Origin of the sequence: Flavobacterium sp. KMS, from assembly GCF_000813005.1 — a bacterium.
Classification (GTDB): Bacteria; Bacteroidota; Bacteroidia; order Flavobacteriales; family Flavobacteriaceae; genus Flavobacterium.
On sequence record NZ_JSYP01000005.1, the window covers coordinates 1 to 57,671 of the forward strand.

Annotated in this window: 44 protein-coding genes (1 of these 44 running past the window's edge); 15 read left to right on the top strand and 29 right to left on the bottom strand. The window is 32.1% G+C overall.

The genetic code is table 11. The features are described 5' to 3' along the window. Positions 1 to 228: 228 nt before the first annotated feature. The 5 genes from OA93_RS06865 to OA93_RS06885 all read right to left on the bottom strand — a co-directional run bounded on the left by OA93_RS06865 (position 229) and on the right by OA93_RS06885 (position 4,835). Complete coding sequence (locus OA93_RS06865) at positions 229 to 837, bottom strand: GNAT family protein (protein WP_039112410.1); 609 nt, start codon at positions 835 to 837, stop codon at positions 229 to 231. Positions 838 to 1,441: 604 nt separating this feature from the next. Beyond that, complete coding sequence (locus tag OA93_RS06870; RefSeq protein ID WP_039112411.1) at positions 1,442 to 1,840, bottom strand: hypothetical protein; 399 nt, start codon at positions 1,838 to 1,840, stop codon at positions 1,442 to 1,444. Between the two features lie 65 nt (positions 1,841 to 1,905). Beyond that, positions 1,906 to 2,709 (bottom strand): hypothetical protein, encoded by an 804-nt coding sequence (locus tag OA93_RS06875; RefSeq protein ID WP_039112412.1) that lies wholly within the window; start codon positions 2,707 to 2,709, stop codon positions 1,906 to 1,908. A gap of 88 nt (positions 2,710 to 2,797) precedes the next feature. Next, positions 2,798 to 4,219 (bottom strand): hypothetical protein, encoded by a 1,422-nt coding sequence (locus OA93_RS06880; protein ID WP_039112413.1) that lies wholly within the window; start codon positions 4,217 to 4,219, stop codon positions 2,798 to 2,800. Positions 4,220 to 4,475: 256 nt separating this feature from the next. After that, on the bottom strand, positions 4,476 to 4,835 hold the full coding sequence (locus OA93_RS06885) for a hypothetical protein (protein WP_039112414.1): 360 nt from the start codon (positions 4,833 to 4,835) through the stop codon (positions 4,476 to 4,478). A gap of 172 nt (positions 4,836 to 5,007) precedes the next feature. Here OA93_RS06885 and OA93_RS06890 point away from each other — a divergent pair, with 172 nt between their 5' ends. After that, positions 5,008 to 5,394, top strand: a complete 387-nt coding sequence (locus tag OA93_RS06890) for a helix-turn-helix transcriptional regulator (protein WP_039112415.1) — start codon at positions 5,008 to 5,010, stop codon at positions 5,392 to 5,394. 109 nt (positions 5,395 to 5,503) lie between these two features. Here the strand turns inward: OA93_RS06890 and OA93_RS06895 are convergent, their stop codons facing one another. The 3 genes from OA93_RS06895 to OA93_RS06905 all read right to left on the bottom strand — a co-directional run bounded on the left by OA93_RS06895 (position 5,504) and on the right by OA93_RS06905 (position 9,619). After that, positions 5,504 to 6,988, bottom strand: a complete 1,485-nt coding sequence (locus tag OA93_RS06895) for a serine hydrolase domain-containing protein (protein WP_052259401.1) — start codon at positions 6,986 to 6,988, stop codon at positions 5,504 to 5,506. 154 nt (positions 6,989 to 7,142) lie between these two features. Continuing rightward, a complete protein-coding gene (locus OA93_RS06900) occupies positions 7,143 to 8,282 on the bottom strand; it encodes an AraC family transcriptional regulator (RefSeq protein ID WP_039112416.1) in 1,140 nt (379 codons plus the stop codon). 266 nt (positions 8,283 to 8,548) lie between these two features. Next, positions 8,549 to 9,619 (bottom strand): PQQ-binding-like beta-propeller repeat protein, encoded by a 1,071-nt coding sequence (locus OA93_RS06905; protein ID WP_039112417.1) that lies wholly within the window; start codon positions 9,617 to 9,619, stop codon positions 8,549 to 8,551. Between the two features lie 203 nt (positions 9,620 to 9,822). Between OA93_RS06905 and OA93_RS06910 the strand changes: the two genes are divergently transcribed. Continuing rightward, the gene (locus OA93_RS06910) at positions 9,823 to 10,371 is read left to right on the top strand and encodes an ATP-binding protein (protein WP_039112418.1); all 549 of its coding nucleotides are present in this window, start codon (positions 9,823 to 9,825) and stop codon (positions 10,369 to 10,371) included. Positions 10,372 to 10,389: 18 nt separating this feature from the next. Here OA93_RS06910 and OA93_RS06915 read toward each other — a convergent pair whose 3' ends face one another. From OA93_RS06915 to rplU, 4 genes are all read right to left on the bottom strand, one after another. Continuing rightward, positions 10,390 to 10,827, bottom strand: coding sequence for a GNAT family N-acetyltransferase (locus OA93_RS06915; RefSeq protein WP_039112419.1), 438 nt, complete (start codon positions 10,825 to 10,827; stop codon positions 10,390 to 10,392). Positions 10,828 to 10,914: 87 nt separating this feature from the next. Continuing rightward, positions 10,915 to 12,207, bottom strand: coding sequence for a hypothetical protein (locus tag OA93_RS06920; RefSeq protein ID WP_240474694.1), 1,293 nt, complete (start codon positions 12,205 to 12,207; stop codon positions 10,915 to 10,917). 226 nt (positions 12,208 to 12,433) lie between these two features. Next, positions 12,434 to 12,694: a 50S ribosomal protein L27 gene (gene rpmA, locus OA93_RS06925; RefSeq protein WP_007805051.1), complete on the bottom strand. Its 261-nt coding sequence runs from the start codon at positions 12,692 to 12,694 to the stop codon at positions 12,434 to 12,436. A gap of 24 nt (positions 12,695 to 12,718) precedes the next feature. Beyond that, positions 12,719 to 13,156: a 50S ribosomal protein L21 gene (rplU, locus tag OA93_RS06930; RefSeq protein ID WP_035619759.1), complete on the bottom strand. Its 438-nt coding sequence runs from the start codon at positions 13,154 to 13,156 to the stop codon at positions 12,719 to 12,721. Positions 13,157 to 13,426: 270 nt separating this feature from the next. On the opposite strand from rplU, the gene OA93_RS06935 reads away from it, so the two are divergent. Together OA93_RS06935 and OA93_RS06940 are read left to right on the top strand one after the other, a co-directional pair. Continuing rightward, a complete protein-coding gene (locus OA93_RS06935; protein WP_039112421.1) occupies positions 13,427 to 14,749 on the top strand; it encodes a pitrilysin family protein in 1,323 nt (440 codons plus the stop codon). Between the two features lie 61 nt (positions 14,750 to 14,810). Then, the gene (locus OA93_RS06940; protein ID WP_082001793.1) at positions 14,811 to 16,811 is read left to right on the top strand and encodes an insulinase family protein; all 2,001 of its coding nucleotides are present in this window, start codon (positions 14,811 to 14,813) and stop codon (positions 16,809 to 16,811) included. A 313-nt stretch (positions 16,812 to 17,124) separates the two neighbouring features. On the opposite strand, the gene OA93_RS06945 is transcribed toward OA93_RS06940, so the two are convergent. Then, a complete protein-coding gene (locus OA93_RS06945; RefSeq protein ID WP_039112423.1) occupies positions 17,125 to 17,991 on the bottom strand; it encodes an EamA family transporter in 867 nt (288 codons plus the stop codon). Between the two features lie 104 nt (positions 17,992 to 18,095). Here OA93_RS06945 and OA93_RS06950 point away from each other — a divergent pair, with 104 nt between their 5' ends. Then, entirely contained in the window at positions 18,096 to 18,476 is a 381-nt protein-coding gene (locus OA93_RS06950; protein ID WP_039112424.1) for a heavy metal-associated domain-containing protein, read from the top strand. A 74-nt stretch (positions 18,477 to 18,550) separates the two neighbouring features. On the opposite strand, the gene gldD is transcribed toward OA93_RS06950, so the two are convergent. From gldD to mutY, 4 genes are read right to left on the bottom strand one after another with little or no spacing between them, the layout of a single operon-like run. Further along, positions 18,551 to 19,114 carry a gliding motility lipoprotein GldD gene (gldD, locus tag OA93_RS06955; RefSeq protein ID WP_039112425.1) on the bottom strand — a complete coding sequence of 188 codons (564 nt, stop codon included), beginning with the start codon at positions 19,112 to 19,114 and terminating at the stop codon, positions 18,551 to 18,553. A gap of 4 nt (positions 19,115 to 19,118) precedes the next feature. After that, positions 19,119 to 20,414, bottom strand: coding sequence for a gliding motility-associated protein GldE (locus tag OA93_RS06960; protein WP_039112426.1), 1,296 nt, complete (start codon positions 20,412 to 20,414; stop codon positions 19,119 to 19,121). A gap of 23 nt (positions 20,415 to 20,437) precedes the next feature. After that, a complete protein-coding gene (gene ssb, locus OA93_RS06965; protein WP_039112427.1) occupies positions 20,438 to 20,878 on the bottom strand; it encodes a single-stranded DNA-binding protein in 441 nt (146 codons plus the stop codon). 48 nt (positions 20,879 to 20,926) lie between these two features. Next, complete coding sequence (gene mutY, locus OA93_RS06970) at positions 20,927 to 21,961, bottom strand: A/G-specific adenine glycosylase (RefSeq protein WP_039112428.1); 1,035 nt, start codon at positions 21,959 to 21,961, stop codon at positions 20,927 to 20,929. Between the two features lie 131 nt (positions 21,962 to 22,092). Here mutY and OA93_RS06975 point away from each other — a divergent pair, with 131 nt between their 5' ends. From OA93_RS06975 to OA93_RS06985, 3 genes are all read left to right on the top strand, one after another. Further along, the gene (locus OA93_RS06975) at positions 22,093 to 22,383 is read left to right on the top strand and encodes an HU family DNA-binding protein (protein ID WP_039112429.1); all 291 of its coding nucleotides are present in this window, start codon (positions 22,093 to 22,095) and stop codon (positions 22,381 to 22,383) included. A gap of 418 nt (positions 22,384 to 22,801) precedes the next feature. After that, positions 22,802 to 24,346 carry a ribonuclease E/G gene (locus OA93_RS06980; RefSeq protein ID WP_039112430.1) on the top strand — a complete coding sequence of 515 codons (1,545 nt, stop codon included), beginning with the start codon at positions 22,802 to 22,804 and terminating at the stop codon, positions 24,344 to 24,346. A gap of 150 nt (positions 24,347 to 24,496) precedes the next feature. Further along, positions 24,497 to 25,297: a hypothetical protein gene (locus tag OA93_RS06985; protein WP_039112431.1), complete on the top strand. Its 801-nt coding sequence runs from the start codon at positions 24,497 to 24,499 to the stop codon at positions 25,295 to 25,297. Positions 25,298 to 25,303: 6 nt separating this feature from the next. Here the strand turns inward: OA93_RS06985 and pbpC are convergent, their stop codons facing one another. From pbpC to OA93_RS07010, 4 genes are all read right to left on the bottom strand, one after another. Continuing rightward, the gene (pbpC, locus tag OA93_RS06990) at positions 25,304 to 27,679 is read right to left on the bottom strand and encodes a penicillin-binding protein 1C (protein ID WP_039112432.1); all 2,376 of its coding nucleotides are present in this window, start codon (positions 27,677 to 27,679) and stop codon (positions 25,304 to 25,306) included. A 172-nt stretch (positions 27,680 to 27,851) separates the two neighbouring features. Next, positions 27,852 to 33,536, bottom strand: a complete 5,685-nt coding sequence (locus OA93_RS06995; protein ID WP_039112433.1) for an MG2 domain-containing protein — start codon at positions 33,534 to 33,536, stop codon at positions 27,852 to 27,854. A gap of 814 nt (positions 33,537 to 34,350) precedes the next feature. Further along, positions 34,351 to 34,983, bottom strand: coding sequence for a hypothetical protein (locus tag OA93_RS07005; RefSeq protein WP_039112435.1), 633 nt, complete (start codon positions 34,981 to 34,983; stop codon positions 34,351 to 34,353). A gap of 35 nt (positions 34,984 to 35,018) precedes the next feature. Further along, a complete protein-coding gene (locus tag OA93_RS07010; RefSeq protein WP_039112436.1) occupies positions 35,019 to 35,462 on the bottom strand; it encodes a nucleoside deaminase in 444 nt (147 codons plus the stop codon). 61 nt (positions 35,463 to 35,523) lie between these two features. Between OA93_RS07010 and OA93_RS07015 the strand changes: the two genes are divergently transcribed. The 3 genes from OA93_RS07015 to OA93_RS07025 are packed head-to-tail and all read left to right on the top strand — an operon-like array spanning position 35,524 to position 39,255. Beyond that, positions 35,524 to 36,387: a hypothetical protein gene (locus tag OA93_RS07015; RefSeq protein WP_052259402.1), complete on the top strand. Its 864-nt coding sequence runs from the start codon at positions 35,524 to 35,526 to the stop codon at positions 36,385 to 36,387. A gap of 52 nt (positions 36,388 to 36,439) precedes the next feature. Beyond that, the gene (locus OA93_RS07020) at positions 36,440 to 38,221 is read left to right on the top strand and encodes a 1-deoxy-D-xylulose-5-phosphate synthase (protein WP_039112437.1); all 1,782 of its coding nucleotides are present in this window, start codon (positions 36,440 to 36,442) and stop codon (positions 38,219 to 38,221) included. Positions 38,222 to 38,259: 38 nt separating this feature from the next. Further along, positions 38,260 to 39,255 (top strand): DUF3078 domain-containing protein, encoded by a 996-nt coding sequence (locus OA93_RS07025; protein WP_039112438.1) that lies wholly within the window; start codon positions 38,260 to 38,262, stop codon positions 39,253 to 39,255. Positions 39,256 to 39,267: 12 nt separating this feature from the next. Here the strand turns inward: OA93_RS07025 and OA93_RS07030 are convergent, their stop codons facing one another. Then, positions 39,268 to 40,614, bottom strand: a complete 1,347-nt coding sequence (locus tag OA93_RS07030; protein WP_039112439.1) for a deoxyguanosinetriphosphate triphosphohydrolase — start codon at positions 40,612 to 40,614, stop codon at positions 39,268 to 39,270. Positions 40,615 to 40,770: 156 nt separating this feature from the next. On the opposite strand from OA93_RS07030, the gene OA93_RS07035 reads away from it, so the two are divergent. After that, the gene (locus OA93_RS07035) at positions 40,771 to 41,715 is read left to right on the top strand and encodes a hypothetical protein (RefSeq protein WP_039112440.1); all 945 of its coding nucleotides are present in this window, start codon (positions 40,771 to 40,773) and stop codon (positions 41,713 to 41,715) included. Here OA93_RS07035 and OA93_RS07040 read toward each other — a convergent pair. Both OA93_RS07040 and OA93_RS07045 read right to left on the bottom strand, forming a co-directional pair. Next, positions 41,709 to 43,934 (bottom strand): DNA cytosine methyltransferase, encoded by a 2,226-nt coding sequence (locus OA93_RS07040; protein ID WP_039112441.1) that lies wholly within the window; start codon positions 43,932 to 43,934, stop codon positions 41,709 to 41,711. The genes OA93_RS07035 and OA93_RS07040 overlap by 7 nt on opposite strands. Before the next feature lie 96 nt (positions 43,935 to 44,030). Beyond that, complete coding sequence (locus OA93_RS07045) at positions 44,031 to 44,492, bottom strand: Lrp/AsnC family transcriptional regulator (protein ID WP_039112442.1); 462 nt, start codon at positions 44,490 to 44,492, stop codon at positions 44,031 to 44,033. Positions 44,493 to 44,648: 156 nt separating this feature from the next. Between OA93_RS07045 and metE the strand changes: the two genes are divergently transcribed. Then, entirely contained in the window at positions 44,649 to 46,970 is a 2,322-nt protein-coding gene (metE, locus tag OA93_RS07050) for a 5-methyltetrahydropteroyltriglutamate--homocysteine S-methyltransferase (RefSeq protein WP_039112443.1), read from the top strand. 302 nt (positions 46,971 to 47,272) lie between these two features. On the opposite strand, the gene OA93_RS07055 is transcribed toward metE, so the two are convergent. Beyond that, positions 47,273 to 47,854, bottom strand: a complete 582-nt coding sequence (locus OA93_RS07055; protein WP_039112444.1) for an outer membrane beta-barrel protein — start codon at positions 47,852 to 47,854, stop codon at positions 47,273 to 47,275. A 144-nt stretch (positions 47,855 to 47,998) separates the two neighbouring features. Here OA93_RS07055 and gldA point away from each other — a divergent pair, with 144 nt between their 5' ends. Further along, positions 47,999 to 48,895, top strand: coding sequence for a gliding motility-associated ABC transporter ATP-binding subunit GldA (gene gldA, locus OA93_RS07060; RefSeq protein ID WP_039112445.1), 897 nt, complete (start codon positions 47,999 to 48,001; stop codon positions 48,893 to 48,895). 558 nt (positions 48,896 to 49,453) lie between these two features. Beyond that, positions 49,454 to 51,571, top strand: a complete 2,118-nt coding sequence (locus OA93_RS07065; RefSeq protein ID WP_039112446.1) for an outer membrane beta-barrel family protein — start codon at positions 49,454 to 49,456, stop codon at positions 51,569 to 51,571. A gap of 426 nt (positions 51,572 to 51,997) precedes the next feature. Here the strand turns inward: OA93_RS07065 and OA93_RS07070 are convergent, their stop codons facing one another. The 4 genes from OA93_RS07070 to OA93_RS07085 all read right to left on the bottom strand — a co-directional run. Next, complete coding sequence (locus tag OA93_RS07070; protein ID WP_052259403.1) at positions 51,998 to 53,170, bottom strand: PepSY-associated TM helix domain-containing protein; 1,173 nt, start codon at positions 53,168 to 53,170, stop codon at positions 51,998 to 52,000. 196 nt (positions 53,171 to 53,366) lie between these two features. After that, complete coding sequence (locus OA93_RS07075; protein ID WP_082001789.1) at positions 53,367 to 54,602, bottom strand: DUF4374 domain-containing protein; 1,236 nt, start codon at positions 54,600 to 54,602, stop codon at positions 53,367 to 53,369. Between the two features lie 49 nt (positions 54,603 to 54,651). Then, positions 54,652 to 57,033: a TonB-dependent receptor gene (locus tag OA93_RS07080; protein ID WP_039112447.1), complete on the bottom strand. Its 2,382-nt coding sequence runs from the start codon at positions 57,031 to 57,033 to the stop codon at positions 54,652 to 54,654. A 295-nt stretch (positions 57,034 to 57,328) separates the two neighbouring features. Beyond that, positions 57,329 to 57,671, bottom strand: partial view of a pyridoxal-dependent decarboxylase gene (locus OA93_RS07085; protein WP_039112448.1) — the end only. The gene runs 1,067 nt beyond the window's last position; the window shows 343 of its 1,410 coding nt (coding positions 1,068-1,410); its start codon lies off the right edge, out of view — the gene reads right to left on this strand; the stop codon is at positions 57,329 to 57,331.

Here is a 57,671-nt window from a genome sequence, read left to right on the forward strand (position 1 = left end):
ATAAAGGTGTAGTACTTCTTCTGTGTTAGTACTAGAAACTATTTCAAAGTGTTCTACTAAAAAATCAGGCAGCATAAATTTTAAAAGGTCTATAGGAGTCATCTCAAATTCTTAGATTACAAAGTTCTTATTTTATTTTGACATTCCTCCCCAGGTTTTGTTCTTGATCCGCTATATCGGGAGAACAAAGACATAAAGTCAATTTTTTCTTTGTTGTATTTCCTTTTATTATTTTACAGTTTTATCTTTAAGTCTTGCCTTCCATATTTCGTCCCATTCGTTTCTCAAAATACTCAAAATTATTGCATCAATTCTGTTTCCCTTTTGATCAAAACTACGGCTTCTTAATATTCCCTCTTCTGTACAACCAACCCCTTTCATCGCATTTATACTTCGCATGTTTTTACTGTTTGCTCCAAGCCCAATCCTTACAATTCCTAATTTATCAAATGCAAAGTCGAACATTAAGTATTTGCAATTTTTGTTTATTCCTGTTCCTTGATATTTTTTTCCATACCAAGTATAACCAATTTCAATCGTGTTCATCTCCAAGACAATATTGTAAAATCTCGTACTCCCAACATATTCATTGGTTCTTTTATCAAAAATAATGAATGGATATTCTTTTTCCTTTTCTCTTTGACTGATAGCATTATCGATATATTTCAATAAATTTCCTTCTCCGTTTGCACCACCCATGTTAAACTCCCAAATTTCGGGTTCGTTAATTGAAAAGTCTAAAAGATATTTAAAATCGTCTGCTTTCAAAGGTCTTAAAAGTACCGTTTCATCTTCTAAAATATAATCCGTTTTGTAGTCAAATTTTATTTCGCTCATTTAAATTTTATGTTTTTTTTGGTTGTCTTTACGTTGTTTTTTAGCATTACCACCAACTCATTTATATCAGCCATAAAATAATTTGGCTTTTCCTGATGTAAATGATTAAGAATATTTTGAAAAACCACGAAGTTAACCATCTTAATAATTATAATTGTAATCCAGTTTAGCTATTATTAAGTAGACCAGAATAGTACAGTTCCAAGTTAAACTATCAGCGTTTTGTTTAATAATACATTATTTAATTACTATAAGTTTTTCAAATTAAAAAGAATAGATTTCTTGGAGCTGCATCCTTCACAGATTCTTCAAACCCTACAAGAAATGGTTCAGAACTAGGTTCAGAACAACCACCAAGATGCTCCAATAGAAATAATGGAGTTTTTTTTATATCTTATTTTTTTTTACTAGTAATTTACTGCGTGGACACCGATTGTAAATCCGCTCTATCAGGATTGTAAAAGCGTGCAATCGGATTTTGAATCAAAATAACTTTAAACCAAAAAAGTAGCATCACAGCGATGCTACTTTTTTATAGGTGTTGAATTAAAAATAGTTACTTCTGTAAATAAATAAAAATTATTCATTAATTACAAAAGATGTTTTATTCTGTTACATAAACAGGTCCTACTTGGATACATTCTTCTTTTTTATTTTTTTTGTTTACTAGGATTACTGTGTAACTATCAAACAAATTCATAACTTTAAGTTCGCTCAGTCTTTTTTTATCATACTCATTATACAATTTTGAAGATTGAGCAAATTCTTTAAAGCAAACAATTTTCTTAGGTTTAATATTATTTATAATTTTAAATTCTTTAAAATAAATTGCACCATACTTTATATCATTATTATCCTTAATAATGTATTGCTTTAAATCATATTTGGACTCATAAATATACTTACCATCTAATTTAAAAAAAAGAGTATCTTTTGTTTGTTCTTGAGCCTTTAAAATTACAGAAGAAAATAAAGCTATTAAAATAAAGACAACTATTTTCATTTTTTTAAAATTTTATGTATCACAAAATGCATTGACACTCCTATATATTTTATCATAATTAGCAATTATTCAATAGCATACATTGGTTCTACTTCAACATATTTCTTTCCCCCAAAAGCTTCCTCAACCAGAACTAAAACATAATTATTAAAATATCCATAAAGTTCATAATCATTTAATTTTACTTTTTTGTTATCATCATAAAACTTTGACGAACGTACAAATTTTTCGAGACTAAATATTTCTTTGGGTTTTAAACCATTTAATATTCTAATTGTTTCAAAATAAATTCCCCCATTAGTAGTATCATGTCCATCTTTAAGTAAAAAGGTTTTTGATTCATCTTTTGGTCGATACACGTAACTATTATCTAATTTAAAATAAAGAGTATCCTTTATTTTATTGTTAACAGCATTTTCTCCTTTACCAATTGGATAATAAGAATAATATTCTAAATATCTAGGTTGGATAAATTCATTCCCATTTACAAAGTATATTATGTACTTCTCAGTCAACGAATCTTTCAGCTTCCATTTGTCTACCATTTCGTTATGTTTTCCATCAAAATAGAACTTCCGATTTTCAATATACTTCTTTATTGATAGGATTTTTTTCGGCTTTAAATCTTTTGTTAAGAAACCATCCCCAACAAAAAAAATATAACCATTTGTTTTAGTATGCTTCATCTGTTCCTTTTCAAATTCTATCCTTTCAGCGTAAATTTGCTTTGAAAGATTTGGAGTTATTGTGGGTGATATGGTATAATATTTATCTATATTAAAAAAAAGAGTGTCTTTTTTTCTTTCCTGTGCTTTTAGACCAGAAATAGAAAAAAGTATTAATATAAAAAGTGAAATATATTTTTTCATAGTTGAGTAATTTTATAAGGCAATAACTTAAATTATATGGAGATTCCAATACATTTTCCTAAATTCACAACCTTCTTTAATTGTTTTGTTATGGACAAGGAACTAATTTACTTAAAAGCGGAACTCTACTGGCAAGCTTCTCTATTGCTGCTTTCTTATCAGCTGATAAATCTGTCCAAGCTTTTACGTTGTTATCTCTTAAACCTCCCCAAGCCAACGCCTCATAAAAAGCATCACTTGGTACCTCTCCATAATAATTAATGTATTTATTATAGTCATCAGTAAGCACATTTTTATGAAATTCTTTTAAAGCATCTCTCATGCTATTTAGATACATTGAAGCAATAGTATTGTGTTGATTTCCATAAGCTTCGTATGTTGTTTTAAAATCCAACTTTTCTTGATTAGTCCCTGTTGTAGTGTTTAATTTTCTAAAAATATCTGCATGTATATATTCGTGCAAAATAGTTCTAGCAGCATCAAGTGCAGAATTTTCGTTTGTCTTAGCTATACTTATTTCTATAATTATTGTTTTATTAATTGGAGGAAGTGTTCTACCATTAAGTTCTTTAGTTTTTGTTTCATCTGAAAACACTTTATCTTTAGAAACAATTTTAATATCAAATTCAGATTTACCAACAAAATTAGATAATAATTTTTGCACAAAAGAATTTCCGTTTTTATTTAATAAAGCATTCAGACACTTAGCTTTTTCTGTAAGTTCATCAATAATTTGCACTGGTGTTGGAGCTGTAATACCACCGCTACCACCTCCTCCGCCAGGTGAGGTAAAACCGCCTGGACTTGTTCCGCCAGTCACTGGAGTACGGGGTCCAAAATATGAACCAGGAGTTCCCACAGGAGGAGTCGAAGTGTTTTTGGGAGGGATATTTACATTTCTTAATTGCACTGGGTCACCTAAACCTCCGGGACCTTGTTGACAACCTTCATCAGTACATGGAAGAATAGCTGGAGCTTTACCTGTTGTGTTTTTATCAACCGAAATTACTGCTACAATTCCATTTTCAACAACTTGATTATTTTTAAATCTAGATGCTCTTACAAAGCCCATTTTTAGATCCCATGCAGCCATGTAACCATTGAAATTTCCTTCTTCAATTGTTTGACTACCTGACGGAACATTTTTATCGGGATATATCTCGAACAATAATGCCTTGAAATTACCTGCACCCAATTTATAAAGATATAATTTCTGTGACCAAATTTCTTCTTTATCTTCTTTTAATTTAATAACAGGCACAATAATAGTCTCTGTTCCATCTTCTGATTTCGTAATCTTTGCTTCGGTCCAGTTGTATTCTAAATTCTGAAATAATTCATAATTTATACCATTAGATTCGTATTGATCAAACCATGTTTTCACCACTAGAATACTTTTACCCTGAGGTGTTTGTTCATCAATTACCAACTTTTCGGTTTCACAACCGAGTACGATAAGAACAAAGCAGCACAGTAATGCTTGTGTAATTCTTTGCAATTTATTTTTCATAACATTTAAAATTACCTTTTTCACTTTGCATAATGCAAGCAGAAAAGGATTTATTAGTCCTTATACTTTTAAGGTGATTAATATTTTGTTAAAACAACGTTTTGATTGCTAATATATAGTTTTTTTATTACAAAACAAATCAACTATTTTTTAAATTTCATAATATTGTAAGTTTTCATCATCAAACTTGCAATATAATTAGGTCAAAGCTTTAAGACGCACTGTGTTTACAAACTAATCTTTTATATTTTTAGTCCTACTGTGTAATCACAGATTCCAAATCCGCTGAATCAGGATTCGTAACAACCATTTTATTAATTTCATCCAGAAATTCTATTTCATCCATAGGAAGCAATTGCGTAACTACTTTTAATATTAATGCAACATCTATAGAAGAATCTTTGGCTGTCTTTGAAATTCCAATCGCTTCATGATCTAATGCCAGAATGCATAATTTTAGCATATTAGAAATAGCGTATGAAAGCTCACAGTAATTCGACACGCTGATTTCTGCGGTATAACTATCCTTTTTATTATTTATGGGCTTTATTGTCGTGAAATATCTAGCGATTAATCGCTTAAAGTCGTCAGAGTTTTTAATTTCTTGTGCTCCCATAATTTTGTTTTTTACACGTTAAACAATTACTTATATTCTCTATTTTTGTTTATTACACGCAAGGAAAGACGACTTAGTACTGTATCGAACCATTATGAATTGTATCTTACCAAGTGGCACTTGTTTTTTACCAAAATCAGTTTTTTAAAAGAATTTTAAATATCTTTGAACTATGAGCACAGCAACAAAACCAAAACATATAGGCCGAAATATTAGCCGAATTAGAGAGCTACGTGGTATGAAACAAGAGGCTTTGGCTACTGCAATTGGAGTAAGCCAACAATCTATATCTAATATTGAAGGAAGTGAAACAATAGAAGATGTTATTTTAGAAAAAATTTCTAATGCCTTAAATGTATCTTCTGAAGGCATAAAAGAATTTAGCGAAGAAACAGTTTTTAATATTATCAACAATACATTTACTGACAGCAGCTCAAACAATAATAATTATTTATGTTCAATTAATCCATTAGAAAAAATTCTAGAATTATACGAACGTTTACTCCAATCTGAAAAAGAAAAGATTGAATATTTAGAGAAATTATTAAAAGGAAAATAAACCTTTTAAAACCACAAAAACTCCATTATTACTAATGGAGTTTTTTTATGTCATTGTTCTATATCTATTGCGAGTGCAGATTGCAAATTCTCACAATCCAGATCAATTACTACTTTCCTTTATAAATCTTTTCGACCTTAGTATTCATATTACCTCTTATTAAAGTTACAGAACTAAGCTTTCCGTCACTGAAATCTAATTTTAACAAGTTAGGATAATCTATAATTTTAAATAGTCCATTTTTAAGATATACCAACTCATTATCATTTTTTCCTTTAAAATGATCCAATAACATAGATTCAACATAAAGGCGATTATTCTTTTCTACAATTTTAGTTTCCACTCCCTGCGCGTAAAGAAAATCATCATAAGTTCCGATTAGTTTTTCTTTTAGACTTGAAGGCATTTCCTGAATTTCCTCATTAGATGTTTTTCCATTCCAGTTCATCAAAGTCAGAAGCTTTCTTTGAGTTTGCCCCATCACAGGAAAACGATTCTTTTTTTCACCATTGGTTAAAAACACAAAGCCGTTTCCATCTGTCATCGTAGCAAAAACACTACCTCCTACTCCTGTATTAGAACCATTACATATAAACCAATCATAGTTATTATAACCAAAAGACTTTTGCCATCCATAACTCCAGCCGCCAACAGCATCTTTTAAAGCAGTCACTTCTGTTACTTTTTTTGCAACATTATGAGAAATCACTTTATTGTTTTTATTTCGCAACGCATTTTGCATCTCGATAGCAAGTTTAGCCAAATCTGTTGGCGTAGACCACATTCCTGATGCTCCAACCTGTGGAGTGATTGGCAAACCTGTTCTAATAACCTTTTCATTTTCATCATGAACGAGTGCTACATTTGTAGGGAATCCTTTTTCATCAGGTTGTATCATTGTAGTATTTTTTAATCCAAGAGGAGAGAATATATATGTTGCAGCAAGTTCTGCAATAGGCTTATTAAAAGTATCTTCTAATGCCATCTGAACAATTACATAACCACCACCACTATATGACCAACCTGTCCCTGGCGTAAACAAGAAATCAATTTCTTTATCATATCGTGGAATCTTTCCTAAAAGACTTTGTTTTATTGTTGGGATTGTATCACCTTCATAGTAATCTGCAAATCCACTTTGGGTAGTACCAGCTGTATGATTAAGAAATTGTCTCCAGGTTGGACTGTTATTCTCAGTAAACTTACTTTTTGGCAAATGCCAGCGTTTTAAATAACCATCTATTGGATCATCTAGCTTAATCAATCCTTTTTCTTCAAGTATAAAACAAAGAAGCGCTGTAATTGGTTTTGAAATTGAAGCGTTAGAAAAAGCAGTGTTTTTATCTATTTTCTCCTGAGAGTTTATTGATTTAACACCAAATTCATTTGTATATACAATCTCGTAGTTCTCAAAAACAACAAGACTAAATCCCGCAAGTTTATATTTTTCCAGTTGCGGATTAATATTCAAACTATCTGTCAGAAAACTATAATCTTTTTGTTTTGATAATACTTTCTTGTTTGTTTGACAGTTACTTATTTGACAATTTAAAATTGTTACTATAAGAATTAGGAAGTAAATAGTAGTTTTCATTGTATCGTGATTTTTGGTTAAAAATTTATTTCGATACAAAGATGTGGTGGAAATTAACGCTATGCGACCGAATAAAAATAGTCGGACACATTTGTTTCTAAAAATAAGTACGAATAATTAAAACTACGCGTACGAATAATTACAAACAACTAAATTACAATGCTTTGCGATAATCTGTAGGCGTAAAACCTGTATGTTTTTTAAAAGCTGTATTAAAAGAAGATTTAGAATTAAAACCTACATCATACAAAATTTCTAGAACGGTCACCTTACTTTTTGTAACATCTTTTAAAATGTCCATAGCACTTTCTATACGATAGGTATTAATGAAATCGTAAAAATGCTGTTCTAATTTATGATTAATTAAAAGTGAGAGATCCCTAACAGGAATTGCAATACCCTTAGAAACATCCTGAATTGTTAAGGAGGGATTTAGAAACGGCTTTTCTTCGGCCATATATTGCTGCAATTTTAATAAATCTTCATTGTATTCTTTTTCACTTACAGCTAATTGTGCATTATTTTTTTCTTCTAAAACAATATCCGAAACCAGTTTTAATCTTGAATCAATACTCCTGAATAAACCAGGATTATTCAATGCTTTAAATAAGTACCAACAAACAACAAATAAGTGAAGTACGAGAAGACCACTTTTTATCCAGTCAGAGATATAGAAATAATCAGAGAACTTGAAGATATTTTTTAAAAGAGCAACCGAATACAAAATAGTCAGTACAACTGTAAACTGAAATAGCCAATTATAGGAACTAATACTTGTACCTGCACAATTTTCGAGATATAGTTTTTTTGCTTTTCTTAAAACCATAAAAACAGCAATAATATATACAATTAACTGAACATGAATAAGAACATGATTGAACTGTATTTCAACCATACTTCTATAGTTTTGAATAAAATTAATTTTAGAAGCAACATCTACTGTATAAAAGCGAGGTATCAAAATTGCATTTGCAATTACAAATGGAAGCGTATGCAATAAGTGTTTAGGTTTTAGCCTAAAATCTGAATAACAAACAGATAACACATATAGATAAAAAACAGGAATTTGCAAGAAAACAAATAAACTTCTTAACATTCCAAAATTTGAAGGTCTATCAATTATTAAGTTAAATAAAGTTTGACTGGTATCTATCGCTGATAATATTAAAAAAGTAGCAAAAAGATAATTACTTATCTTATGATTTGTCTTAACTGCAAACAAAAAAAATGCAAGAAATAATGAAATAAACAAGGAAACTATCGTTACAATAATTAATAAATCAATCTTACCCATTTATATTATTAAGGTTTAAATATATATTCTTATAATTAACACACAAAACAGCCAAACTATCTCGATCTAAATATGCCTTTACGCAATAATTTAACTTTTTTTGAGCGAATATAAGAAATATTATCACTCCAATTCATCCCTTTTTTCTAAATAGAAATAGAAATATTTTCTCCGTATTATTTCATTATTTTATTCTCTAAACCTCTAAAAAAGTGGTTCACAAACAATCACTTAAAAAATTAATAACGTTTTACGATCTTAATTTTTTATTTTAATACCCACATTTCACTCCCTCCAGTCGGAAAATAAATCTTATTATCTTCTACAATTGGTGTTGAAATTCCGTAATAAAATTGTTGAACAAAATTTATTTTCCCTGCTTTAATATTTAAAGAATATAAATTCCGATTCATAGTTCCAAAATAAATATTCCCTTTAAAGCTTATAATCTTACTTTCAACTTGATCATTTTTTAAATCTAATACCCAATTTGTTTTTCCGTTTTCAATATTCACAGAAACAACTTTACTATCATACGTACTTAAAATTATACTTTTGCTTGCAACGCAAGGTTCATAAAACACATCGCAGTTAAAAGATTCTGACCAAATTTCGTTTCCAGTCTCATAATCCAACATCAAAATTTCCCCTTGTTTGAAATCTTTATTAAGACAAACTAAAAGTCCTTTTTCTGTTTTAATCTGGTTTAAGTTTGAATATTTTTTATATTTGTTTTCCCAAATATTTTTTCCGCTTTTGTTATCGATTGCTAAAAGTTTAGCGTCATGTTCTGACAAACCTAAATATACCCTATTTTCAAAAAATTCAGGTTCGTTTGTTTCGGTAATATTTGAATCTTTAGGCAAATACCAAACCACTTTACCATCTTTTTTATTTAGTTTACTAAATCCGTTTCCTTGAACTGAGCCATAAATATAGTTGCCATTCTCAGCCAAATCCTTTCTTAAATTCATCTCGCCATTAACTTGCCATTTTAACTTTCCTAAAGAATCAAAACAACTTAATTCAGCGTTATAATCCGCTAAAAACAAATCTTGACCATCTATTAATGGTTTATAAAACGGATTATAGTCCGATTTAAATTTCAATTTTACTTTAGCATTTTCTAAATTTACAGCATAGAAATTCCTATGTAAATCTCCGAAATACAACATTTTATTTTTTACTACTAATGTTGTCGGAGTCCAATCAAACGGCTTGTTTCGCCATAACAATTTTACATATTTCTTATTATCATCAACTACAGTCTCCCTATCTTTTTTACAAGCAAAAAGACAAATTAAAAAAACAAATATTACAACATTTCTTATTTTCATTCTTATTGTGTTTTTTAACAAAAACCTCATTAACTTATACATCAACAACATTAAAAAAGAATTTTATCATTTCGGCTTTTAGACCACTAAAAACCATAAACAAAACTCTACTATCAGCGAATATATGAAATATCTTTATCACAAGTATTTCAAATTAACACATACAACCTAGAAGAACTTTTACAACAATCAAATCAATTAAAATGAATAAATCAATCCATTTATTTGCCATTACTGGAGGTCCCGGATGCGGCAAAACAACTATTATCGAAGAATTAAAAAAAAGAGGTTATAATTGTGTAGACGAAGTGGCTCGTGAAATAATTAAGGAACAAGTACAATCAAATGGAAATGCTTTGCCTTGGGCAGACAAAGAAAAATTTACATTATTAATGCTGGAACACTCGATTGAAACCTATATAAAAAACAAAGACAATGCTTTAATCACTTTTTTTGATCGAGGAATTCCAGACACTTTAGCGTACGCAAATTTAATTGGTTTAAAACCTCCTCCAGAACTTACAGAGGCTGTTAAAAAATACCAGTATAATCCGATTGTATTTATCCTGCCTCCTTGGGAAGAAATTTACCTAACAGATACCGAACGTAAACAATTTTTTCAAGAAGCAATAGACACCTATAAAGCAATAAAAAACACCTATAATGGTTGTGGTTACCAATTAATAGAAGTCCCAAAATTAGGAACAAAGGAAAGAGTCAATTTTATCTTATCGACTATAGAAAATAAATAGTCTACTTTCAACCAATATCTATTTTACCAATAAAAGAACTTTATCATCATAATTAGAATTACACCAAGTATGTTTTTCTATAACTGCTTTAGGAACTTCTATATTTTTTATGTTATTATCTTCAAATCCGAATTTATTATAGAAATTGCTTAGCTTTTCAAATGGCAAACACCAAATATTTTTATCTTTCTTTTGATTCTTATCAATAAGAAATTCAATTATTTTTTCTGCGATTTTAAGTCCTCTAAACTCTTCAAAAACAAACATTCCTCCAAGTTCACAATTAGCATCATCAATATTTACAATTCTTCCCAGGCCACATTTTGCATCACCCATTTCTGCTATAGCAATGATTTCATTTTCAAAATTTGAATGCACAAAATCAATTTCTGAATATTTAGAATTTATCCAATCTATTTCATCTTTGTTTGCTAATCTAATCACAATCTTATCCATCACTTAAATTATATTATTTTTAATTTATAACATCTCAAAATCAAAGCTGTATTTTATCTAGTCAAAAATTCTTCGACCTGTCCAAAATTATGCATACAAGACTTTCGAAACATACAAAATCCCCTTAGCTAGCAACCACAATAAAGCTGCCATCCCGAGAAATCCCCATGCCCATGATCCGTTTCTTCTTTTCCAACTAAAGTAAAATGTTGGAATCTCCCAATATTTAATAACAATAAAAATGCATGTTCCGACTAATGACACCCAAATCATTTCACCCGATTTAATACTAAAACCATAAAACAAAACAGATAAAAAGAAAAGAACTGTGATAAATTGTAAGTAAAAATAATTTTTATAATTATGGCTGTAATTAACCTTTACAGATAAAATTAAAAACGACAGAACCAACAGCGAAGTCAATGCAGTTATAATATACGATAACGCAGCGTTTGATTGCCACAAAAACACGACATCTATAAACAAAGCCAAAACCGTACAAGTTACAAGAGAATAAATACTTCTTTCTATATAAACATCTTTATAAGGTATTAAAACAGGATACATATATTTTTCCAGCAATCGCCAAACAGGAAAAGCATAAATTGCAGCAAGACCAGACACAACAACTTCATAATTATAAAACACATCCTCGGGTACTTTATACAATACATACAAAATAGCAACCGTAACAATAATAGCAGGAAGGCAAATTGTTTTTACCACTTCCCACCTATCTTGTTCCCAAAAATTACTCTTTATTTTATAGATGTACCCACGAACAAGATACTTTTTAGTAAATAATGCCGTAGATTGACTCCACAATAAAAAGAACCCAACATGTATAACAACTGTACGCAGTACCATATCTTCTACACTACATCCCAGAACAACACAAACTGCACCAATCAACAACAATTCATACGTTAACAAAACTTCCGAAAACAACACTTTAAACAAAGGTTCAAATTGCTTTATAAGCATTCTGATAATAGCTCCCCAATAATTACGCAACAAACCTATTACTGCACACACCGCAATAAATGCCGCTAAGTACAACATCCAATTCGTAAATGATTGTGCTTGCATCCATAATTCGATAGCAGAGTTTTTTATTGGAGTATATAAAACATGAGAATTAACAAATATTTCATTAGCTAACTCATCTCTTATACTATCATTTATGGCAGGAAACTGACTTTTGTATTTTTCCCAATACACATTGGCATCAGAACCATTTTTCTGTAAAATAGCAAATTCATATAAAATTCTTTTTTGTGATTCATCAAGTGATACAATTTGATTTGCAATATGACCAGATACAGTTTTCGCATACACAGTAACACAAAAAAATAATAGAAGTAATAATATTCTTTTCAAAACTAAAATAGATTTATCTAATCAAAAGTAGTAATAATAAAACTATCCAGAACTAGGACAAAAAACTTTAAGAATGCAATTTCGTAGATTTTCGCATTAATTTAGTAAATCTTAAAACCTAAATTAAGGAGACACAAACCACAAATTGATTATAACCAACAGCCTAAAAACGAAAAACCCGTTTGCCTTGGCAAACGGGTTTTATAATAATATAGAATCTTAGTTATTATGCTTCGAATGGAAGTATAGAAACGTATGATTTATTATCTCTTTTCTTTTGGAACTTTACAACTCCATCTACTCTTGCGTGTAGAGTGTGATCTTTACTAATGTAAACGTTTTCACCTGGATTATGTTTTGAACCTCTTTGTCTAACGATGATGTTCCCAGCAATAGCAGCTTGACCTCCAAAAATCTTAACGCCTAAACGTTTTGATTCTGATTCTCTACCATTCTTCGAACTACCGACACCTTTCTTGTGAGCCATGACGTATGAGTTTAAATATTGTTATTATTCTTTAGTAGCTTCTTTTTTTGCTTTTGGAGCTGCTTTTTTCGCTTTAGGAGCTTCTACTTCTTCAGTAGCTACTTCTTCTGCTACAACCGCTTTTTTAGCCGCTGCTTTTTTAGTTCCTCCTGCTGCAGTAATACCTTCAATTACAATTTGAGTAAGATATTGTCTGTGACCATTTCTCTTTTTGTAACCTTTTCTTCTTTTCTTTTTGAAAACGATTACTTTGTCTCCTTTTAAGTGTTGTAACACTTTAGCTTCTACTGAAGCACCTTCTATAGCTGGGGCGCCTAAAGTTACATTCCCATTATCATCTAATAAAAGAACTTTGTCAAAAGAAACTTTTGAACCTTCTTCATTAGCTAATCTGTGAACGAAAACCTTTAAGTCTTTGCTTACTTTAAATTGTTGCCCTGCTATCTCTACGATTGCATACATACCAAATTGATTTATTGATTTTTAAGGTTGCAAATATACAATTAATAATTTACTGTGCAATTTCTTAAAGTAAAATTATTCTATGTTCTTTAATTCCTGTTTTTCAAGACTTTTCAAATAGTTAAAAATCACTATTGTAGTAAAATACTGTTAAACATTCATCAAAAGATAAGCCATTTTCTAAATCCTAATTAAAAAAAGTTATTTTTGGTGTAACTATTTTAATTAATCATTACTAATTAATTGTAATTGAAAAAATTATTAACCTCTATGAAAAAACCATTAATTATGCTAAGCGCAGCACTTATGTTAGGTGGAGTAGCTTCGGCTCAAAAAGTAGCTTTTGAAGAATACGATTTAGATAACGGCATGCACGTTATTCTACACAATGATCCTTCTGCACCAGTTGTCATAACCTCAGTAATGTATCATGTAGGATCAAAAGACGAAACTCCGGACAGAACAGGTTTTGCACACTTTTTTGAACACCTATTATTTGAAGGAACCGAAAATATAAAACGCGGTGAATGGATGAAAATTGTAACTGCCAATGGTGGAACCAATAATGCCAACACTTCAGACGACAGAACGTATTATTATGAAGTTTTCCCTTCTAACAATCTTGAATTAGCAATATGGATGGAATCTGAAAGATTAATGCATCCTGTAATAAACAAAATTGGGGTTGATACCCAAAATGAAGTTGTTAAAGAAGAGAAAAGAACCCGTTATGACAACCAACCTTACGGAAATATTCTTCCAGAGGTAAAGAAAAACATGTTCAAAAATCATCCTTATCGCTGGACAACAATTGGCTCCATGAAAGATTTAGATGCAGCAACTCTTGAAGAATTTAAAGCTTTCAACAAAAAATTCTATACTCCAAACAATGCCGTTTTAGTAATTGCTGGAGATTTTGATAAAGCCAAAACAAAAGAGTGGGTTCAGAAATATTTTGGACCAATCCCAAAAGGACAATCATTACAAAAACAAACTTACACAGAAGAGCCAATAACTCAACCTATCAAAGCAACTTACGAAGATCCTAACATCCAAATTCCGATGTTGATTGCGTCTTACAGAACTCCATCTATGAAAACCAGAGATGCAAGAGTTCTAGATTTAATATCTTCTTATTTAAGTGATGGAAAAAGTTCAAAACTATACAAGAAAATAGTTGACGACAAAAAAATGGCTTTACAAATTGGAGCAGTTGGTTTTAGCCAGGAAGATTATGGTATGTACATTTTATATGGATTACCTATGAATCCTTACACATCTGCTGATTTATTAAAAGAAATTGATGAAGAAATTATAAAACTTCAAACCAACTTAATTTCTGAGAAAGATTACGAAAAACTACAAAACAAGTTCGACAATAATTATGTTAACTCTAACTCAAGCGTAGAAGGAATTGCCGAAAATTTAGCTAGTTATTACCTACTTTATGGCGATGTAAATCTTATAAATACCGAAATCGACCTCTACCACTCTATCACTAGAGAAGAAATTAGAGATGTTGCAAAAAAATATCTGAATCCTAATCAACGTTTAATTTTAGACTACGTTCCTAGCACAAAGGCACAAAATTAAGACTCTTAGAATCATGAAAAAAAGACAAATTATTTTAATCCTTTTATTCGTAACAGGAATTATGCAAGCACAAGATCGCCCGCAACCAAAACCAGGAAACTCACCCGTAGTAAACATAAAAAAACCACAAACCTTTGTTTTAGCAAATGGTATGAAAGTTTTAGTTGTCGAAAATCACAAACTACCAAGAGTGAGTTTTAATTTAACACTAGACAACGCTCCTTTTGTAGAAGGAAACAAAAAAGGAGTAGACGAACTAACAAGTAGCTTAATTGGTAACGGAACCAAAAAAACAACCAAAGAAGCTTTTAACGAAGAAATAGATTTTTACGGAGCAAGCATCAACTTTAGTTCACAAGGTGCTTTTGCTAGTTCGCTTTCTAAATATTCAGGGAGAATCCTTGAGCTTTTAGCCGAAGGTGCATTACAACCTAATTTTACCCAAGCGGAATTTGATAAGGAAAAAGCAAAAATATTAGAAGGCCTTAAAGCCGATGAAAAAAGCGTTCCCGCAATCGAAGGCAGAGTTGTTGATGCATTAGCATTTGGAAAAAATCATCCTTCGGGAGAATTTATTACCGAGCAAACTATAAAAAATGTAACTCTTGCTGACGTTGAAACTAATTACAGAAATCACTTTGTTCCCGAAAACGCTTATTTGGTAGTTATTGGAGATATAAAATTCAAAGAAACTAAAGCCGCTGTAGAAAAGCTTTTTGGAAAATGGGAGAAAAGAACACAACCAAAAGAAACCTATCCTAATCCTGTAAACGTTTCTAATCTTCAAATTAATTTTGTTGATGTTCCAAATGCGGTACAATCAGAGATAGCATTAGTGAATACTGTAAATTTAAAAATGGGTGATCCTGACTTTTTCCCAGCAGTAATAGCAAATCAAATTTTAGGTGGTGATTTTAACAGCTACTTAAACATGAATTTACGTGAAGCTCACGGATGGACTTATGGTGCTAGCTCAGGCTTAGGCAGCGGAAAATACACAACTAAATTTAAAGCTGCTTCTGCAGTTAGAAACGCTGTAACTGATAGTGCCGTAACTGAATTTGTAAAAGAGATAAAAAGAATCCGAGCTGAAAAAGTTTCAGATGAAATCTTAAAAACTGTTAAAGCTGGATATATTGGTAGATTTGTAATGCAAGTCGAAAAACCACAAGCTGTTGCCAGATACGCATTGAATATCGAAACAGAAAATCTTCCTGCAGATTTTTATGAGAAATACATCCAAAACATCAATAATGTAACTGCCGATGAAGTACTTCGAGTAGCCAACAAATATTTCTTAATTGACAATATGAGAATTGTAATTACAGGAAAAGGCTCTGAGGTTATTCCTGGCTTAGAAAAACTAAATATTCCTATCAGCTATTTTGATAAATATGCTAATCCAGTAGAAAAACCAATATTAAAAAAAGAAGTTCCTGCCGGAGTAACTGCTAAAACTGTTTTTAGTGATTACATAAAAGCTATTGGTGGAGAAAAAGCCGTTGCCTCTGTAAAAACAATTGCAATGCTAGGATCAACTACAATTCCTCAGGCTCCTTCCCCATTAAGCTTCACTTCTAAGATGGATGCAAAAGGAAAAATGATGGTTTCGCTTGCTATGGGACCTATGAATTTAATGAAACAAGTTGTTAACGAAAAAGGAGCTTACATCGAGCAACAAGGACAACGAAAAAATCTTGAAGGAAAAGACCTTACAGACATGAAAGCTAGTGCGGTTCCGTTTGAAGAATTACAACTTTCTAAAAAAGAAGGACTAACTATAGATCATATCGAGCCTATTAATAACAGTGATGCTTATGCGATAAAAGACGGTAAAACAACTTATTTCTATGATACAAAATCTGGATTAAAAGTTGCTGAATCTAAAATAGCCGAACAAGCTGGGCAGACCGTTACACAAACCACCAATTTTGGCGATTATAAAGAAGTAAAAGGAGTTAAAGTTCCTTTTAATATCGTTCAAAATGTAGGTTTTGAACTAAACATCAAAATGTCTGAAGTAAAAATCAACGAAGGAGTTTCTGATGCTGATTTTCTTTAGAAGGTTCTAAGGCGCAGAGGCTCAAAGTGACAAAGGTTCTGATCCCGAAGCGTCGGGACTGAGATTCTGAGTTGCTAAGGCTCTAAGATTTTAAAGGCTTTGTCAAAGTTTACACTTTGACAAAGCTTTTTTTTATGCAGTTTTTTTGTGAGACTGAGCATAACTGAAGCCCGCAATCTTGTCATAGCCCCGATAGAAGTGGAAATCCTTTTGTGGCGGTCCCGAGGCTTCGGGAGCCATAAAAGATTGCAACGGATAGCGGGATTAGCTTCTAAAAATAACAGAAACCTAAATAACATTTCACAAACAAATTTTACTTCTTCGCCGACAGATAAACCCCTATTAAAACAATAAACGCGCCCAAAAGCTGAATTGGTGTAAGTAGTTCATTATCCAGAAATCCCCAAAAGAAAGCTACTATAGGAATTAAATACGTTACTGAAGTTGCAAATACTGGCGATGACATTTGTATCAATTTAAAAAACAAAACATTCGCAATTCCTGTTCCTACTACTCCAAGGATAATTATATACAAAATTGAATTCTGTACTTTATCATCATACATTACTTCACCAAAGCCTGTAAAACTCAAAATTACAATTGCAGGAATCAATAATACTGCAAAGTTCCCTGTAGTAATACTCAGCGAACTTAAATCAGACAAATACCTCTTAATCAAGTTTACATTTATTGCATAACAAAGCGAAGCTATCACAACTAAAATAGCATAGTAATAGTTTTGCTCCGGATGACTCATTGCTCCATTAAAAACCAAAAGCAAACATCCTATTAAACCAATAAAAACACCAAAGATTTGTCGCCTTTGAAACTGAATTCTAAAAATAACAGCTCCAATTACCAATGTATTTAATGGTGTAAGCGAATTTAATATTGCCGTAATCGAGCTATCAATTTCAGTTTCGGCAATGGCAAAAAGATAAGCAGGCGTAAAAGTTCCAAAAACAGAAGTCAATGCAATATACTTCCATTGCCCTAGCGGAATTTTAGCCAGACTCTTAAAACCAACCAAAAACAAAAATAAGGATGCAAAAATAATTCGCAATGAACCCAATTGAATTGCGGTTAAACCAACAAGTCCCTTTTTTATCAATATAAAAGAACTTCCCCAAACCAAGGCCAATACTGTTAAGTAAACCCACTTCAATTGTCTTGAATCCATAATAGTTGTTTTACTGCAAAATTGTAATAAATTTATGAATTCCTCACTCGTTTTTTATTAATTTTGCAAACAAATCCTGTTGTAAACTATTAAAACAAAACAATATGAAAATCGTAAAATCAATCGCAGCTTTAGCAATTGCAAGCCTTTTGTTTATAAGCTGTAAAAAGAATGAAACAGAAGAAATTAAGCCAGTAGCTACAACTGAAGCAGCTGCTCCAAAAGTACATAAAGAAATTGCTGCTCAAAATGTGCAAACTGCAAGTTTTAATATCGAAGGAATGACTTGTGCAATGGGATGCGCTAAAACTATCGAAAGCGAATTATCTGACTTAGATGGCGTACAAGAAGCAAAAGTAGATTTTGACAAAAAAACTGCTACTGTAACTTTTGACAAAACTATTCAAAACCCAGAAAACTTAACTAAAATAGTTCAGGCTACTGGAGACGGAAAAACATATAAAGTTTCGAATATGAAATCGTAATTCCAACGATTTTTTACCACAAAAAAAAAGAGCATTCGTAACGAATGCTCTTTTTTTTATAGTTCTATTTTTCTCTACTTCCACTTAATGGTTTCCATTAAATGCTGCATATCATTTTTAATATAACTCGCAGCTGGCATTATCGAATCAAAATTAGGCTTAGCATAAAAGTAAACCGAACCTGTTACAAAGTGCTTAATACTGTCTGTGATGTAAAATTGAGAGTTTGTAGCCGCATTTCCATCAACTTGATAAAACATACCGTATAATTTTTTATCAGGGTTTAAATAAGGCTGTTCTAATATATCATCAGCTTTTATAACATGCTCATACGTTAACTTTTGAGCATCTTTCAATAATTTATTAATATCACCATTTACTGGTTTATACGTAAGATAAATAGTTGCTTTCATTTTTGGATACGAAATCGTGAATCCACAATCCTTTTCCCCTTTTATAACAGCTTCTGCATTCATTTCAAAAGCAAATGGACATTGATTTTCAAAATTCACATATTTAGCTTCCGCGTAGTCCAACCTTAAATAACTCGCCGGTTTAGGCACAACATCGTCTTTACAACTAAATACAGTTATCGTCATTATAAAAAGTACGATTATGGCAATTGATTTTTTAAGCATTTTATTATTCTATTGTTACTTTTATTTGTTTTATTCTTTTGCTATCTACAGCTTCTATTGTAAAAGTACAGTTCTGGAAAGTAATTTTTTGATTCTTCTTCGGAAAGTTCCCTATAATCTCCAAAATAAAACCACCTAATGTTTCAGCTTCTCCTTTTTGTATCTCAAACAAATCCTCATTAACATCAATGATTCTGTAAAAATCTTTTAAATTTATTTTTCCTTCAAACAAGTAATTCTTATCATCTATCTGAGAGAAATTAATATGTTCATCATCAAATTCATCACTAATATCTCCTACTATTTCTTCGATTACATCTTCTAAAGAAACTAATCCCGAAGTTCCACCATACTCATCAACAACAATTGCTAAATGGCTTTTCATACTCTGAAAATCCTTTAATAAGTTATCTAACTTTTTATTTTCTGGCACAAAAAATGGTTCTCGTATAAGCGTAACCCAATCAAAATCTTTTTGATCTATATAAGGAAGCAAATCTTTAACAAACAAAACTCCTTCGATCTGATCAATATTATCACGATAAACCGGAATTCTAGAATATCCTTTTTCGATTATTTTAGGATAGATAGCCGCAAAAGGCTCTGAAATTTCTAATGCAAAAATATCAATTCTAGGACTCATTACTTGTTTTGTATCGGTATTTCCGAAAGAAACAATTCCTTCTAATATTTTTTGTTCTTCTGTTGATGTATCATCAGAATCCGTAAGCTCTAATGCCTGAGACAACTGACCTACCGAAAAACTAGTTTTTTGTTTCCCTAATTTGTTATGCAAATAAATAGTTGCGGAACGCATTGGTAGACTTATCGGAGAAAGCAATTTATCCAGTATAGCTATTGGATATGCAACTCGTTGTGCAAATTTAAGATTATTACGACTCGCATATACCTTAGGCAAAATCTCGCCAAACAATAATATTAAAGATGTAACCAGGATTACCTCTAGAATGAATTTTAAAACCGGAGAAATAACTGCGTCAAAAATATCTCTACCTACAAAAGAGAACAAAATAACAACTCCAATATTAATGAAGTTATTGGCTACGAGCAATGTCGCTAAAAGTTTTTTGGGTTTATCCAAAAGATTAGAAATGATTCTTCCTTTGGACACGTTTTCTTGTAATGCTTCGTCTATCTCTTTTTGAGACAGCGAAAAAAGTGCTACTTCGGCACCAGAAACAATGGCCGAACAAAAAAGTAAAATAAAAATTCCAACAAAACCAACAATCAGGTTGGTATCTAAGGCGCTTGCAACGTATAAACTGGGCTCTGGGTCCAAATTAAAAAGAATTAGTTAAACAATCAAAATGGCAAATCATTTATAGGTAAGCCATCATTTGAAGCATCAAAGTTAGTGTTTTTTGATGATTCTGAAGGAGGATTTTGTTTCTGGTTCTCTGTCTCTTTTTTAGTAGTTAAGAAAGTGAACTCAGTTACCTGAATCTCGGTTGTATGCTTTGTCGAACCATCTTCGGCTTGCCATTGACGGGACTTTATTCGACCTTCGATATAAATTTTATCTCCTTTAGATAAATATTTTTCACAGATTTCTGCGGCTTTATTCCGAACCACCAAGTTATGCCACTCTGTAGAAGTGATTTTCTCATTGGTCGTTTTATTTATATAAACCTCATTAGTTGCTAATTGAAATCGCCCAATGCAATTTCCGCCATCAAAATAATGCATTTTTACATCGTCACCTAAATGACCTATTAACATCACTTTATTTAATGTTCCGTTCATGGTTTATTATAGTATTTCTATCAAAGATACATTTTTTTAGAAACTTATTTATTCTGATTCGATAAAATTATGAATCACAATCGGAAATGGATATGTTTTTAAATCCTGAGCATTAATCCCATTTACAATCGTCTCTTTTAACTTTATCTTCCAAAATTTGATATACAAATGCTGGTGCGACAACTTATGAATTATACTTTTCGGATTACACTCTTCTATACCTATAATAGAATACTCCCTGAAAAAGTCTTCCTGAACACACATCGAAACAAAATCAAAATCTTTTTCGGCATCCGTTTCTAACAGCGGGAACTCATACAGATTATGCCAAATTCCTTTAGCAGTTCGTTTTTGCAAAACCGTATTACCCAATTCATCCTCTACAACCAGATAATTAAAATATCTATTAGTTACTTTTAGTTTTTTAGATTTTACCGGCAACTCACTTACTTTCTTCTTTTGCAAAGCCACACAACTATCATCAAAGATACAAATGGAGCAATCCGGACTTTTAGGCACACATTGTAATGCTCCAAACTCCATTATAGCCTGATTAAAAATTGCGGGATTATCTTTTGGCATTAGCTCATAAGCCAGAGCTGCAAATTCTTTTCTAGCCGAAGCTGCTGCAATATCAGTTTCTATATCGAAGTAACGTGATAAAACTCGAAATACATTTCCGTCGACAACAGGAACAGCTTCATTATAAGAAAATGATGCAATTGCCGCTGCCGTATATTCCCCTACTCCTTTTAGTTTTAATAAATCATTATAGCTCCCAGGGAAGACTCCATTTAATTCATTAGCGATAAATTGTGCTGTTTGATGTAAATTTCTTGCACGAGAATAGTACCCTAATCCCTGCCAAAGTTTCAAAACTTGCTCTTCATCGGCTTTAGCTAAATCAAAAACAGTAGGAAATGCTTTTGTAAAAGACAAAAAATAAGGCATTCCTTGGGCTACTCTTGTCTGTTGAAGCATTATTTCTGATAGCCAAATGGGGTAAGAATCAGTGGTATTACGCCATGGCAAATCGCGTTTATTTTGTAAATACCATTTTATCAATTGTTTAGAAAAACTCATCATTAAATATTAGACAACAAAAGTAAAAGTTTATGTAATTAAAATTTAACGAATTAGCTTGAATATTTGTTTTTTTAATTCCTATATTTGCAAACTCAAAAAATAGTATACCATTATAAATAGGAAAGAAAATGACGAAAGCAGATATCGTAGCGAAAATTTCAGAAAAATTAGGTCTTGAAAAAGGTGACGTTCAAGCAACTGTAGAGACTTTTATGAATGAAGTAAAAACTTCATTAGAAACTGGAGACAATGTTTATTTAAGAGGGTTTGGTAGTTTTATTGTAAAAACCAGAGCTGAAAAAACTGGAAGAAACATTTCTAAAAACACCACTATTAAAATTCCAGCACACAACATTCCTGCGTTTAAACCTGCAAAAGTTTTTGTAGAAGGAGTAAAAATCAATAACGAAGCAAAATAATACTATTAATTAATCATAAAATCGATAAGATATGCCAAGTGGTAAAAAAAGAAAGAGACATAAGGTAGCAACGCACAAACGTAAAAAAAGAGCGAGAGCTAACCGCCACAAAAAGAAAAAGTAGTTTTAAACTACTTTTTTCTTTTTAAACGTTCATTGAAATTTGGGAAATTTCAAAAATTCCAAAAATTAAAATCCAAAATCCAAAAATTGAGAAATTAATCTTGATTCTATTGGAATTTGGAATTTTAAAATTGAGATTTAAGTTTCCCTCCCGGGTTCAATACCTGTTAAAAATATTGTTTAATCCATCCTAACAATTCAGTTATGAGTTATACGTTATGAGTTTAAGAGTTGCAAAAACTATGAACTGAAAACTGTTAATTGAAAACTAAAAAGTTCGGATAAAAATTTACAAATGAATAAAGAATTAATCATTAGATCAAGTTCTGATTTCGTAGATTTTGCCTTATTAAAAGATGGAAAACTAATTGAATTACACAAGGAAGAAGAGAAAAGCAATTTTCAAGTTGGTGATATTTTTATAGCCAAAATACGAAAACCAGTTGCTGGACTTAATGCTGCTTTTGTAAATGTAGGCTTCGAAAAAGATGCCTTTTTACATTATCACGATTTAGGACCTAACTTAGCTTCCCAACTGAAATTCATAAAACTTGTAAGCGCAGGTAAATTAAAAGATTTCTCCCTAAAAACCTTTCAGTTTGAAAAAGAGATTGATAAAGACGGCACCATTACTGATATTTTAAGTGCTAATCAATCTGTTTTAGTACAAGTCGTAAAAGAACCAATATCTACTAAAGGTCCAAGAATTAGTGCAGAACTATCTTTGGCTGGACGTTTTATTGTTTTAGTTCCTTTTTCTGACCGTGTCTCTATTTCACAAAAAATAGAAGATAAAAAAGAAAAGGATCGCTTAAAAAAACTTGTATTATCGATCAAACCTAAAGGATTTGGTGTTATTGTTCGTACAGTAGCCGAAGGCAAAAACGTAGCCGAATTAGAAAAAGATTTGCAGAACCTGCTTAGCAGATGGACTGCAATGTGTAAAAAATTACCAACTGCTCATCATCCATCCAAAGTATTAGGAGAACTCAATAGAGCTTCTTCAATATTAAGAGATGTATTTAATGATACCTTTAGTGGTATTCAAATTGATGATGAAGAGTTGTACCATCAAACGAAGGATTATCTGCAAGAAATTGCACCTTCAAAACAATCGATTGTTAAGTTTTATCAATCAAATGATACTCCAATTTTCGAGAAATACAATATAGAGAGACAAATCAAAACTTCATTTGGTAGAACCGTTTCTATGAGTAAAGGGGCTTATCTTATTATCGAACACACTGAAGCTTTACACGTTATAGACGTAAATAGCGGAAACCGTTCTAATAAGGCCACTAATCAAGAAGACACAGCCATGGAAGTTAATATGATTGCCGCCGCTGAAATTGCCAGACAATTACGTTTGCGCGATATGGGTGGAATAATCGTAGTTGATTTTATTGATATGTCTAATCCTGAAAACAGGAAAGTCTTGTTCGACTTCTTGCGAGAAGAAATGAGCGACGATAAAGCAAAACATAAAATCTTACCCCCTAGCAAATTTGGATTAGTCCAGATTACAAGACAAAGAGTAAGACCCGAAGTAAACATTAAAACTAGAGAAGAAGATCCTAACAATGAAAATGGCGAAATTGAAGCGCCAATTTTAATCATTGATAAAATATCATCTGATTTAGACAGACTTTTAAAAACCCACAAAAAAGTTGTGCTTAACACACATCCATTTGTGGCAGCTTACCTCTGTAAAGGTTTTCCATCAATACGTTCAAAATGGTTTTTTGAACATAAAAAATGGGTGAAAATCATACCTCGTGACGCTTACACGTATTTAGAATATCATTTCTATGATAAAGATGGAAATGTTATTAAAGAATAAAACAAGAAACCGCCTTTCGTCCCGATAACTATCGGGAGACTGGCGGTTTTTTTGTGCTTATAAATTAAACCAAAAAACAGTTAACAAACCCAGCAAGTTAAAGTGTTTTCTTATATTTGATTCGATTTAAAATAATAAAATCAACTGAAAATGCTTTCAACAAAACACTTATATATTTCCTCAAAGAAGATAAACATATACCATCTTCTAATCCTTTTTGTTTTATTCACATCCAAAATATCAGCTCAAAATGACACTATCTTTTTTGATTCGAATTGGAAAAAATCAAACAAAGAAGCTGCTATTTATTACAGAATCAAACCGATAAAAATAAAAACAAAAAGTGCAGTTGGCTACAAAATAGCAAATACTGACTCGCTTTATGTAATCAATGATTACTATTTAAAAAGCAACAAAATACAGTTTCAAGGATATTCCAAAGACTCTGAAGGCGAATACTTAGTGGGCAATGCAAAATGGTATGATGAAAACGACAACAAATCCGACACAAGAGAATTCAATTACAAACCAAACAACAACACGCCCGGATTTAGAATTCCCGAGTGGCCAATCCTTTATCTTGGCTATTCGATTGCAACCAAGAGCCAATTTACTGGCGGATTAGAATTTTGCTTAGATTGTAAAGAAGAAAACAAACTGTTTCTGGGTGCAGGATATGGAATTACAAGTTATGATGGCAAATATTACGGTTTGCCAGACATACATTTATCATATAACATTCAGAAATCTATTTTTATAAAAGCTGGTGGATCAGATAAAAGTGCTTACGCATTAGCAGGTCTTACTTTTTTAAATATGATTGATTTAGGTTTTGGATATTCAGCTCCTTTTGACAAAGAAAAAAACCCTGTAATTAAAGGTTTTACTTTTGGAATCACTTTTAGATTTACCAATAACAAAAATGTTTATGGTCGTTTAAGAATGTTTTAATCCTATTTATTCCCGCACTACCTCAACTCTTCGTCTAATTTCATTTCCTAATTCATCTACAACTGTAACATAATGGAATCCGGCAGTCATTACAATAGGTTTTTCATGAAAAACTTTAGTAACGCCTTTGTACACATTATCTACATACCAAAACAACTGACTTTCTCTTTGTGAATATGCCACTTTAAAAATCACTGGCTGTATTTCGCTATTAAAATTTTTGGTCAAATAGATTTTGCTATTGGCTTTAGGATAAATAAAATCCATTGCAGCAGTTTGTGTCCCAACGCAATTATCTCTAAATGGCGGCAATGGCATGTATTCTATATGCTTGCTTTTATAATACCAAGCCATTACAGGAGGTAAAACAAACCAATTTTTCACAACCATATTCTCAATACTCTCGCAACTACTATTTACCTGAAATTTTTCTGTTTGATCCAAATGTACTGTTTTGTGATACGGACAAATAGAAGTCGTTTTTCCTTTTCGGGCAACCCATTGTTTTATTTTAGGACAACCATCTTTAGCCAAGTGTCCGCTTAAACGACAAACCTCAACCTCATCTAAATCTCCATAAGGTGTTGTAAACCATTTTTGCTTTGGTAATAAATTAAATACATCAAATAAAATTGGTGCAGCGCTTGTAACCCCTGTTAAAGTTGGTCTTCCCTCACCTGTTGCATTTCCTACCCAAACTCCGACTACATATCTGGAATTTGTTCCTATTGCCCAAGCATCGCGATTACCAAAGCTTGTCCCTGTTTTCCAAGCTATTTTAAGCGAACTATCATAAAATTTCCAAGCTTCATCTCCTTCTGGTCTATTTACCTCTTCCATGGCGTTATACGTTAACCAAATTGACCCCGCGCCTAAGATGTTCTTCTGCGTACTTTCGTCGCCAAAATCAGACTCAAAATCGTTTTCATAATTTAGTTCAGTAAATTCGTTTGTTCGATATTTACCGTTGCTTTTATTAAAATAATTTATTGTCGAGGACATACTCGCATAACTACGACATAAATCCCATAAATTACTTTCGGCTCCGCCAAGAATAAGCGACAATCCATAATGATCTGGCGGTTTGGAAATATTTCTTAATTTGAATTTTTGCAGTTCTTCATAAAACTTATTTACTCCAAAATCCTGCAACATAAGCACTGAAGGAATATTAAGCGAACGCGATAAAGCACGGTGAGCCGGAACAGCTCCATCGAATGTCAGATTAAAATTCTGAGGTGTATAACCCGCAATTTGAGTTGGTACATCTGCAACCAGAGTATTGGGTAATATCTCACCATCATCGAGCATTGCTGCATATAATAATGGTTTTAAAATACTTCCTGTACTTCTTGGTGCATCTATAATATCAACATCTTTTTGATGATCTCCATCTGTTGGAGAATTCCCTACATAACTTATCACATTTCTGTTAGAAACATCAATTACTAAAATTGCCAGATTATTAACTTCATTCTGCTTGTATTGATTGTAATAATATTTTGCGATTTGGTTTACTCTATTTTGCAAAGCAAACTCAACAGTAGTTTTTACTCTCGTTCCCTCTTGATTTTTAGCCACGCGCTGTAATAAATGTGGCGCTATTTGTGGCAAATCATAAGGCTTTTTAGGCAAAGGTTCTTCTATCGAGAGTTCATAGGTTTGCTTATCAATAATACCTTCCTGGTTAAGCTTACGCAAAAGGCGATTCCGTTTCTCTAATAATTTAATTTGATTCTTTCCTGGATAAATTAAACTCGGCGCATTTGGCAAAACCGCCAAAGTTGCATTTTCTGCCCATGATAATTGATTGGATTTTACTCCAAAATATCTCCATGAAGCCATTTCTAATCCAACAACATTTCCTCCAAAAGGAGCGTGAGCTGCATATAACTCTAAAATTTCATCTTTAGAATACCCTAACTCCAATCTTGTTGCAAGAATAACCTCGACTAGTTTTTCAAAATAAGTTCTACCTTTTCCTTTTCTTGATAATCGGATAACTTGCTGTGTAAGCGTACTTCCTCCCCTTACAACTTTACCTGCTTTCCTGTTTTGCTTAATTGCATTGACCATTGCAACAGGATTAAATCCGGGATGTTTATAGAAATATTCGTCTTCAAAATATACTATACATTTCTTGAATTTATCCGGGACACTATCTTGCGCAGGAAAACGCCATTGTCCGTCACGTGCAATCTTCGCCCCTAATAATTCTCCTTCCTTACTCTCAATAACTGTAGAATAGGGTTCTTGAAATAATGTTCGTGGCAACGAAAAATAATAAATCACCACTAACAAAAATGCTAGTAGTGATTTTATTTTATTCTGTTTAATCCAATTTATAATGCGTTGAAGGAACGCTTTTAATTTATTTTTCAACGTAGTAATTTATTTAACCGCAAAGTTCGTAAAGTTTTTTTTGCTCGCAGATTTAGCTGATTCTGCAGATTTTTTCTATCTGCCATGTTAAATCTGTGAGAAACTTTACTTCACCACCTCAACCCAAAATCTGTGCGAATCAGTTTAATCCGTACAATCCGTGGTCCATTTTTTATTTGACAACCTCTACCCAAAATCCTTTTGTTCTCGCTAAGAATGTATTATCATACATTGCTTCGCATTGTAATCCTGGCAAGTAATAATTACCAAGATAAGATGCATTCAATAGGATTTTAAAGACTTTGGTTTCACCGGCTTTTAATCCGAAATAGAAATTTGTTCTATCATCACGAATATCGATATAATCGGCAACATTATTGGTTGCATCTCCATAATCGGTGAAACGTGTATTTACAATTTCGAATCCTGAAGGTAGAATTTGTGATAATGCTACATTTTCTACACGCTCATTTCTTTGGTTTCTAACAGTTACCTCAGCAATAAACTCCGTTCCTTGCGTAATTTTAGAAACATTAATTACTCCGCCTTTTCTGTTTTTGAACACTATACCAGCAGATACATCACTCTGAACTACATTTTCTTGTCCTATTGGTAAAATTCCAGTATTTAATACTCGAACATAAATGGTGTTCTTTTTATTATTTTTTAAAGTGATACTATTTGTACCAGTTTTAACTACTAAGCTTCTGTCAGCAACTGTTTTTGAAGTTTTTATAACCTGGCTTTTTCCGTCTTTGCTAAACTGTACATCTATTCCTTTAACACCATTGTTCAATGAGAATTTAGACATTGCGTACAACGAATAAGCGGTAGTTTGCGTGCTCATCCATCGATCACTTGCCATACTTTTAGCCAGTTTTGTAGCCATCGTAAATGCTTTTTGTTTCTGCCCTAATAATAACATTGTTTCCAGAGCCATCGCACGATTTCTATCGCTTGAACCATAGTAGTAATAATTATAACTAGACGATTCGTCATCGATTGTACTACTTAATAACAAACTCGAAGCAGCACTTTTTTGCCCAGCTAAAACATACGCTGCAGCCAATCGTAATTTACTTTCGTTAGAGATTCCCTTGGTTTCACGTAATCTGTTCATCGAAGACAAATCTGAAGAACCTGATAAAGCCAATGTGTACAAACGATACGCTTGCGCCATATCATTCCCGTAACGTGGTTCAAATCGCCATTGTTTTGCTTCTCTTTGTTGATAAGAAAGCCATTTTGATTTAAAATTAATTGGTAAAACATATCCTTTCTTCTCTGCTTCGATCATAAAATGTCCTGCGTATGAACTTCCCCAATCATCGGCAATTGAATTTCCTTGCCAGTATGAAAGTCCACCGTTTGGTAATTGAAAACTTCCTAATCTAGTAATTCCTGCTGTAACATTCTTTTGGATAAGTTGTTGGCGTGTTGCATCAATATCGGCAACATCATTTAAGAATAATTGCGGAAATACCGATGAAGTTGTTTGCTCTACACATCCATGTGGATACTGAATAAGAAACTGTAAACGTCCGTTTAAGTTAATCGTTGGCATCGATGACACTTCCAGTTTCGCTTTATTACTTCCCGAAACTCCGAATGTTTTCCACACAATTGTCTTAGAACTATTAGGCTCTAAAATAACATCTGTAAAAGTATTCGTTACAGGATTTGGATTCGTCATATCTATTTCGACATCATAAACAGATTTCTCAGTTCCTGATGTAGCAATAACTTGTACTTTGGCAATTCCGGTTGCACCTCCAACTTCTAGATTAAAATAAGCCATTTTTTCGTCTGGCTGAGCAAATGTCAATCTTTGAGCAGAGCTTCCTACAACTCTTAAACCATTGCTTGTTTTTATTTGTACAGTAACATTTTTGATGTGTTTTTCCATTGCAAAAATTGTAACTGGAAGTGTTACTTTTTCTGATGGAGAAATTTTTCTAGGCAATGAAGCCAATACCATTAACGGACTACGTACTGGAGTTGCTTTCTCGACACTTCCGTAAGCACTTGTATTCGCATCACCCGCTACAATCATTGTTCGCACTGAACCAATGTATTTAGGCAATTTTACCTGATGTGTTTTCGTTTCACCTTTTCCTAATTTAAATGGTCCAAGATAAATAACGACTGGTTTAAAGCGATTGGCTTTTTTTGCTTTACCGCCACCTAAATCCTGATCTCCACCAATACTGAAAATCTGATTTACTTTTCCGCCATAAGCTCCAATAACATCATCATACACATCCCATGTTTTTACACCCAAAGCTTCACGCACATAAAAACTATCCCAAGCGTTTGGTGTTTTAAATCGGGTTAGATCAAGTAAACCTTCATCGACAACTGCGATTGTATAGGTCATTTCTTTTCCTGATTTCTCGCTTACTTTTATAGGAAATGTTTGTTCAGGTTTCAATACATCTGGCATTGCAATGCTTGGAGCAAGAATCGTAGTTTTATCAATTACTTCGATAGGGACGATTCCGTACATACGAATTGGTGAATCATTCTTAGTCGATGCATGCGGTTGCAAAAGTGTAATATTAAAATACACATTTGGCGCCATCGCTCCTGTAATCGGAACTTCAACCTTAGTTTCTCCTTTTTGAGTTTTCACCCAAAGTGTCTGTACTACTTTCGATCCATTTTCTATAGAAACCAAAGCGCGTCCTCCTTCGCTTGACGGGAAAGATATTTGTGCTTTTTCGCCTACTGCATAATTCTTTTTATCTGTAGAAAAAACAAGCATATTAGCTGTAGAAGCGTCTGTATTTCTTGTTTTTCCAGACCATATTGGCCAGTCAATATTTACAGTTAATGCCGATGCGTGTCCGCCAATTTCATCCGAAACACGAATTAAGTAACGTCCCCATTCTTCATCTGTCAAAGCAAATTGAAAACTTCCTTTTCCGCTTGAATCTGTATTTACAGTAAATGTTTTATATGATGTTGTCGCATTCGACGAATTATAATTGGATAAATTATCACTCGAAGCATCCCACCACCAGCGCCATTCTGTTTTATACACTTTTACCTCAAGGTTTCTTACGGATTTTGGTCTTCCGTTTTCATCAACTGTAACAATATCAAATCGGTTTTGCTTACGAGTTTCCAGCATTCCGTATTTAGTAGGTTCTGGCGATTTTACTCCCACATAAGTATTGTATGGAGAATAAGTTGTCGAGATAACATCGGTACTAAAATCTCCACCTTCTTCATACACTTTAGTAATAAAAGCTGCTTTTAGCATTCCCGGTGCCTGCCCTTGTAATTTAGGTTCAATGCTTACCGACGCTCTTCCGTTTGCATCTAGTTTACCTGAAAATATATTAATTTCTTCGGTACTAAACTGGCGTACTAAATCATCAAAAACAAATTTGTCATAGCCTTTAAAAGTCGTGCTTTGTTGCGAGAATTTCGCTTGCATCTCTACATTCAGATTTTTAGCAATAGCACCATGAAGCCATGTAACTTCCAGGCTACTTGTATTTGGATATGATGAAGATAATATTGCTCTCCTGAAAGTATTTTTAATTTTTAAACGATTCGGTTTAATCGTCTCAATTTTTATGCTCTTATAATATTTGGCTCCACCAACGCTTACCATTGCTTCCCAATTTCCTGTAGGTGCTTCTGTATCTGTAGGAACTGTAAACGCATAATGGTTTAAGTCATTGGATTTTTGTACGGTTTGATACGTAACTTTTCCGTTAGGATCGGTTAATCTAAATTTTATCGGATGGGCTTTTGGTAGTTTATTTGCAGCATCATTAAGTATAAATGATAAATACAAATTATCTCCCGGACGCCAAACGCCACGTTCGCCGTAAATAAATCCTTTTAATCCTTTTTGCAAGGTTTCTCCAGCAACATCAAAATTACTTACCGACAATGAATTTCCATCGTCAAGTTTCACGTAAGTCGATTGCGTTCCTAAAGTAACAATAGCAAAATAAGCAAATTTGTCTAACTGAAAAGATGCAATTCCTTCGCTGCTTGTTGCCGCTGTTGCTAGTTTTTGTTGTTGAAAACTATATAAATCTACTCTTGCATTCGAAACTGGTTCTGTTGTGATTATATTATTTACTACAAATAAATACGATTTATTCTCTCCTCTTTTAGTAATCACACCTAAATCTGAAGCTAAAATATTTGTTCCTATTTTGGCATTGTAATAATACGAACCTGTACATGGATCCTGACTTTCTCTCCATTCGTAATCATCATAATAATAGTCGTCATACGAATTACCGCTATAGTTCACATCATTTTCATCTACATCTTCTTCCTCTTCAGTTTGATCTGTATCTGGTTCAGAAGTTTCGCATTTATATAAAGAATATGCTCTCTTGTACGAGAACTCTACTCTATAAATTGCACCTGGTTCTGGAGTTATAATTTTAGATAAATCTAATGCATAGGTATTCCACTTCGTCGGATTAACTAATGTATTATCTTTAAGATTAAGCGTTGTTTTAGCAACAGGCTGTGCAACTCGTTTTAGGTTCTGAGCTCCGTTTAATTCATTATTTTGAAGAAACTGTAATATATTATTTTTATAAATCTTGTAAACTTTTACATCTACCGCCCCAAGATTTACTGCTTCAAAATTCAGTTTTAAATTATTAGAACTTGGCAAAATTGTTCCGTTTTTTATAAAACGAATGTTTGGTTTTATTTGGTCAAATGAAATCTTCTCCGAATAATTCTCTGCCATTTTTCGACCATACTGACTTTCTATCCCTTGAAAAACTTCTAATAATAACTCGCCTGTTACTGTTTGATCAGATACTGGTTCTGGTTCTGCCGCTACTTCTTCAACAGCATCTTCAACAGCTACCGCAGCACTATCTACACTTACACTCGTTGAGTCTACAGCTACACTTGCTGTATCAACAACTGCAACAGCAACGTCATGTACCACTTCTTCAACTGGCTTTTCGTTACTAAAATAAACTTTTAGCGTATTTCCTTGTGTTGAGAATTTTAAATTATTTGTATTTTGTATAGCTACCAATCCTTTAAAATCCTGTCCTTTCTCTAATGGTTCTGAGAAATTAATTAATACCGATTGATTGTTTTCATCTGGAATTTCGACTTTAATAATTTTAAACTCATTTATTGATGTTATCGGGAAATCCATTTTTCCTTTTTGATCAATGTCAAAATCACTTCCATCATAAGAAATTTCAAGATTACTTACGTCAGATAAACGCTGAATACTATCTATGATAAACTTAAATTCTTTTCCTGAACTTGCTGCTTTATCAAATTTAATAGTAAGATCTTTTCTGTTATGGCTCGCCATAACCAACTTCTTTGCTGTCTCTAAATCTATAACATCGGCTGTTTTTAATACACAATTTAGATACTGATATTCTTTACTATAGGATTGAACATCTAGTGTATTTACGATAAAATCCTGCTTAACCGTTTTAACAGTAAAGTTGAATTTAGAAAGATCCTTATCATCATCTCCTTTTTTAGGAAGCGTAATTAGTTTATCTAAATTTAGTGTTACCTGATATTCGGTTCCAGGTTTTAACTTTTTTTCGGGGATAAAAGCAATTGTATTACTCGAGAGCGCTACAACTTTACCATCGACACTTGGAGAAATATCGAATAAGTCATTATCTAAAACTTCATTTACTTTCCACTCCTTTTTTTCAAAAGCCAGAACAACGCGTATATCCGATTGAGATGAAACTATCCCACCAGTAAAACTCGTTATATATTCTTTGAACAATGAAAAATCAGAATTGAAATCGGCAGCAGATTTCCTGCCACAACCCTGAAAAATAAAAAACACAAACAACACGTAAACTAATCCTCTTGTTTTCAATTGAGTATCTAATTAATGGTTACAAAATAATAGTACATATAAAATTTAAGCCATTTAACAATCAAAACTATATTGATTAAATTAACTTTATATGTAATAAAAGTACTGTAATTTTTAATAACTTTTAAGAAGAAAATTCAGTAACGTTAATTATTTTAACTTTTGTCGAAGGTTATAAAAAACCAATTAATAAATGTCCTATATTTCGCTCTTTTTAATAATATAAAACATCTAATAGGTTGTATAAAGATTCTACAGAAAATGAATTTATTATAAAAAATAAATCCGTTATCATATACCTTCTAACGATAGTAACTTTTATTATTTTGTTATGTTTTACGGATTACTATGTTTTACCTTCCACAAAAACAACGGATGTTGTAACACACTATGCAGTGAGAAACTCAATGAGAGGCAATTATGGATCTAAGCCACAAAAAGTTTCTTGTCATTATTATACACAGAAGGGGTTTACTTTTTCGACTGTCGAAAATGACATTGAAGAAAATGATATAGAACTTGAGTATTCTTTATTATTTAAATCTGTAACAAAAGTAAAATCACAGAAGAATGATTACACTAATCTTCTTTGTAATGATTTAAGTAGTAACGGAATTCAGTTTTACTTTTGCATTGTACTACTTTTTTCGATAGCTATAAGCTTGAAAATACTTCTCTCTAAAAAGAGTTTTTCTGAAAACACATTTTATAATATAATTTGTTTTAATTCATTTATGATATTCATATGTGTTTACATGACTTATCTGTATTAAATTAAAAACAACATTATTTATATAATCATTATTTACAACCTTTAAAGCTCTACTCCGAGCTTAGACAATACATTATCTAATTCCGTAAAATGTTCTTCTGTATTTGCAGCATAAAATAATTGATTATTTGCCATAATCACAATTACATCATCATCATAATTCCCATAAAAATTTATTCCTTCAAGCCATTGCCTAAATGAAACTCCTTTATTTCGGTAATTTTCAACAACAAAATCTAGCTCATGCTGCTCTAATTCATAAAATGTATTGCATGGAAATTCTAATGCAAAACCAGCCTGAAGAAAAGCCATTGCAGTAAAAAATTCCGTTAAGGTTTCTGTTTCCAAGTTCCATTCTTTTCCATCGGCACTCATAAAAACAGGCGGATTCGATTTTGACAAATCATCTTTATGAATTCCCCAAACACATGCTCTTTGGTTTTCAGAATAAAATATCAAATAATCATTCTGTTTATAATATTGAAATCGCTCTGGTATAATTAGTAAATCTTGCGTTTGATTTAAGCTTTGAATCTTACCTAATTCACTATAGTAATCAACAAATACCTCAGGAAGTTGCCCGAAGATATTTTTAACAATTTGAATTTCATCATTAGTAAAACCATCAGGTTCTGTAATATGAAATAGTTTTTTTATTATTGAAAAATCAGTCATAATAACTTTTTAATAAGAATGAAACGGCGACAGAATTATCTTCGCCTTTTAGCAAAAAAACGTTTCATTAAATCCGAAGCTTCATTTGCCATAACACCACGAACAACAACCGTTTTAGGATGTAGTTGTGTTCCCATTTTTTCGTAACCCCGATGTTCATCACTTGCTCCAAAAACAATTTTAGAAATCTGACTCCAATATAAAGCACCTGCACACATCTGACAAGGTTCTAATGTTACATAAAGCGTACAGTCTTTTAGATATTTTCCGCCTAAAAAATTAGCGGCAGCTGTTATCGCTTGCATTTCGGCATGAGCCGTAACATCATTTAATAATTCGGTTAAATTATGGCTTCTTGCAATGACTTTATTATCAATTACAATAATGGCTCCAACAGGAATTTCATCTTTATCAAATGCCATTTCTGCTTCTTGCAAAGCCTTTTTCATAAAATACTCGTCGGTAAAAATATCTATCATAAAACAAAAATACATTTTTAAGAAGTAATTTTTATTACATTTATTTTTTGATATTCAAATTATGCCAACAAAACATAAAATAAGTATTCCTGAGCCTTGCCACGAAAACTGGGATAAAATGACGCCTGCCGAAAATGGTCGTTTTTGCATTAGCTGCTCTAAAACTGTAGTTGATTTCACAAGAATGTTACCTGATGAAGTGCAGCATTTTTTTATTGCAAATAAAAACAAAAGTGTTTGCGGAAGATTCAAAAACTCTCAATTAGAAAATGTAACAATTCAAATTCCAACTGAAGTTTTATACAAGCAGACTCAATATCATAAAATGTTTTTATTGGCTTTGTTTATTGCCATGGGTACAACATTGTTTAGTTGCCAAAATAAGAACGGAGACAAGCAAAAAATTGATAAAATAGAAGTTGTTAAAAATTCCTCAACTGACCAAAGAGTTATGGTTGGCGATATTAAAGTTAGTGGAAATGAATCAACTCAGATTCCGCCTCCGCCTCCGCCAAAAATTAATCAGGTTAAATTTGTAAAGCCAGTTCCTATAAGTCACAGTAAAACCACTAAAGGTAAAACTCAATCTTCAAAGCAAATTAAAGAAGACGATTCTGTATTTACTACTGGTGCGGTAATACATATAAATGCAGAATTTCCTGGAGGTATTGACCCATTTTATACCTTTTTTGCTAATGAATTTAAAATGCCAGAAAATACAGATACCAAAAATCTCAAAATTAGAATCTCCTTTGCAGTAGAAAAAAACGGAACTTTATCATATCTTGAATCAGTACCAGCAATTGATAAAGCAATAGAGGACGAAATCATTAGAGTTTTAAGTTTATCACCAAAATGGGAGCCGGGAGAATCTAATGGAAAAAAAATAAGAATGCAATATTCCTTACCAATTGTATTGGAATGAGATCTCAGGTAAAATTTAAATTTAAAACCGTAAATTTGCTTTTTACCTTACAATGAAAAGCAATTTACTTCCCAACATATACAATCCCGCCGATTTACGCTTACTTCCCGAAGCGCAACTTCCTCAAGTTGCTCAGGAATTACGTGATTTTATTATTGATATTGTTTCTGTAAAAGAAGGCCATTTGGGCGCAAGTCTAGGTGTTACCGAACTTACTATTGCTTTGCATTATGTATTTAATACTCCCGATGATTTATTGGTTTGGGATGTAGGACATCAGGCTTACGGACATAAAATCCTAACCGAAAGAAGAGAAAATTTTCATACCAATCGTCAGCTTAACGGGATTTCTGGTTTCCCAAAAAGAGCCGAAAGTAACTATGACACTTTTGGCGTAGGCCATTCTTCTACTTCTATTTCGGCAGCATTAGGAATGGCAATTGCTTCTAACTTAAAAGGTGATTTCGACAAACATCATATAGCTGTAATTGGCGATGCTTCGATTGCATCGGGAATGGCTTTTGAAGGTTTAAATCATGCCGGAGTGACCGATGCTAATTTATTGGTAATCTTAAACGACAACGCAATCGGGATTGACCCAAGTGTAGGTGCCCTTAAAAAATATCTCACTGCTGTAAAAGAAGGAAAAAATCCGAAGAAGAATAACATGATTAAATCATTGAATTTTGATTATTCGGGTCCAATTGATGGTCATGATATTTTTGCTTTAATAAAAGAATTAAAACGTTTAAAAAATATAAAAGGTCCTAAATTCCTGCATATTGTAACTACCAAAGGAAAAGGATTACAACAAGCCGAAGAAAATCAGGTTCAATATCACGCTCCTGGAAAATTTAATGCTTCGACTGGAGAAATCATTCCTAAGATAGAAGACAACCTTCCGCCAAAATACCAGGATGTATTTGGTTTAACCATTTTGGATTTAGCTCAAAAGAACGAAAAAATTGTTGGTATTACTCCTGCAATGCCATCTGGAAGTTCGCTTAAATTTATGATGGATGCTTTCCCAAAACGAGCCTTTGATGTTGGTATTGCCGAACAACATGCGGTAACGCTTGCAGCAGGAATGGCAACTCAGGGAATGATTGTTTTTTGCAATATATATTCAACTTTTTTGCAACGCGCATACGACCAAGTGATACACGATGTAGCTTTACAAGATTTACCAGTTATCTTTTGTCTGGACAGAGCTGGCTTGGTTGGAGAAGATGGAGCAACACATCATGGCGTTTTTGATATTGCTTATTTACGTTGTATTCCTAATCTAATAATTTACGCTCCCCTTAACGAGATAGCTTTACAAAACATTTTATATACTGCTCAACTGGGATTAGACCATCCCATCGCAATTCGATATCCTAGAGGTCGCGGCGTTATTACAGATTGGCAAAAAAATTATTTTAAGAATTATGCTACAATCGAAATTGGAGCTGCAACTTGCCTTAAAGATGGTAGTAAAACCGCAGTTTTATCTACTGGAACTATTGGGAACAACGTAATAACTGCACTAGCAAATATTGGCAATCCAAATACTATTGCTCATTACGACTTTCCTTTCATTAAACCATTAGATAACAAACTACTACATTCTATTTTCAGTAAATACTCATCCATAATTACTATAGAAGATGGTGCTATAAATGGTGGTTTTGGAACTGCTATTTTAGAATTTTCGGCATTACATAATTACAACACTAAAATACAAATACTAGGAATTCCAGACACATTTATTGAGCATGGAACTGTTACCGAATTGCAACAATTATGCAATATTGACGTTAAAAGTTTAGAAAATCTTTTTTCTGTTGGTTAAAAATAATTATTTTGCGGACCCAAACAAAAAATGCCATAATGAAATTATTCCGTTTATCTATTTTAGTACTTCTTATATTTTGTTCTTCTAAAAATTTCGCTCAGAATTCTAAAATTCAGACGCAATTGGTACCTGAAATTCAAACTCAATTAGAAGACACTACATCTAATTGGACTAAAAAAAATAAATTAGGTTTTGATCTTACTCAAATTGCATTTGTTAACTGGAGTGCCGGGGGTACTAGTTCTATCTCTGGACTTTTTAAAGGGGAATTTTCGAGAACATATACTCATGGTAACCATAAGTGGGCAAATGAACTTCTTTTAAAATATGGTTTAAACAAACAAGACGGTATTGAATTAAGAAAAACCGATGATGCTTTCCTGTTTAACTCTACTTATGGTTTCAGAAAAGATACACTTTCAAACTGGTATTATTCGGCTAAATTTAATTTCAACTCTCAATTTACAAATGGTTATTCTTATCCAAATACAGATAACCCGATTTCGAAACCTTTTGCCCCTGCATATGTATTCTTAGGAGCTGGAGCTGAAAACGCAAATAAAGAAAAGAATCGTACTTTTTATTTCTCACCTGTTACGCTAAAGACCACTTTGGTTCTAGATCAGGTCTTAGCAAATCAAGGAGCTTTTGGTGTTAAAAAGGCAGTTTACGCACCAGATCCACTAGATCCTAATACACAAATTCTGATTGAAAAGGGAGAAAAAATAAAAGCGGAGTTTGGTATTTTATTAACTGGTTATACTAAAAACGAAATCTTCAAAAATATGTTTTTTGAAAACCGTCTTAGCCTTTATACCGATTACCTAAATCGATTTGGAAATATCGATATCGACTATGCGACTCGTTTAGACTTAGTTGTAAACGAATATGTCAAAGCAAACGTTGGTGTACATTTTGTTTATGATGACGACATCAAATCTAAAAAGGAAATTAATGGGGAGCAAGTTACAGAAGGTCCAAAGGCACAACTAAAACAAGTCCTGGGAGTTGGTGTAGTATATGCCTTTTAGATAACTAATTTGTTACGTTGTTTTTCTTCCGTTTATAGTATCATATAATTCCAATGCATTTCCATCGGTTAATAATGAAACGTAATGGCATATGTGCAGCAATCTTTCATACAAACCTTCTTTTTCTAAATGATGCTTTTCTGGCAACATTTTTAAAATCAAAGCATCATAGTTAGATGCTTTTCCGTCGTATTTATTATTAAAAGCTGTTATAAATTTATCTAGTAGTGTTTGGATAATCTGATACCCTACTATTTCTTTTTCGATTACTTCACGGCTCTGATAGATATTCTGAACACTAAGGTTTATTATATCATCCATTTGTGCTTTGTACTGGCTTTTATCCATTAATGCAAACGGAAATTTACCTGCAAGAATAGCTTCTTCGTTATCAACAAAAACCTTAACAGCATCGTTTATCAAACTTCCAATTGCTAGTGCACGCAAATAACTAATACGATCTTCTTTGGTAGTAAGTGTTTTATATTTGGCAACACCTATATTATCTTTTACCAATTTAATCAGATATTCTAAAGCATAATCCTCAGAAACAAGCCCAAGATTTATCCCATCTTCAAAGTCAATAATAGTATAGCAAATATCATCTGCTGCTTCGACTAAATAAGCTAAAGGATGTCTTTCAAAACCAATATCATTACCCGATTTATTAGGTAACATTCCCATATCGACAGCTACTTTATTAAAAAAGTCTTTATCGGTCTGGAAGAAACCATATTTTTTATCGGCTATATTTTTGGTTGGTTTTTTAGGCAAACTCTCTTTTGGGTATTTCATGAAAGCTCCTAATGTAGCGTACGAAATACGAAGTCCTCCTTCTATTCCCGGACGACTTGCTGTAAGTACTGAAAAACCATTGGCATTACCTTCAAAATCTATTAGATCCTGCCATTCTTTATCCGATAAATGTTCTTTGTATTGTTGACCGTTTCCTATCGAGAAATATTCTCCAATAGCTTTTTCTCCCGAATGTCCAAATGGTGGATTCCCGATATCGTGTGCCAATGATGCAGCAGCAACAATAGCCCCAAAATCGTTCATGTGATATCCGTGAACTTCTTTTAAATAAGGGTATTTTTCGATGATTTTTTTTCCTACCAAACGTCCTAACGAACGTCCTACTACCGAAACTTCTAAACTATGCGTTAATCTCGTATGCACGAAATCTGTTTTAGAAAGCGGAATTACTTGTGTTTTATCTTGTAAACTTCTAAAAGCCGCCGAAAATATAATTCGGTCATAATCTACTTCAAATCCTAATCGCGTATCATCTTGTTCTACACGTAATCTTTTGCTAGTATCGCCTTGGCGTTTTAGTGATAAAAGTTGTTCCCAGTTCATTATTCTTATTTCCAAATTTGTTTTCAAAGATACAGAAATAGATGCATTTTGAAGATAAAGATGAAGTAGTAAAATTAAATTAAAAACAAAAATCTAACTTCCTTTTTAATTTTTAATTAAATTTTAACGACATTTACAAAAACTAAGACATTAAAAATGTACAACACAATTCCAGACCAATTAAGAAAATTAGCGATAGAAAATGTATTTAGCACTAATACTTACAGAAATTGTTGGCAAACTTGGCAACCAGAGATAATAAGACTTTTAGGAAATAACTATACCGAAAATGAAATTTTAAACATTGGGGATCATTTATCTAATATCTTTAGATCAACAGGTGGAGGAGGGAGAGGCCAAGGAGAATTATCCGCAAGCGGAACCGCATGGGAGTCTTTGGTTTGTTGGTATATTAACCTTTGTACAATTGGAAGCCGAGTTGTTGCTATTAAAAAAATGAGTATTGTACCAAAAGCAATACAAGATGCAATAACCGTAAATTATGGTAATTTTGCTTGTAACACCGAATCTGATATTACTATAATTGTTTTTCCTGATTTAGTAGAATACAATACAGACATAAATCAATTAAATATTTTAAACAATCTTGGCAATCAAATCCAACCAATTGTAAGGAATAAATTTAATCTGAAGATTACAAACCATTTAGCTGAAAGAGATTTCAATCAATTTGAAATTGGAATTATACAATGTAAAACTAATTGGAATGACAATGCTCAGATTCCAATGTTATGGGACATGATTTATTCAGCTGGAGGCTTTCGAGGAAGAAACATCACAATTGGAAGAAATGGTTACAATATTCAAAATGCCCAAAGTTTTAGTTATTCTTTTGTAACAGTTCCTTCAAATCAAAATACCATATACAACCCCAATGGAGTAGCTGTAAAAAGGGTTACAAATTTATCTGGAGGAAATTACTGGGGAAACCCAAGCGTTCAAAATGTTGCAAAATCGCTAAAAGAAATTTTCACAAATAATTTTCAGACAGGTTCAAGAACTGGGTTAAGAACTGATATTCGAACAGCAATTCCTGAACTGACTACAAATAATTCATTAGCATATTTTGGCCTTTATTGAATATTCTTTAAGATCTCAAGAGCTACCGCTCTAGCCATTAAAGGAGGCACTGCATTACCAACTAACGTAAATTGCGGAACTTCAAACTTACGTTTACTACCACCTGTTGATCTCTTTCCTTGAAAAACAAAAGAATCATCAAAAGACTGAAGTCTTGCCATTTCACGTACCGTCAAAGCTCTTGGATTAGAATAATGAATATAATCGTCTGCAATTGTCATAATTGTAGAACTCTGACCGTCGGGCTTTAAAACAGTATAGCTCCTTTTATCAGAATCCAATCCAATTTCTTTAAGATTTGATTTGGCAGATTCATAATTTCCTGATTTTAAAATAACATCTAATCTATTAATTACATCTTGATTTTGCTTACTTGTTTTATGATTTTGTAAAGGCGCTACTAGATGAGCCAATGTATTTTCCAATTCTTCAAAATTCTTCACATAAAAAGGATTTTTTGCATTTAGAAAACGACTACTCAAACGTCCCTTTTTAGACCATTCAGAATAAGTCAATCCATCATCTTCATTTGGTTTACCATCAATGTTCCTTTTTCGAATTAACGCTTCCATTTTCTTAGTCGATCCATTATATTTTGCTTTCAAATCGATATTTTCATAATTATATCTTTCATCATCATTTCCAATAAAATCTAAATCAGAAATAGCTTCAAACACGTTAACTCTTTCAGTACTTTTTACTGTTGCAGGAACATCATTTATAAGTTTCTGATCTTTTCTACAGCCTATAAACAAAACTCTCTCACGGTTCTGCGGAACACCATAATCTGATGCTAAAGCAACAAATGGTTGTTCAATATTATAGAGTCTAATTTTTGATAAAATTTCTTGAAATTCTTTTTCTTTATTTACGGCTAGAGCAAAATCATTCAAACCATTCACACATTCATCAAAAGTGTAATCGAAAATTTCAAGAGCAACAATTATTTGTTTAACATCTTCTAAAAAAACCTTATTCGGCTTTAAATTATTGAAAGCTAAATGAATTTTTTCAATAATTGTTTCCGATTCGATCGAAGTTAAAAAAGAATCAAAATCATCTGCGAAAAAATCATTATCTAAATTAGTGAATGCTTTTTCATTAATTACTTTTTTCCTAATATACTCAAGTTCTTTAACTCTCTTCAATAAATTAAAACCATGACGAATCGTACTAATATTTTTATCAGTTTTACTTGTCTTATAATCTACAATTTTAGGCGTCAGAAGTCTAAATTTATTCTCCAAGTTATTGATATAATTATTTTTCAAAACATCTAATTCTTTATCTATAACTTTCTCAAATTGTAAACGTAAATTATAACACTCTAAAATAAAAGCCCTCTCAGATTCTGTCTTTCTTAATTGCGCAATAAAATGGATTAGTTTATTAAATTCTTTTAAATCAACAATTGACCTAATTTCTTGTAAAATCATGTCTTTAATTTTACCTTGCTCTTTTGTCAAAATTCCCTTGACATTTTCCATCACAAAATACTTAGGACGCAATTGTCTAATAACTTTTAAATAATGAGCAAACAAATCATCTTTTTTATCAAATTTTTTTCTCTTTCCTGCCAAACTAAAACTTTGACACGGAGGTCCACCACATACAATATCAATTTCTTTATCACCTATTTTTTTTAGGAAATTATCCAAAAAATCAGGCTCCGTAATATCTTGTTTTAAAAATTCTGCATCTAACCCTAACTGGTAATTATACCTTGCCAAATGTGTTAATTCACAATTTTCATTTATATCACTAGCTAATCTAAAATCATAATATTTGTTTCCAAATTCAGCCTGAAGAAAACCTTCACTAAATCCGCCAGCTCCGGCAAACAAATCAACAAAAGTAATTTTAGATTTTGCTTCATACCCTGTTGCTGGTTCAGAAACTATATTAATATCTGTATTTTCCCTTCTACTATTTACAAGTGAACTTATTTTTTCTTTAATTTTCTTATCAGTAAAATTAGTATGAATCTCATTTTCAAAATACTTCTCCACTTCTTCTTTTAGGAAATTCAAAAACTTATTAATTGATTTATATGAATAATCAGAATCCTTAACCAATTGATTAGTGTTATCCCAATCCTTTTTCATTATCTTTTCACCAGTTGCGACTTTAATCTGCAAATCTTTTTGGCGTATAACAAGATGTATAGGAAATCGTTTGCTTTTATCAGCTTTATCAAGGTAGAATTTAACATTTATCATTTTACGGACATTTTTACGGATACGGACAAATCTACGGACATTTTTTTAGAAAAAACATTTTTTTTTTATATCTTTTTAATCTATTGTATCCAAATATTAAAACTTCAGCGCTGTACTATGTTTGATTTCGCCCATTACAAAAATACTGTTTGTATTCCCTATGTTTTCGATGGTAGATAATTTATTCATTACAAAATCCTGATAACTAGTCATATCCTGAACAAGGATTTTTAGCATAAAATCATAATCGCCCGCAATGTTATAACACTCTATAATTTCGGGAAGCGCAACAATATCTTTTACAAAATTGCTTCCTACGTTTTTCGCATGTTCTTTTAACCGAACGTTACAAAAAACAGTCATACCACAATTCATTTTTTTCTTGTCTAGCAAAGCAACATATTTGGTAATATATCCGTCTCGTTCTAATCTTTTTATACGTTCGTAAACAGGCGTAACAGTCAGGAATAATTTGCTTGCTAGGTCTTTTGTATTGATATTTGAGTTCTCCTGAAGGTGTCTTAAGATCTCTAAATCGGTTTTATCTAAATTTTCCATAGTAATTTTTACGGCTAGAGTTCGCTTAAGGAGATTTAATCAGTATTATAATCTTCAAAAACGAACTAATTAAAGTTTATTTACTTAAATAAAAGTCAAATATAAGTTTTAAAATCCAATGCAATAAATTTGTTCAGTAAAAAATACTGAAACAAAATGAAAACAAATAATTTAGGTTATCCACGAATTGGCAGCAACAGAGAGTTAAAAAAAGCTAGTGAATTATACTGGGCAGGACAACTTTCGGCAGAAGATCTTCTGGCTGTCGGAAAGAACATCCGTAAAGAAAACTGGCAATTACAAGCCGAATCTGGCATTGATTTAATTCCGTCGAATGATTTCTCATTTTACGATCAGGTTCTGGATTTAACATTGACTTTAGGAGCAATTCCTGAACGTTATAATGATTTTGCAAGAACTAATTCTTCTATCGATTTGTATTTTGCAATGGCTAGAGGTTCGCAAAAAAACGGACAAGATGTTGTTGCTATGGAAATGACAAAATGGTTTGATACCAATTACCATTACATTGTTCCTGAATTTACAAAAAACCAAAAATTTACTCTGTTTTCAGAAAAAATAATCAATGAATTTAAAGAAGCAAATGATTTAGGTATTGCTACAAAACCTGTACTTATCGGACCTATCTCCTACTTACTTTTAGGAAAAGAAAAAGAAGAAGGTTTTCACCGAATTGATCTTATCGAAGCATTGCTTCCTGTATATTTTGAAATATTTGCAAAGCTTGAAGCCGAAAATGTAACTTATATTCAATTAGACGAGCCTTTCCTAGCGCTGAACTTAACCGATAAAGAAAGAAATACTTTTACGAAAGTATATACTGAAATCAACAACCGTTTCCCGAATATCAAAATCATTCTGGCTAATTACTTCGACTGTTTTGGCGAAAACTTAACTACAGCATTGGCCTTGCCAGTTGATACTTTACATTTAGATTTAGTTCGTTGTCCGTTACAATTAGATGATATTTTAGAATCAAATCAGTTATCTCCAAACGTAAATCTTTCTCTTGGTTTGGTTGATGGAAGAAACATCTGGAAAAATGATTTTAAAAATTCATTGGCAATTATCGAAAAAGCGACTAAAGCTCTTGGCGAAAACAGAATATTAATTGCTCCATCGTGTTCATTAATTCACAGTCCTTGCGATTTAGAGTTAGAAACTAACAACGAAACGCTTACTCCAGAAATTAAGCAATGGTTGGCTTTTGCGAAACAAAAAATACAAGAAGTTGTTTTATTGAAACAGTTTGCTTCAAAAGAAATAGACACAGAAAACTCTATTCCATTTGCAGAAAATGCATTAACAAACGAAAACAGAAAAACATCAAAATTAATCCATAACGAATCGGTTAAAAATCGTGTGGCAAGTATTTCGACAGGAGATGATAAACGCAAAAATACTTTTGCTATCCGACGTAAAAAACAAATCGATGCTTTAAATCTTCCTTTATTCCCTACCACAACAATAGGTTCTTTCCCGCAAACTCCCAAAGTAAGAAGCTGGAGAGCAAAGTTTAAAAAAGGCGAATTAACCCAACAACAATACGACGATTTAATCAAGAAAGAAACCGAAGATACTATTCGTTTTCAGGAAGAAACTGGCATTGATGTTCTCGTGCATGGTGAGTTTGAGCGTAATGATATGGTGGAATATTTTGGTGAGCAATTAGCCGGATTTACTTTTACAAAAAATGGTTGGGTACAAAGTTATGGTAGCCGTTGTGTAAAACCTCCTGTAATTTATGGTGATGTTTCGAGACCTAAACCTATGACTGTAAAATGGTCAGAATATGCGCAATCACTAACTCCTAAATGGGTAAAAGGAATGTTAACTGGCCCAGTAACTATTCTGCAATGGTCATTTGTTCGTAACGATCAGCCGCGCTCTCAAACCTGTACTCAAATTGCATTGGCAATACGTGATGAGGTTGTAGATTTAGAAAATGCAGGAATTAAAATTATCCAAATTGATGAACCTGCTATTCGCGAAGGACTGCCATTGCGTAAAGAAGAATGGACAACTTACCTAGATTGGGCTGTAAAAGCTTTCCGTATTTCGGCAAGTGGCGTAAAAGACGATACTCAAATTCATACACATATGTGTTATAGCGAATTCAATGACATTATCCAGAATATTGCCGATATGGATGCCGATGTAATCACGATTGAATGTTCGCGTTCGCAAATGGAATTACTAGATGCATTTGCTGATTTTAAATATCCTAATGAAATTGGACCTGGAGTTTACGATATTCACTCTCCTCGCGTACCATCTAGTCAGGAAATGGTTAAGCTATTAGAAAAAGCTTCGGCTGTTATTCCTGTAGATCAGTTATGGGTAAATCCTGATTGTGGTTTAAAAACACGTCATTGGGATGAAACAAAAAAAGCCCTGATTGAGATGGTTGCTGCAGCTCAGGAAATGAGAGCAGCTGTTGAAAACCCAGTGAGCTAATAATTTTTATTTTAAATCTATTTTTTGTTATTTATGTCAACTAGTGGAGTCGAAATTCTTGTAGTTATGATTATTTTCGATTTCACTTTAGTTGACTCTATTTTTTTGAAGCAGATAATTTAAGTTTTCAAAACATCTTTTGTCCCGCTATCCACTATATCTATTGTGGCAAAAAACGCCACAACAGGATATCGTTTCTATCGGGGCTAAATAAGAAATTTCATTTTCAAAGCATTTAATTAAAGCACAAAAAAAAGCATCCGCCAATGACGGATGCTTTTAAAATTTTAATCTATTTAAGACTAGAAGTTTTTAGAAATTCCAATACCAACTTCTTTACCGAAATTAAAGAAGAATTTACTGTTATCAGGACCATCATTATCAAAACTTAAAGTTTCATAACCTAAACCACCAATATTAAAGTTTAAACCGAAACCATTTTTCATGTTAATGAAAAGAGCTGGAGTTACACCTACGTACATACCATCTGCTTTAGATTTTGAGTAAGCATTTCCAGGTCCGTATTCTTTATGTTTTACGTTTTGAAAACCTGCACCCATATCAGCAAATACAGAAAAAGTTTGGTTTAATGGCACAGAGTAACGTACAAATGCTCCAATTTTGAAAGCATTGTTTTTTACTTCTTCAATTCCATTATCTTCATTAGATGATGCTACTGTAAATTCACCCCCAACTGTCCAGTTATCATTAAATTGGTAACCTACTTTAGGAGAAAAGCTAAAAGTATTTGTTTTTTCTTCACCAAATTTGAATTCTGATTTTTCAGAAGTGTACGAGATGTTTCCACCAACTAAGATTGTTCCTTTTTGAGCATTTGCAAAGCTAACTACAGCTAATGCAATAACAACTAACATTTTTTTCATTTGTAATATTTTAAATTTAATACTCTTTTAACAATAACAGTGCCGTTACTGCTCGCCTTTAAGTTTTTTTTATGATTTCTTTAAAGACCAAAAATTTAGCAATCAAGCAGATTTCTGTTTACTTTTGCATCAAATAAAAAAGTCATGTCGATAGAAGTAAACAGCATATCAAAAAGTTACGGTACTCAAAAAGCATTGGATAAAATTTCATTTTCGATTGAAAAAGGTGAAATCGTTGGATTTCTTGGTCCAAACGGTGCAGGAAAATCAACTTTGATGAAAATCTTAACTACTTATTTGTTAGCCGATTCGGGTTCAGCCCTTGTAAACGGTCATGATGTCATGACTGATACCAAGGCTGTACAGCTGTCTATTGGGTATTTGCCAGAACACAATCCGTTATATTTAGATTTGTACGTTCGTGAATATCTGGCTTTTAACGCTGATGTTTATAAGGTAGCAAAATCAAGAATCGAAGAGGTTATTAAACTGACAGGACTGTCAGCCGAAAGTCATAAAAAAATAGGACAATTATCTAAAGGATATCGTCAGCGTGTAGGTTTGGCAAATGCTTTATTACACAATCCTGATGTTTTAATTCTTGATGAACCAACAACTGGTCTGGATCCTAATCAGTTAATAGAAATCAGAAACGTAATTAAGAATGTAGGTAAAAATAAAACTGTTTTTTTATCGACACATATTATGCAAGAAGTTGAAGCAATTTGTGACAGAGTTATTATCATTAACAACGGAAAAATTGTTACTGACAAAAAACTTGACAAATTAATCGCGGAGAATAAAGAACAAGTTATCGAAGTAGAATTTGATTATAGAATTGAAGAACAATTAATTGCAAAATTAGAAAACATTTCTTCTTATATAAATACGCATGACATGACATGGGAACTGACATTTGTCACAGAAAAAGATATGCGTCCGGCTATTTTTGACTTTGCAACTGCCAACGGTTTAAAAACATTACAGCTTAATCAAAAAAATAAAAATCTGGAAGCTGTGTTTAGAGAAATTACTAAATAGTATCCCGTTTCAGTAACAAAATTGGTTACTTATAAAAAATCCAATTCACGCTATAATAAAATAGAATGAATTGGATTTTTCATGAAGCATCATTTCTATTAGACACCTAGCGAAATCAATACTTTCTTGCAGATTATAGCTTTTAGAAATTCTCAATATTTAAGTGAATAAACAAGTCATATCTTACAATATAAAACTATCTCTTATCTTGCTAACAACTAACTATCAGTAAGTTATCATTTCTGAACAAATTTAAATTTATTTTTATTTAGACTTGTTATAAATAGTTATATATTTGAAGTTTAAAAACTTCAAATAACAGGCAATCATGTTTTTACTTTACCCCACAAAAACGCTACTTTCTACGCTTATAAACAGCATATTTTATCTCCCAAAAAAGCATTCGAATAAAATAATTTTCTTACCTATTAAAGATTCTATTTTATTATCCAAAATTTCTATTTCTTAAAACACAATCATCATAGATAAACTATACTCTTAAGGCTTGATCAACTTAAAAGCCGTTTTATTATTCTTCAAAAATTAAAAATAAATCATATGAAAAATATTATAACATCAATTATGCTTGCATTTTCTGTTTATGCCTATTCGCAAACTGAAAAAGGAAAAGACAGCATTATCGAAACATCAATAAACGCATTAGATGAAATTATAATCGTAAAAAAGAAAGTTCTATATACTCAAAAATCAGACAGAATGGTTTTTAATGTAGAAAATAGCATTGTGTCTGAAGGCGGAACTGCGCTAGATGTTTTAATGCGCGCTCCGGGTGTTGTAGTCTCTCAGGACGGAGAATTATCTATTAGAGGACAACAAGGTGTTGGCGTTATGATTAATGGTAAATTAACGCAGCTTTCGCAAAAGGAACTTGCTAATTATTTAAAATCAACAACCTCATCTAATATCAAACAAATTGAGGTTATTACTAATCCTTCGTCTAAATATGATGCAACTGGTAAAGCCGGAATGATTAATATTATTTTGAAGAAACCAAGTAGTGCCGGAATAAAAGGAACTGTATTTTCTAGTTACGGAAGAGGAAGAAAAAACAGAACCAATACAGGAATGAATTTAAGTTACAACAAAGATAAATTTGGAGTCTTTGGTAATTACAGCTACACTTATAGAGGTGAAGAGGAACGCAAGAATTTTGAACAAATTCAATTTACTGATATTACAAGACAAGAAATTGCAACAAAGAATTATCAAAATTCTACAACTAACGAACCTCTTACGTCTAACAATTTTAAAGTTGGAACAACATATGAGGTTTCTTCTAAAACAAATTTAGAAGTTTCGCTTGACGCAAAAATCGGTCGCTATGAAAATATTGCTAATGGAGGGAATACGCTATATAATAATTTAAATCAATTACAATTTGACGCTTTGACTTACAATGACAGCAAAGAAAAGTGGTATGATTACACTTATGCTTTTTCTGGCGTTCATAAGTTTAATACAGAAGGGAAAAACATGTCTTTTGATTTTGAATATGAAACTTCAAAATTTAGATCTAATCAATTTCAAAGTGCGCAAAATCAAATTCCAGGTACTGCAATTAATGACAGAAGAGGTTATATTCCATCTCAATTGAGAGTCTTTACAGGAAAAGTTGATTTCACAAATCCAATTAAAGAAAAACAGACTTTGGAATGGGGTTTTAAAGGTAGCATCAAGAACAATGACAATCCATCGGTGTATGAATACAACGATAACAATCAATGGATTGTTGATCTTAATTCTACTAATCATTTTGAGTATGATGAGCAAATTTATGCTGCTTACGCTAATTACAAATATCGCTTAGAGAAACTAAGTATTCAGGGAGGTTTAAGAACTGAATATACTGCAATTGACATTAACCAAAAGACATTAAACGAGAAACATAAAGATGATTATTTAAAATGGTTCCCAAGTCTTTCGCTTAAATATGAATTGAGTAGTAACCATTCTATGCATGCTTCTTACAGTAAGAGAATAAACAGACCGAGTCAGTTTGATTTGAATCCGTTCCGTTTTTATGACGATTCGTTCAATTATTCTCAAGGTAATCCTAATTTGGTTCCTGAAATTACACATACATCAGAAATAGGATATTCTTGGAAAAGCGCTTTTATGGCTTCGGTATATTTTAACCAAACCAAAGATGTTTTTACAGAAATATATGTTTACAATCCTGACAATAACACAACGGTAACCTCACAAATCAATGCCAATAAATCATACAATTATGGTGTAAATATTACCAATACAACCGATATTTATAAATGGTGGTCGGTGAACACGCTCTTTAATGTTTTTGAGAATAAATTTAAAGGAAAGATTATCAATACCAATACAATCGACCCAATTGTAACCTTAAATTTAAGTGTTCAAAACTCATTTACAATTACAGATACCTGGAAAGCGGAAGCAAATGCACAATATCAATCAAAATCGAATGTTGGGATTTACGAAAGAGATAGTTTCTTTGATTTTAGCATCGGATTATCAAAACAAGTTCTTGCTAACAAAGGCAGCATAAAATTTAATGTTACCGATATTTTTAATACCAATAAATACAATATCAATTCGGTTATCGGACAAACCAGCATTGACAAAAGATATAATCTTGATAGCCGTGTAGCAACAATTTCCTTTACTTACAGAATTTAAAAAAGCTACATTTTATAATAAGAAAGCCCATGAAATTTCATGGGCTTTCTTTGTTATATATGGTTTTGTAATCATCATAGTCTTTGTATTAAAATAGAATGCAGATAATACAAATTAAATGGATTTCTAAATTGCTTCAAGCTAAATCCAAAGCAATGGAACAATACTAAAACCTACGGAATAGTTATCGCATACTTGTCTTTCTGAGGAACGAAGAATCTCCATTAGTAGCTCAACAAACTTGAAATAAATACATTGTGTTAGTTTCTTTCGGAGATTCTTCGTTCCTCAGAAAGACAATATTGTGGTTGTTTCGTGATAAAATAATTCAATATTTTACTTAAGTTAAAACACAAAAAAGTCTTTTGAAGAGTACGAATACTTTCAAAAGACTTTAACTAACTAAAAATATGTAAATGGGTAATATTAAATTTTAACCGTAGGTTTTTGCTTTTTCTTTCTTCCCCACCAAATATAAAAACCTGTAACTGGTAAACTTGCACATATCAAACTACCTACGAAATATAAAATCTTAGTTGGTATTCCTCCAATAGCTCCTATATGTAAACTATAATTAGATCGCATAAGCCATTTAGAGAAACGTTCGTTATCAATATATTTCTGCGAATTAGGCTTTAATTCCAATGTTTGTTGATCAAAGTACAAATCCCTCCAAACTCCTTTATTCATATCTGTACAAGCGTAAAAATCATCTTCTGGCTCGTGTGGAAGATCAATAATAACTGCTTCTTTATTTTCTTTGGCAATTTCCTTACGTACTTTGTTCCAGATAAAATCGGCTGCAGCAAGTTTGTCTAATTGCTTTTTAGATAAAGTATCCTTTTTGGCAGTAACAACTTCTTCCTTTTTTTCTTTTTCATCAGCCCAACCACCACTTATCCAATAGGTGCTTTCTCTTATCCAATGAAAACTCATTAATAATCCTGTAAACGAAATAAGTAATGCTAATATAATAGTGTAGAATCCCACTACATTATGCAAATCATAATTTAAGCGTTTGAACTTAGCATTCCACTTTATCTTAAAACTACTATTTTTAGTTGTTTTGTTCCATTTTTTTGGAAACCAAAGAATAAGTCCACTTATAAGAAGAAAGAAGAAAATTAGCGTTCCCCAAGCCGTTACTTGCGAACCAATATCCCTACCTAACCATAAGTAACGATGCCCTTCGTCCATGATATGAAAAAAATCTTCGTGATCTACAATTCCAGTAATCTTACCATTATAAGGATTTACATAAATTAAAGAATCCGATTCGATGTCTACTTTTATAGTTTTATCTAAACCATTGTACCAAAAACCATGAATCTCTTTATTAGGCAATGCTTTACTTACAGCTTGATATATCTTAGAGGGCGGTAATACTTTTTCTGATTCTTGTGCTTCTACATTAAGCCAAGAGGATGTTGCATGTTTGATTTCTTGCTCAAAAACCAAAATACAACCTGTAATTCCCATTATAAATACAACGATTCCTGAAGCGAGTCCTAACCATAAATGCAACCATGCATTAATTTTACTAAAACGTGATTTTCCTTTATTTGGTGGTTTATTCGAACGGTTTTTAATAGTACTCATTGATATTATAATTTTAATAGGTAATAGTTTTTATGGGCAAAAAAGATGTATTAGTAAAAATGGCTTGAGGAATATTTAAATTAAGTAATTCCTCAAGCCATTAAAATTGTATTAGCTTAAAGTGTAAGCTTAGCAATTGCAATCAATTAATGAAAATAGCGAAATGAAAATAAAATTTCAAGTGCTCTTAAAGTTTTTACTTAGATGATTTCAAATTATCTAAACGTAAAATATAATCATAACCTCCAACAATTTCTACTCCTGAAGTTACAGCACCTGTTGTGGTATTAACTTCCCAGATATAATCTTTAGTAGTTTCAGCATTAACCTGAATAAATACTTTACCATCCGATGTAATTACATTTTGTAATTGGCTTCCTTTATCTGCAGGTAAATCTAATTTTTTAATTACCGAGCTAGTAGCTATATCGATTAAAGCAAATTTAGTATTAAACAATCCAGAAGGATTTTCTGCTACTATTTTTGAATCTATGTATTTAGCAATAGCCTTACCGTTACCAACATACCAAAGTCCGCTAGCAGTTTCTCCTCCTAAAGCAGTACCAAGGTTAAAATTATAAGAAGAGTCTAATGTAGTTTCACCCTTTTTGATTCTAACTATTTTTGTTGGACTATCTTTAGAAGTCATCCAGTCAGCAAAAAACATCATATAAACATCACCAGACTCATCAGTACAAGAAGTTGGCATCCACATATTAGATCCTCCATTACCATCAGCTTCCGAGCTTTTAATAACCTTTTCAACAGCAAAACTTGGATAATCTACTACGGCAATATTCATACCTGGCTCAGCAAGTGATGGCCAAATAGCCATATTAGAAAATGCAACATATAGTTTTCCGTTTGAATATTGAATATTCCCTTGATTATAAGAAGTATATCCCGCTGGAATCGCAGGCAATGCCAATTCTCCATTTTTTATCCAAAGTGTTGTGGCATTTACAACGGTATATAATACTTTGCTTCCATCTCCATTCGTTCCAAACAATACTAGCGTGTTGTCATCAACCCATGCATAACAACTTATAGATTTTTGATACGTAAAAGGCACTTCATATACAACAGATAATCGATTGTTCTTAAATTCGAATTTAGTCATTTTACCAAAATTAGAACTTGTACTTGGATAGTAATAAAACCCATTTTTGGCAATAATTCCGTAATCTGCCTTGCTTGTAACTTCGGCACCATTACCTACCAAACTAACACTCCCTTTAGTTAAATCATCAACTCCTACAATGTACTGAGTTGTATTTGGCCAACTCCCTAATTGCAACCATAGCGCATAATCAGCTTTTGCACCAGCTGAATCACTTCCAGAATCATCATTACTAGAACAAGAAATAGTTGTACCCATTATCAATGTACTAATAAATAGAAAATAAAAAGAGGGTTTAATAAATCGTTTCATGTTTAAAATATTTTTTATATAATTATTAAAAATAAAAGTTCGTTTCAGGCTATTTTAAGAAATAGTGAAATTTAATTGAAAAGGAGCGTCCTTGCTTTTGTAGCTTAAAATTATCATAAGCCAAATCATTTGTTAGATTGTTGCACTCTAAAGAAATATTATACATTCCAGAATTCATAGAATAAGAAATAGATGCATTTTGGATATACTGATTAGGAATTATACTTTTACCTTCTTTTGTACCATAGTTTTCCCATGTAAGGTAATACCAGTGTGTATATTGCAAATCCCAATTAAGCTGTAGATTATTTCCTTTTTTAATGAAGTCCGACTTTCTATATCCTAAATTGGCATTACCAAACATCCAAGGTCTATTAGGCAAGTCATCTTTGTATGTAGCTGATATTGTTCCTGAATTTGATCCATTAGGATATTTCGTGTTGTCAAGCGTGCTTTGATAAGTAAAATTTATCCCAACGTTTATTTTATCCTGATAATTGTACTTAATATCGGCCTCAAGTCCTTTGATAAGAACATTTGATGTATTTTCAAATCTACTTATCTGACTATTCGATTGATAAACAACTGGAGAAATAAAGCCTTTCGCATTTCTTAAATACCCTCCTGTTTCAATAAAAAAATGATGATTTTCCGCTGCATTCTTCCAATAACCACCCAGATTGTAATTGTCGCTATTCTCTGGTTTAAGATTAGGATTAGCTACAACCGAGTACCCATTACCAAACACCTCATCTACTCTTTGTAAGCGATATGCTTTTTCATAAGAAGCTTTTATACCTATAGACGAAGTTATTTTATAGCGTGATGCAATTCCATATCCGGTGTAACCATTGTTATCTCTTACAGTTTCGCCCGCTCCAGTTCCAGAATTAGTAATAGCAAAAGGTTGTTCTAACAACATACTGTAATATTTTCCAAAAAACGTGTTGGTCAGTTTTTCTTCCAATAAATTCTGTTGATAGGATAGCCCAATAATATGCTTTGTAATTTTCCCAGGATTATAATCTTTGTCAGTAAGCAACTCGTCATAAGTCTTGTTTTCGACCTTGTCCAGAGTATAGTTAAGACTTAACGAGTTATCATGGTCTATTTTGTAGCTAAGATTCGATCCGATAAAATATTTTGGACGTCGAATATTCCATTTAGTTGCAGGTCCTCCCATTTCGGAAGAAGTAGCTGCCACATAACTTCCATCCCAATAATATTTTCTAAGTGCAGTATCTGTAATAGTATATTGATCGTCTGAATAGGAAGAAAAAAAGCTTAAATCAAGATCTTTTGTAAACAAATTCTTTTTTAAATATCTTAGTGAGAATGAATAAGCATCTCCTCCTCTATGTACTTGACCGTACACTACGTCTTGGTTAGTTCCTGTTTGTATTCCTTTTTCTGTAGCAGAATAACTTCCTCCAATAAAAAACATATCAGCCCAAGATTTATCAACGAAACCTAGTTCTGCCTGCCCCATAGCAGACTTATATTGATCATTGAATCTTTTAAAATCACCAGTAACAAATCGAGAATTATCTTTATCAATCACTTCTATTACTTGTACATCTCGCATTGTGTAATCGTTATCCGAATAATTTAAAAAACCAGAAGCTTTAAAAGTTAATCCTGATTTTTTGTCACGCATCTGTCCTGTTAATGAAGCACTATGCGTATTAAATGATCCTAAACTATATGACATATCAAAATAATTTGATATTTGATGATTTGTAATAATATTTACAGCACCGCCAAGAGCATCAGAACCTAAGTTCACTGGTACTACACCTTTATATACTTCAATTCTTTCAGATAAATTAACTGGTATATTGTTTAACGACATGGAACTCCCCATAATATCCAAAGGCACACCATCTATAAAAAACTTTACGGCACTACCAGAAAGACCATTGATAGAAAAATCAAAATCAGAACCCATACCTCCTTGTTCCCTAACTTTTACCCCAGTAGTTTTATTCAATATTTGACTCAAATTGGATGTAATGTTAGCCATTGACTTAGTATCGACCGCATTAACCTGAAAAGCAGATTCTTTTACTCTGGTTACTTTAGATATTCCTTTAACCTGAACTTCATCTAACGCAGCCATATCTTCTTCAATAGTAAGAGTTGGAACTGTTTGATTTACCTCTTTTAAATTAATCTTTACTTGCTTTGGTTTATATCCAACATAAGTAATAGATAAAATATAGTTTCGTGGTTCTGCTATAATTTCATATTCCCCTTTCTCATTGGTTAATGTTGAATAAGCAGTACCTTTTAGTTCTACAGAAACACCTTCGACAGGTTGACCGCTATTACCTAAAATGACTCCATTTAATTTTACTTTGTTATTTTGTGAGAAACCTTGAATCGAAGTTAAGAGCACCAGGATTAAGATAAATATTCTATTTATTTTCATTACTTAAAGTTGAAATTAATTTGGCACAAAATTAACATCAATAAACACCATTTCCAAGTTATTTTTAATTATTCTAAATAAAAACGATGATTAACTTTCAAGTAGCCAATTCAATAAAAAATTAATATATTTATTAGTGAATAATTAAGATTAACTTAAGATTCAATTAAAATTTAACATCTTAAAAGTTAAAACTCAAAGCTTCAATTCGTCAAGAAATAAAAAAACATAAAAAAAGTAGCCCGTTTAACAAATTAAACGGGCTACTTTCAAAAAAATCTATTGTATATTTTACTTATATTTTCAACTCTAGAATTGTATTTTTCATTTCTTCTACGATTATTTCAATATCCTTTTCACTTGTTCTCCAGTTCACAAATGAAGCACGAATTCCTTTACGATTTTGATAAACAGTGGGCGTCATAAATACTTTTCCTGTATCATTAAGACGACTCAAAAATGAATTTACTTTCTCTTGATTATGATCTCCCGATAATGTAAAGCAAACATTATTTAGTCTTGTTGGTGCTAATAACTCAAAGTTTTCATTCTCTGTAATAAATGCATCAAATTGCAATGCAAGAGCTACACTATTTTCGACTATATCCTGATATCCTTCTTTTCCGTAAGCTAATAAA

Excerpts from the sequence above, each read along its gene's own strand:
- OA93_RS06865 (WP_039112410.1), bottom strand. The coding sequence starts at position 837 with ATGAGCGAAATAAAATTTGACTACAAAACGGATTATATTTTAGAAGAT.
- OA93_RS06870 (WP_039112411.1), bottom strand. The coding sequence starts at position 1,840 with ATGAAAATAGTTGTCTTTATTTTAATAGCTTTATTTTCTTCTGTAATT.
- OA93_RS06875 (WP_039112412.1), bottom strand. The coding sequence starts at position 2,709 with ATGAAAAAATATATTTCACTTTTTATATTAATACTTTTTTCTATTTCT.
- OA93_RS06880 (WP_039112413.1), bottom strand. The coding sequence starts at position 4,219 with ATGAAAAATAAATTGCAAAGAATTACACAAGCATTACTGTGCTGCTTT.
- OA93_RS06885 (WP_039112414.1), bottom strand. The coding sequence starts at position 4,835 with ATGGGAGCACAAGAAATTAAAAACTCTGACGACTTTAAGCGATTAATC.
- OA93_RS06890 (WP_039112415.1), top strand. The coding sequence starts at position 5,008 with ATGAGCACAGCAACAAAACCAAAACATATAGGCCGAAATATTAGCCGA.
- OA93_RS06895 (WP_052259401.1), bottom strand. The coding sequence starts at position 6,988 with ATGAAAACTACTATTTACTTCCTAATTCTTATAGTAACAATTTTAAAT.
- OA93_RS06900 (WP_039112416.1), bottom strand. The coding sequence starts at position 8,282 with ATGGGTAAGATTGATTTATTAATTATTGTAACGATAGTTTCCTTGTTT.
- OA93_RS06905 (WP_039112417.1), bottom strand. The coding sequence starts at position 9,619 with ATGAAAATAAGAAATGTTGTAATATTTGTTTTTTTAATTTGTCTTTTT.
- OA93_RS06910 (WP_039112418.1), top strand. The coding sequence starts at position 9,823 with ATGAATAAATCAATCCATTTATTTGCCATTACTGGAGGTCCCGGATGC.
- OA93_RS06915 (WP_039112419.1), bottom strand. The coding sequence starts at position 10,827 with ATGGATAAGATTGTGATTAGATTAGCAAACAAAGATGAAATAGATTGG.
- rpmA (WP_007805051.1), bottom strand. The coding sequence starts at position 12,694 with ATGGCTCACAAGAAAGGTGTCGGTAGTTCGAAGAATGGTAGAGAATCA.
- rplU (WP_035619759.1), bottom strand. The coding sequence starts at position 13,156 with ATGTATGCAATCGTAGAGATAGCAGGGCAACAATTTAAAGTAAGCAAA.
- OA93_RS06935 (WP_039112421.1), top strand. The coding sequence starts at position 13,427 with ATGAAAAAACCATTAATTATGCTAAGCGCAGCACTTATGTTAGGTGGA.
- OA93_RS06940 (WP_082001793.1), top strand. The coding sequence starts at position 14,811 with ATGCAAGCACAAGATCGCCCGCAACCAAAACCAGGAAACTCACCCGTA.
- OA93_RS06945 (WP_039112423.1), bottom strand. The coding sequence starts at position 17,991 with ATGGATTCAAGACAATTGAAGTGGGTTTACTTAACAGTATTGGCCTTG.
- OA93_RS06950 (WP_039112424.1), top strand. The coding sequence starts at position 18,096 with ATGAAAATCGTAAAATCAATCGCAGCTTTAGCAATTGCAAGCCTTTTG.
- gldD (WP_039112425.1), bottom strand. The coding sequence starts at position 19,114 with ATGCTTAAAAAATCAATTGCCATAATCGTACTTTTTATAATGACGATA.
- ssb (WP_039112427.1), bottom strand. The coding sequence starts at position 20,878 with ATGAACGGAACATTAAATAAAGTGATGTTAATAGGTCATTTAGGTGAC.
- mutY (WP_039112428.1), bottom strand. The coding sequence starts at position 21,961 with ATGAGTTTTTCTAAACAATTGATAAAATGGTATTTACAAAATAAACGC.
- OA93_RS06975 (WP_039112429.1), top strand. The coding sequence starts at position 22,093 with ATGACGAAAGCAGATATCGTAGCGAAAATTTCAGAAAAATTAGGTCTT.
- OA93_RS06980 (WP_039112430.1), top strand. The coding sequence starts at position 22,802 with ATGAATAAAGAATTAATCATTAGATCAAGTTCTGATTTCGTAGATTTT.
- OA93_RS06985 (WP_039112431.1), top strand. The coding sequence starts at position 24,497 with ATGCTTTCAACAAAACACTTATATATTTCCTCAAAGAAGATAAACATA.
- OA93_RS07005 (WP_039112435.1), bottom strand. The coding sequence starts at position 34,983 with ATGACTGATTTTTCAATAATAAAAAAACTATTTCATATTACAGAACCT.
- OA93_RS07010 (WP_039112436.1), bottom strand. The coding sequence starts at position 35,462 with ATGATAGATATTTTTACCGACGAGTATTTTATGAAAAAGGCTTTGCAA.
- OA93_RS07015 (WP_052259402.1), top strand. The coding sequence starts at position 35,524 with ATGCCAACAAAACATAAAATAAGTATTCCTGAGCCTTGCCACGAAAAC.
- OA93_RS07020 (WP_039112437.1), top strand. The coding sequence starts at position 36,440 with ATGAAAAGCAATTTACTTCCCAACATATACAATCCCGCCGATTTACGC.
- OA93_RS07025 (WP_039112438.1), top strand. The coding sequence starts at position 38,260 with ATGAAATTATTCCGTTTATCTATTTTAGTACTTCTTATATTTTGTTCT.
- OA93_RS07030 (WP_039112439.1), bottom strand. The coding sequence starts at position 40,614 with ATGAACTGGGAACAACTTTTATCACTAAAACGCCAAGGCGATACTAGC.
- OA93_RS07035 (WP_039112440.1), top strand. The coding sequence starts at position 40,771 with ATGTACAACACAATTCCAGACCAATTAAGAAAATTAGCGATAGAAAAT.
- OA93_RS07040 (WP_039112441.1), bottom strand. The coding sequence starts at position 43,934 with ATGATAAATGTTAAATTCTACCTTGATAAAGCTGATAAAAGCAAACGA.
- OA93_RS07045 (WP_039112442.1), bottom strand. The coding sequence starts at position 44,492 with ATGGAAAATTTAGATAAAACCGATTTAGAGATCTTAAGACACCTTCAG.
- metE (WP_039112443.1), top strand. The coding sequence starts at position 44,649 with ATGAAAACAAATAATTTAGGTTATCCACGAATTGGCAGCAACAGAGAG.
- OA93_RS07055 (WP_039112444.1), bottom strand. The coding sequence starts at position 47,854 with ATGAAAAAAATGTTAGTTGTTATTGCATTAGCTGTAGTTAGCTTTGCA.
- gldA (WP_039112445.1), top strand. The coding sequence starts at position 47,999 with ATGTCGATAGAAGTAAACAGCATATCAAAAAGTTACGGTACTCAAAAA.
- OA93_RS07065 (WP_039112446.1), top strand. The coding sequence starts at position 49,454 with ATGAAAAATATTATAACATCAATTATGCTTGCATTTTCTGTTTATGCC.
- OA93_RS07070 (WP_052259403.1), bottom strand. The coding sequence starts at position 53,170 with ATGAGTACTATTAAAAACCGTTCGAATAAACCACCAAATAAAGGAAAA.
- OA93_RS07075 (WP_082001789.1), bottom strand. The coding sequence starts at position 54,602 with ATGAAACGATTTATTAAACCCTCTTTTTATTTTCTATTTATTAGTACA.
- OA93_RS07080 (WP_039112447.1), bottom strand. The coding sequence starts at position 57,033 with ATGAAAATAAATAGAATATTTATCTTAATCCTGGTGCTCTTAACTTCG.